Genomic DNA, 44,606 nt, shown 5'->3' on the forward strand with positions numbered 1-44,606 from the left:
CACCGGTGAGTTCTGGAGCCACGGGCTCCTACGTCACGCCGATCGTGCGCAAGCTCGCCAAGGACAAGGGCGTGGACCTGTCCACCGTCACCGGCACGGGCGTGGGCGGCCGCATCCGCAAGCAGGACGTGGAGGCAGCCGCCAAGGCCGCTGAGGAGGCTCGCGCTGCCGCATCCGCCGCTGCTCCAGCCGCTGAGGCGCCGGCACCTGCCGCTAAGCCGGCCTCGGCCAAGCCCGAGGTGGACACGACCCTGCGTGGCCGCACGGAGAAGATGAGCCGCCTGCGTCAGGTCATCGCCGATCGCATGATCGACTCCCTGCAGACCTCCGCCCAGCTGACCACTGTTGTCGAGGTGGACGTGACTCGCGTGGCCGCGCTGCGGGCCCGCGCGAAGAACGACTTCCTGGCCAAGAACGGCACCAAGCTGACCTTCCTGCCCTTCTTCGTCCAGGCGGCCACGGAGGCTCTCAAGGCCCACCCGAAGATCAACGCCTCCATCGAGGGCAAGAACGTCACCTACCACGACGTCGAGCACGTTGGCATCGCGGTGGACACGCCGCGCGGCCTGCTCGTGCCCGTGGTCAAGAATGCCGGGGATCTCAACATCCCCGGGCTGGCCAAGCGCATCAATGACCTGGCCGCCCGCACCCGGGACAACAAGGTCAACCCCGATGAGCTCAGCGGCTCGACCTTCACGATCACCAACACCGGCAGCGGCGGTGCTCTGTTCGACACCCCGATCATCAACCAGCCGGAGGTGGCGATCCTTGGCCTGGGCGCCATCCAGCGCCAGCCCCGCGTCATCAAGGACGCCGATGGCGGCGAGGTCATCGCCATCCGCTCGGTGTGCTACCTGGCCCTGTCCTACGACCACCGACTGGTGGACGGCGCGGACGCGGCCCGCTACCTCATGACGGTCAAGAAGCGCCTCGAGGAAGGCGACTTCGGCGGCGAGCTGGGTCTGTGAGCCTGCCCTCGGCAAGCTAGGCCGTCAACGGGGCCCCGCACCATCACGGTGCGGGGCCCCGTTCGTTGTACCCGGTCTATCGGTTCCCGATGATCGGGCGCATGACAACCACCTCGGTCCGTTCCCGGGTTCGCGGCTCGGCTCAGGAGTCCTCTGCCCCAGCCCGTGCGATACCGGCGAGCGTGTTGTCCAGCCCCAGACGAGTTCCTCGCCAGAAGAACGGGTACAGCAGCGCTCCCAGCCGCCCCCATGTGCGATGCGCCAGAACCAAACGGACACGAGTGCCGCCCGGCGCCTTGATCAGGTGAAGGTCACGAACGAATGCCACCTCACCATCGCGAGGCCCTGAGACGACGGTGCACGACCAGGTAACCCTTGCGGCCACGGATGTTTCCAGCCGCCACCTCAGGAAGCCGGTTCGGCGGCGCCCCTCCACCCTCTGCACGGCCCCGTCGGAGAGAACCTCAACGAGCTGCTGTCGGGGCAGAACCCACCACGTGAGCCGGTTCGGGTCACAGAGCAGGGTGGCCAGACGGGCTACCGGAGCTGAGATGAAGCGTTCCTGACTCAGCTCCCGATCCAGGCCGTACCCACGGTACTCATCAGTCATCCGGTAGCGTCCCAGAGCTGGTTCCTGATCGGCCACCATCTCAGTGAGCTCAGTACGCAGGCGGTCGACATCGACACCGCAGCGAGTAAGGAGCCTGACAGCAGGGGGCTGGAGCGGAGCGGCGGACGAGGAGATGAGGGCTTGCAGAGCCTGTGTGCTGGTGCTTAACGAAGTCCCCTTACTGTCAATGAGCTCGGCAGCAGCGTCCGAGAGAGGGATCTCCTCTCCTGCCCTCACGGCCAGCTCTTCAGTGGCGATCGGCACAGGTCTGAGAGTGTCGAAAAGGTTGATGCCCACGCGCGCAAGGTCCGTATCAGTCATTTCGTCGACGGCGGCGCGCGCTCGCGCGAGAGTCACGCCCTGAGCCGCCAGGACGGCTGCAGCCGTCCCGCCTTGTGCGAGAAGACCGAGGAGCATGTGCTCCGGCTCGACCTCCCGGTGACGAAGGCGCGCGGCCTCCGTGCGCATGGCTTCGAGCCAGGTCAGGTAGTGGGCAACAGCAGGCATCGTCATCTCCTCCGGGTCGGGGCCAAACCGGGCTGAACTCGCTTGGCGTACTTCTTGTGGACCGCCTGACGAGACACTCCAAGACAGGAGGCCATCTCGCTCCACCCCATGCCCGCGCGCAGAGCGGCCTCGACCTGCGCAAGCTCAAGGCTGTCCGTCAGTCGTCGCAGAGCCGCCACGGCTCGTAGCCCATCCTCGGGGCGAGTGGTGTCAGCAGCTTCGGTGGCTGCAGTGAGCGCATCCATACAAGCAACATAGGTTGACAGAACTATATTGTCAACTTTTGTTGCTATTCACCTCCGACAACGACATTCAGTCAGGAGACCGAACACCCTTCCGCTTCCGCCACACACCCACCACTATGCCGATTCCCGCACCCGCAGCCCCCGTCAACCACGGGCACCTCGACCAGGCCGACGACACCTCGAGCGAAGTCGATGCGCTCCTCCATCGAGCCGAACTCGCCCACCAACGGCCCGTCGAGCAGTAACGAGGCCAGGCCGTGCACGCCGGACCAGATCAGGACCTCAACCTCGAGCTGAGCACCATCGCCCATCATGGCCCTCGCCAGACGGGCCAGCTCATGACGCGCACGCTCACCGGCCTGCACCACCTCCGGAAAGCGCTCGGGATCGCAGACATCGGGCCGGAACATCACCCGGAACACCCCGGGGTGACGTAGCGCGAACTCGACGTAAGCGTTTCCCGAGGCCACCAGGATCGCATGCAGATCCGCGTTCCCAAGCCCCTCGTGCGCCGCAGCGAGCATGTCGGCGAGCTCATCGAAGCCCTCACACACCAAAGCCGCCAGGATGGCCTCACGGTTGGCGAAGTAGTGGTAAGGAGCCTGGTGCGTACAGCCGGCACGACGTGCGACCTCCCGCATGCTCAGTGCACTGGGGCCAGATTCATCGAGGAGCTGCCTGCTGGTTTGCAGCAACTCGGAGCGCAGGTCCCGGCCGCCGCGGCGCCCTGAGGCGCCTGTCGGTTCAGAGGTCATGGCAGAAGTCTAGAACCGCACTACTAGACAGTGTCCAGTTCACTGCTATGCTGACTTGACACTGTCTAGTATGTGAGGGGTAAGGATGTCCTACGACGTCATCGTGATCGGTTCGGGTATCGGAGGCCTGACGACTGCCGGACTGCTGGCGCGCGCCGCCGGTAAACGAGTCCTCGTCCTTGAGCGACATACAGAACCGGGCGGCCTGACTCACACCTTCCGGCGCGATGGCGCTTCCTGGGACGTGGGGGTGTACTACATCGGGCAGGTCGGCCCCGGAAGCCAGGGCCGTGCCTACTTCGACTATCTCTCCGGCGGAGAGCTGGAGTGGAACCGCATGCCCGACGCCTATGACAGGTTCGTCTACCCGGGAGTGGACCTGCGCGTTAGCAGTGATCCGGTTCGGTACGAGCATGACTTGGTTGCCGCCTTCCCTCAGGAGGCCAGAGCAATCCGCCGTTACTTCCAGGATGTTCGCCGGGTGACACGGTGGCTGACACTGGGCTTCGTCCAGGGGATGATCCCCCGAGCCGCGGCCTCGCTGCTCAGAGCGGCTCAGCGTCTGGGAGGACGACGAGCCACCGGGACGACGAAGGCGTATCTGGATGCCCACTTCCGCTCCCCCGAGCTCAAGGCCGTCCTGGCCAGCCAGTGGGGGGACTACGGGCTGCCGCCGTCCCGATCAGCCTTTGCCGTGCATGCGCTGATCGTCTCCCACTACCTCCAGGGCGCTTGGTTTCCCCGCGGTGGCAGCGCTCGGATCGCCCGCACTATCGAGAAGGGTATCGAGCAGGCCGGAGGCGCCGTCCGCGTCGCTCAGGAGGCGACGGAGATCCTTACCGAGAACGGGGCGGCCGTCGGGGTCCGAGTCATGGACCACCGCGGCGCGCAGGTACGGGAACGCATCTACCGTGCCCCTGTCATTGTCTCCGCCATCGGCGCCTCCAACACCTTCAACCGCCTGCTGCCCACATTCGGTGAGATCGGGCGGCGCACCGAGTCAGCACGCCGCACCCTGGAGCATCTGGGCACTGGCACATCAGCGGTCAGTGTGTTCCTGCGACTGCGTGATGACCCACGCAGTATTGGCATCGATGGCGGCAACATCTGGGTCAACCGGGATCTCGATCACGAGGGCTCACAGAGGAGCAACGATTCGCTGCTCGAGGGTCATCCTCACGACGTCTTCGTCTCCTTCCCCTCCTTGAAGTCCGGCGAGTCCCCGCACACCGCCGAACTCATCTCCTTCTGTGACGTGAAAGCCTTCCAGCAGTGGGCCGAGCACCCCAGAGGACACCGTGGCCCCGAGTACTCAGCCCTGAAGGAGCGTATCGCCCGCGGCATGCTGGAGCTGGCTGAGAGCGCGGCTCCGGGGTTGACCGGACTCGTGGACTACGCGGAGACCTCCACGCCTCTGACCTACGAGCACTACACCGCCCACCCTGCTGGCGCCTTCTACGGACCTCCTGCCACTCCGCTGAGGTACCGGTCCCGGCCTCTGGGACCTCGCACAGCAGTTCCCGGCCTGTTCCTCTCCGGCCAGGATGCCGGCAGCACCGGCATCATGGGCGCCATGATGGGCGGGGTGGCGGCCGCGTGCCAGGTCCTCGGGCCGCGTGGGTATTCCACCATCGTCTCCGCCCTGCGCACGGCTCCCGCACCGTCCGTCTCTCGCGGAGGACACGCGCTGCCCGAGGGCAAGCACCGTGCCACCCTGGTCTCCAAGCGTCGTCTGACTCCCAGCGTGTGGGAGGCGGTGCTGCAGCTGGACGGCAGGATCGGCCCGTGGACGCCAGGACAGTTCGCCCGCCTGCACGTGGGTGATGACGCATGGCGCGACTACTCGATCGCGGGACTGGAGGAGGATCGTCTTCGTCTGCTCATCTCCACCCGGACAGGCGGCCGAGGCTCCCAGTTCATCGAGAACGTGGACACGGGTGCACGTACGGTGGTGGAGCTGCCCCTGGGCGGATTCGGGCTCGCCGACTCGGGTAGGCGCCGCCTGTTCATCGCCACCGGCACGGGAATCGCCCCCATGCTGGCCATGTTCGCTCAGGCTCCTGGTCTGGAGCACGACACGCTGCTCTTCGGGTGCCGTCACCGGGAGGAGGACCTGACCACCAGGATCAGTTCTCCGATGCCGGGGACTGTGGTGCGCTGTCTGAGTCGCGAGGAGGTGCCGGACGCATTCCACGGACGAGTCACCCAGGCCGTCACCGCACTCGCTCACGATCTCCAACTCGACCCCGACGGCACGGACGTCTACCTGTGCGGCTCGGCGGCAATGGTGGCGGACACACGGCACGTGCTCGAGCACGAGGGCTACACGTCAATCCTGACCGAGCCCTACTGAGCGCCACGCGGGCCGTCCCCACCCCGAGTCCGCACCGATCATCGACCACGCCTGGCGGGCGGCGCACCTGGGGGTCACTCCACGGTTCGAATGTCGGCGACGCGCCACGGCGCCGGGACGACAATAAGCACGACCTGCCGGGGCTGGAGGGCCGGAACCGTCCGCGTTCCCTCAGGTCCCGAACGCGTTGAGGCACTTTGAGACAGCATCACCTGCAGCGCTCTGGCACTGGGCCACTGTGCTGCCGCGTCGTCAGGCAGCGTCACCTCAGCGACCTGGCTGATGGAGGTGTGCAGCTCCCCGACGCCTTCACCGGAGTCCAGCAGCTCGGTGAGAACCCGGGTGTCGGCTTCGGCCGCGGGCGACCCCGGTACCGTCGTGGCCGCCAGCGCTGTCGCATCGCCGGCCATGAGGGCCCGGTCTCGAGCCGCGGACAGTCCGACGACGACACTCGCCATGTCCGAGCCACCGTTCCCGCCAGGACCCGGTGTCGACGCCGTTGCGGCCGGACTTCCGGCGGCGACGGGAGATGGGCTTCCCGCGGGGAGGGCGGAGGCCACCGGTCGCGCCGGGCTCGATGGGCTCGTGGCCGCACCGAGCGCCCATGCGGGCCTGTACGACACCAGTGCCTTGGCAGGCCCCCAGGCAGCCAGGCAGACGGCCGCCAGCAGTGCCGCCGCAAGCCCCCAGGCGCGGGAACGTCTGCGCCCCGCTCCTCCTCTTCTCCCCCACCGTATGGCCGCAGGGCCTCGCCCGGTGCGGCCGGTGCCGCCACGGTCCTTTCGGGGCTCGCGCTTCGTCATCGGCCGGGTGCCCGCCCTGGCCTGAGGTCTGAGCCTGGAGCCGACCGTGCGAGTCGGAGTGCGGGCCGCTGCTCGCAGAGAGCCTGCAGCGAGGCGGGCGCCGTCGGGCAGCTCGATGGGTGAGGCGTTCCCCAGCTGAGGCGCTCGGGCGGTCAGGTCCCGGGCCGTGGGACGGTCGACGGGGTCCTCGGCCAGAGCGTCGGTCAGGAGCCCCGCCAGACGCCGGTGGGCGGCACCTCCCTGCCCCGAGCACTCGGTCAGCAGACGAGCAAGGGCGTAGACGTCGCAGGCCGCGGACGCCGGAGCACCGGCAAGACGCTCCGGCGCGGCATACTCCTGCGTGCCCGTCTCCATGACGGAGCCCAGCAGGTCGACGAGAACCGGTTGCCCCTCCGTGGTCACCAGGACGTTGCCGGTCGATACGTCACCGTGGGCCGCACCGTGCTCATGCAGGTAGGCCAGCGCCGAGCCCAGAACGTCCAGGAGCGTGGCCAGGTAGGAGGCGCTCAACCTTCCCCGTGCCCCCAGAACCACGTCGAGTCCCGCCCCTTCGACGAGGTCCATGATGACGCCCGCACGGTGCTCGGGCAGCGAGACCACCTCCCGGATGGTCACCAGACCGGGGTGGCGCAGGACGCGCAGATCGGCCAGGCGCCGCAGGACGGCCGCACCTGCGCGTCCATGGGGCAGGTCGACGACCCGGATGACCACATGATGGCCCTGCGCATCCAGACCGCGACGAGGCGCGCTGGGGGCCGTGGAGCGTCCCATGACCTCGCCGATGGTGTAGCCCTGCTGCGACAGGGCACTGAGCGCCGAGTCGGGAATGCTCGGCTCGGCGTCGGATGTCGGGAGCGAGGGAGGGCGAGCAGCGCCGGCACGACGGGGCCGACGTCGAGGCACGGGACGGCGCCGGGGCCGCGCACGGTTGGAGGCGCCGTCTCGAGGGCGGTCGGCAGGGCGGGGGCACGTCGTCGGGCTCATGCATTCCATGGTCATCACGGCGCTGCGGGATGACCAGCCCATTCGACCGGCCTGTGGATAACTCGAACTCCGGTTCCGGTTGTGGTCACGTAGACTGCGCCCGTGCTGCGCGAGGACATGGAGCTCGGTTCCCGGCTCATCCCCTTCCATGAGGGCTGGCAGCGGCAGCGGGATCTCCATGCCGAGGTCGTGGAGGGACGGCGTCCCTCCACGCTCCTGCTCGTGGAGCACGAGCCGGTCTACACCGTCGGCAGGCGGACCCACTCCTGGGAGCGGCCCAGTGCCGACGTCGTCGAGCCGGGGCGCGTACCAGTGGTCGACGTGGACCGGGGCGGCAAGACCACCTGGCACGGGCCGGGCCAGCTGACCGTCTACCCGATCCTGCGCCTAGCCCAGCCGATTGACGTCATCCGTTACGTGCGGGCGTTGGAAGCCGCCGTGATCGAGCTGTGCGGCCTCTACGGCCTGGAGACGATCCGCGTCGAGGAGCGCTCCGGGGTCTGGCTGCCGGCCGATCCTGAGACCGCGGGCGGAGCCGACCGGCCCCCGCGTCCCGAGCGCAAGATCTGCGCTCTGGGGGTGAGAGTCGCCCGCGGTGTGACGATGCACGGAATCGGCCTGAATGTCGATCCAGATCTAGAGGCCTTCTCCCTGGATCGCATCATTCCCTGCGGAATCGACGACGCCGGCGTGACCTCGTTGAGCGCGGAGACCGGCCATCACCTGTCGACCAGCGCTCCCGCGAACGCACTGGCCTCTGCCCTGGAGAATCATCTGATCCCCTTGGTGGCGGACACCACGTGACAACAGGAGTCACTCCTAGGTCGGAGGTCCTATAAGCCTCGGGAGAGTACTAGACTCCCTGTGGAAACGTCGTCGGCGAGGAGAGGTAGACGTGAGCACCACCGTGGCCCCTGAGGGACGCAAGCTCCTGCGGGTCGAGGCGCGCAACGCCCAGACACCCATCGAGTCCAAGCCCGACTGGCTGCGCACCCGCGCCGTCGTCTCCGACACCTACCAGGCGGTCCGCGGCCTGGTGAGGGAGAAGAGTCTGCACACGGTGTGCGCCGAGGCGAACTGCCCCAACATCTACGAGTGCTGGAACGACCGTGAGGCCACCTTCCTGGTGGGCGGAGAGATGTGCACCCGGCGCTGCGACTTCTGCGACATCGCCACCGGCCGCCCCACCGAGTACGACGTCGATGAGCCCAGGCGCGTGGCGGTCTCGATCAAGGAGATGGAGCTGCGCTACGCCACCGTCACCGGGGTGGCCCGTGACGACCGTCCCGACGGCGGCGCCTGGCTCTATGCCGAGACCGCCCGCCAGGTGCACGAGCTCTCGCCGGGCACCGGGGTCGAGCTGCTCATCCCCGATTTCCGGAGCAACCCGGAGGCCCTGGAGGACGTCTTCTCCTCGCGCCCCGAGGTTCTCGGCCACAACCTGGAGACGGTCCCACGCATCTTCAAGCGGATCCGACCGGCCTTCTCCTACCAGGGCAGTCTCGACGTCATCACGGCCGCCGCGGAAGCGGGTCTGGTCACCAAGTCCAACCTCATCCTGGGCATGGGCGAGACCCGCGACGAGATCGAGGCGGCCATGGCCGCCCTGGTGGAGGCGCGCTGCGACATCCTCACCATCACGCAGTACTTGCGCCCCTCCAAGCTTCACCACCCTGTTGACCGCTGGGTCAAGCCCCAGGAGTTCGTCGACCTGAGCCGTCTGGCCGAGGAGATCGGATTCGCCGCCGTGATGAGCGGGCCCATGGTGCGGTCCTCCTACCGTGCCGGGATGCTGTGGGGACGGGCCATGGTCAAGCGCGGCCGCCCCATCCCTGAGCACCTGTCGCAGCTCGCCGAGCCCGCCACCGCCCGCCAGGAGGCGTCGGCCCTGCTGGGAGCCCATCCCCACCTCGTCGCCGCCTGCTGAAGACGGATCGCCACTCCCACGTAGCCGGATTATCGATGCGTTCCACCCAGGCACGCTGACGGCGAGACCGTGTGTGCCGGCCAGCGACGTCGTCTATTGTGTGCCCGTGAGTAGTGCCCAGTCCCCCCAGCCGAAGAAGAAGCGCCGGCTGGCTCAGTACCTTCAGAACATCAAGGACTCCTACACGATCTCGCGGCGCAGCTATCCGTGGATCGGGTGGGCGATGCTGGCGGCGACCGTCGTCTGCGTCGCCGTGGGCCTGGCAATATCGTTCGCCAGCGGAATGTCCCTGTGGTACTGGCTGTTCCTGGGCATCCTCATGGCGCTCATGGTTGACATGATCATCCTGTCTGTCACCGTGCGTCGCGCCTCCTACTCCCAGATCGAGGGAATGCCGGGAGCGGCGAAGGCCGTTCTGGACCAGATCGGCCGGGGCTGGTACGTCGAGTCCGAGCCCGTGGCCTTCACCAAGGATCAGGACCTCGTGTGGCGGCTGGTGGGACGCCCCGGGGTCGTTCTCATCGCCGAGGGACCGAGCACCCGCACCCGGCGCATGCTGGCCGAGGAGGAGCGCAAGGTCCATCGGCTGCTGTCAACCGTTCCCATCCACACCCTTCAGGTGGGCACTGACGCCGGACAGGTGCGTCTGACCGACTTGTCCAAGACGCTGCGCCGGCTTCCGACCAAGCCCACGTCGCTGACCGACAGCGAGATCACGCAGGTCTCCAAGCGCCTGACGTCGATGGCGGGCAAGAACCTGCCGATTCCCAAGCACATTGACCCGAATCGGATCCGTCCCGACCGCCGTGCGATGCGCGGCCGCTGAAACGCCTCCCGGGTCACCTCCACCTTCCATCACTCAGCGCCTGCCGCCTCAAGGGGCCGGAGAATAACGGGCGAAACACTCAGGCAACACTGGCGCCATTCCTTTGTCACGGCAGCGTCAATATAGTTGCCGATGTCAGCCGCAGTGCATACGTGTGGAGTATGTGCGCCGTTCCCACTTGGAGGAGATATGTTCAAGGACGCATCCGAGGCACTGACGTTCATCGAGAAGGAGAATGTCGCGCTGGTCGATGTGCGGTTCTGCGACCTACCCGGCGTCATGCAGCACTTCACTATTCCTGTGGCCGCTTTCAAGGACGAGGCACTGACCGACGGCCTCATGTTTGACGGCTCATCAATCCGAGGTTTCACCGCGATCCACGAGTCGGACATGAAGCTGGTTCCCGATGTGACCACAGCCTTCCTGGACCCGTTCCGTGAGGAGAAGACCCTGGTCGTCAACTTCTCGATCGTCGATCCCTTCACGGATGAGGTCTACTCGCGCGACCCTCGCTCGATCGCCGCCAAGGCGGAGGACTACCTGCGCTCCACCGGAATCGCCGACACCTGCTATATCGGAGCGGAGGCCGAGTTCTACCTCTTCGACTCGGTGCGCTACGAGTCCTCACCGGCCGAGTCCTTCTACGCCATCGACTCCTCCGAGGCGGCCTGGAACACCGGTCGTGAGGAGGAGGGCGGCAACAAGGGTTATAAGACCGCTTTCAAGGGCGGCTACTTCCCCGTCTCACCCAACGATCAGATGGCTGATATCCGCGATCGCATGGTCCGCACATGCCTCACCTCCGGCCTGGAGATCGAACGGGCGCATCACGAGGTCGGCACTGCCGGACAGCAGGAGATCAACTACCGCTTCAGCTCTCTGCTCGCGGCGGGTGATGACATGATGAAGTTCAAGTACATCATCAAGAACGAGGCCTGGCGCAACGGCAAGACGGCCACATTCATGCCCAAGCCGATCTTCGGTGACAACGGCTCCGGCATGCACACCCACCACTCACTGTGGAAGGACGGCAAACCGCTGTTCTTCGACGAGCGGGGCTACGGCCAGCTCTCGGACCTCGCTCGTTGGTACATCGGCGGGATCCTGGCTCACGCCCCGGCGCTGCTGGCCTTCACCAACCCGTCGGTGAACTCCTTCCACCGCCTGGTCCCCGGCTTCGAGGCCCCGGTCAACCTGGTCTACTCGGCCCGTAACCGCTCGGCCTGCATCCGCATCCCGGTCACAGGCTCCTCCCCCAAGGCCAAGCGGGTGGAGTACCGCGTACCGGATCCGTCCTCCAATCCCTACCTGTGCTTCGCCGCCGTACTCATGGCGGGTATCGACGGCATCCGCAACCGCATCGAGCCCCGTGAGCCCATCGACAAGGACCTCTACGAGCTCGCTCCCGAGGAGTACTTCGACATCGACAAGCTCCCCGACAGTCTGGACCAGGCCCTGGAGGCCCTGGAGGATGACCACGACTTCCTCACCGAGGGGGACGTCTTCACCCCTGATCTCATCGAGACCTGGATCGAGTACAAGCGCACCAACGAGATCGAGCCGCTGCGGCTGCGCCCCCACCCCTACGAGTTCCAGCTCTACTACGACCTGTGAGTTGTTGACTCAGCTCAGACGGCGGCCCTGAGCCTCCTACGCACGAGGCTCAGGGCCGCCGTCGTGCTGTACGCCACCCTCCCTACTTGCATATCTATACTGCATTGCGGATATTCTTTCTTTGTCTTGATCCACTCCGAAGAGGAGATCCCACAATGAGGATCCGCCAACACGCCGCCCTCGGGCTGGCAGCCACAGCCTGCCTGGTCCTCAGCGGATGCACCAACGCCGCTGACTGGAACGCGGACCGGAGCTCGCAGATCCACTCCTACGACACCTCCTCGATCCAGGCGCAGCCCGACATCATCGCCAAGCTCCCCCAAGGCGCTCTCGAGGACGGCGTCCTCAACGTGGCGGCGTCCACGGACTACGCACCGGCGGAGTTCCTCGATCCCTCGGGCAAGGCCGTCGGCTACGACGTCGACCTGACCAACGCGATCGCCGCCGTCCTGGGCGTCAAGGGCACGGTGCACACCGCCGAGTTCGACTCCATCATCGCCTCGATCGGCTCGAAGTACGACGCGGGCATCTCCTCCTTCACCGTCACTCCCGAGCGGATCGCGGAGGTCAATATGACCGCCTACATCAATGTGGGTTCCCGATTCAACGTCCAAGCAGGCAACCCCAAGGGCGTTGAGACCTCCGACCACCTCAAGCTGTGCGGACGGACCGTCGGCGTCCAGGTGGGAACCGCCCAGGAGACCACCATGCGCAGCGCCGCCGAGAAATGCGCCAAGGAGGGCAAGGCGGTGCTGTCCGTACGTTCCTACTCCAAGCAGTCCGAGGCCACCACCGGCCTGGTGGGCGGCACCATCGACGCCACCTACTCCGACTCCACCGTGGCCGGATACGCCGTCGAGCTGACCGACGGCCAGGTCGTCACCCTGGGCGAGGTGGAGGACGCCGCCCCCCAGGGTGTGGTGACCTCCAAGGCCGATCCGCAGTTCACCGCCGCGATCCAGGCCGCCATCCAGTACCTCATGGACCAGGGCATCTGGCAGAAGATCCTGGACAACTGGGGCGTGAAGGACGCCGCCTTGACCACCGCAGAACTCAATCCCGCAGTGAAGGAGTGAGCCGTGACCGCCTCACCCGCCTCTGAGGACGACAAGGTCGTCCTCAACAACCCCAAGCCCGTCCCCCGCCCGGGGACGTGGATCAGTGCCGCGATCGTCTCGATCCTGGGGGCAATGCTCATCCACGGGCTGGTCACCAATGAGAAGTTCCACTGGTCCACGGTCTGGTTCTTCCTGCGTGAGGTCCACGTGGTCAAGGCCGTCGGCTGGACACTGCTGCTGACCTTCATGGCCATGGCCATCGGCATCGTGCTTGCGGTCACCACGGCGATCCTGCGCCAGTCCTCCAACCCGGTCCTGCGCTGGGTGGCGCTGGCCTACCTGTGGTTCTTCCGCGGCACCCCGATCTACACCCAGCTCGTGTTCTGGGGGGCGCTGTCCGCGCTCTACCAGAAGCTGAGTCTGGGAATCCCCTTCGGCCCCGAGCTGCTGACCTTCAAGACGACGACCGTCTTCACCCCCTTCGTCGCGGCGGTCCTGGGACTGGGCATCAACGAGGGCGCCTATCTCTCCGAAATCGTCCGTTCGGGCCTGAACTCGGTGGACAAGGGCCAGAGCGAGGCCGCCGGGGCCCTGGGCATGAGTAAGAGCCAGATCCTGCGCAGGATCGTCCTGCCGCAGGCGATGAGGGTCATCGTCCCGCCCACCGGCAACGAGACGATCTCCATGCTCAAGACGACCTCCTTGGTGCTGGCAGTCCCCTTCACCCTGGATCTGACCTTCGTCACCAACTCCTACGCGTCGCTGACCTACCAGATCATTCCGCTGCTCCTCGTCGCGGCCATCTGGTACATCATCATCACCTCGATCCTCATGGTGGGGCAGCACTACATCGAGCGCTACTACGGCAAGGGCTTCGATCCTGACAAGTCCTCCGCCTCCCCCGGCCGGGGCCTGTCCGCCCGCCAGCAGGCCATCCTCGATGCGCACACCACCAAGGACAATCCCTTCCTGGAGGTCACCCCATGAGCACATCCACCCACGCCGCGGCGGGGACGCCCAAGGTCGAGATCAGCGACCTGCACAAGTTCTTCGGCGAGCTGCACGTGCTGCGGGGTATCGACCTCATCGTCCCGCCCGGCTCGGTCACGGTCCTCATCGGCCCATCCGGCTCGGGGAAATCGACGCTGCTGCGCTGCATCAACGAGCTGGAGTCCATCGACGCCGGCCGGGTCAAGGTCGACGGCGAGCTCATCGGTATGCGTGAGGTCGAGCGCGGTGGTCGCACCGAGCTGCACGCCCTGTCGGACAGGGCCCGTGCCGCTCAGCGCGCCAAGATCGGCATGGTCTTCCAGCGTTTCAACCTCTTCCCCCACATGACGGCTCTGGAGAACGTCATGGAGGCACCGATCCTGGTCAAGAAGACTCCGAAGGCCAAGGCCCGCGAACGCGGCATCGAGCTGCTGGAGCGGGTGGGACTGGGTGACCGGCTCGACCACTACCCCTCCCAGCTCTCCGGCGGTCAGCAGCAGCGGGTGGCGATCGCCCGCGCCCTGGCGATGGACCCCGAGCTCATGCTCTTCGACGAGCCGACTTCGGCCCTGGACCCCGAGCTGGTCGGTGAGGTGCTTCAGGTGATGAAGGATCTCGCCGCCTCCGGGATGACAATGGTCGTGGTCACCCACGAGATGGGCTTCGCCAGGGAGGTCGGCGACCAGCTGATCTTCATGGACGGCGGTGTCATCTGCGAGTCCGGTGACCCCGTCAAGGTCCTGGACGATCCCCAGGCCGAACGTACCCGGGCCTTCCTCTCCTCGGTGCTCTAAGGCGGGCCGGTCAGGAGGCGGCCCGGTCCCAAGCGCCGTCATCCCAGGAGATCAGGCTCCACCCGGCACCGGGATCGCCGTCGACGATGGTGATCCCGGTGTTGTGCATGGGGCGGTCGGCAACCCACAGCGGGTCCACACCGCCTCCGGCCGCGGCCTTCAGAGAGGTCCACAGGCGCAGCGCGGTGCCGTGGGAGACGAGCAGGGCCGCCGAGTCCCCCGCCTGGGCGGTCTGCTCGTAGATGCGGCCGACGGCGTCGTCGAAGCGCTGAAGCGTGTCGTGTCCATCCTCCGGGGATCCGGGGATGCGGCAGGCGGAGCGCCCCGCCATCCATGCCCGGGTGGTGTCCACGTAGCAGGCCACCGAGCGCGCATCGGTGTTCATCTCCAGGTCGGCGGCGAGGACCTCACGCAGTCCTGAGTCGACGGTGGCGCTCAGGCCGGTGGCGGTCTCGATGGGGGCGATGGTCTGCCTGGCGCGCAGGATCGGGGAGACCCACAGTGAGCCCAGTCCCCGAAGCAGGCCGGCCTTCTCCAGGCGGGCCGGCAGCCCGTCGGCCTGTCCCAGCCCCACGTCATCCAGGGGATTTCCGGGGAAGGCGGTGTCGAGTGCCTGCATGACATTGGCCGCGGTGCGACCGTGGCGTACGAGAATGAGCCTCACGGCGCCAAGTCTGCCAGGTTCGCGGGGCGGCGGTCCTCGACGACGGTGCGATCCTCATCGCCCGGCAGCGTCCGCCTGGTATCCGGCTGGTGTCCAGCTGGTACTGACTCTGCCTGGTCAGCTCCAGGGGTAGGGTCCCTCCGGTCGCCTTCTGGTGGCGCGGCTGCGGTTTGCCCGCCTGGAGCTCTTGGAGCCTGCCGCTCCTGCACCCCGACGGGGCTGCGCGCGAGCGTTCCGGGCCCGGCCTGTTGAGTGGGGCGGCGGTGAGTCCCCGCTGTGCTGCTGAGCCTGCGACATAGTGGTCGGCGGCGTTGATGCGGAGGAGCCGTGGGCGGCGGTATCGGTGAAGACGATGCGTTCGGCCACCACGCGCGCGTGGCGGGCGCTGCGACGGTAAAGGTCCTCGAGCTCTCTCTCCCTGCCCGCGCCCAGGCCGATGAGACGCCCCACCAGACGGATCTCCCGGATCTGGGTAGGAAGGACCTGGGAGCGCGGCCCCGAGGCGCGCCCGGTTCCCAGGACGATCGCCGAGCGCAGCCGGCTGGCCAGGATCCAGGCCGCCACCAGCTCTCCCCCGCCGTCCGCGCTCAGTACTCCGGCCTGGACCGCAGCCTGGAGCGCGCCGACGGTCGAGGTGGTCCGCAGCTCGGGTATCCGACCGGCGTGAGCGAGCTGAAGTACCTGGGCACTCCATTCCACGTCACTGAGCCCTCCGGGGCCGAGCTTGAGGTGTCGGGCAGGGTTGATGCCCCGGGGCAGGCGCTCGGCCTCCACCCGTGCCTTGATCCTGCGGATCTCCCGCAGGTCCTGGGGCTGCAGTCCGTCCTGCGCCCAGCGCAGGGGGTTGATGAGCTCCTCGAACCGCCGGCCCAGGTCCCGGTCTCCGGCGCAGGAACGGGCGCGCAGCAGCGCCTGACGCTCCCACAGGGCGGACCATCGGCCGTAGTACTCGCGGTAGGCGTCCAGCGAGCGGCTCATGACGCCGTTGCGGCCCTCGGGCCGCAGATCGCAGTCCACTTCGAGGGGGTGTGGGAGCGCCGAGGCCAGAAGCCCCATGACCTGCTTGGCGACGGCCTCGGCCTCCTGGGCGGCGGCCTCCTCACCCACCCCGTCACAGGCCTCGTGGACGAAGAGGACATCCGCGTCGGAGGCGTACCCGATCTCGCGGCCTCCCAGGCGTCCCATGGCGACGATGGCGTGGCGGGCAAGAGCGGCCTGCCAGCACCCGTCGGCGTCGGGTCCCGAGGAAACGGCCTCCAGCCCGTCGCGCTGCGCGATGACCAGCCCGGTGGCCACGGTCAGAGCCCCGTCCAGGACCGCGTCAGTGGCGTCGGAGAGGATGGAGGCGGTGCGTTCGGGGTCGATGCAGTCCAGGCAGTCCGCCAGTGAGGCGCGTACCTCCTCACGGGCTCGCACTCTCAGGATCGCCTGGGTCGCCTCGAGCGCCTGCTCGGCAAGGGCCGCGTCATCGGGGCCGGTGAGGCTGCGACGGCGCAGGACGGCGGCGACCTCCTCCGCCAGGGCGACGGATCGGCGGGGCTCGAGCTCACCGTCGTCGTCGAGCCAGGCGATGGACTCGGGGAACTCCGCCAGGCGCTCGGTGGCCCAGTGGGCGCTGGAGAGGACCTGGCACAGTCTGCGGGCCGCCACGGGCGAGTCCCGCAGCATGGCCAGGTACCAGTGCGACCCTCCGATGGCCTCGGACAACCGTCGGAAGGACAGCAGGCCGAAATCGGGGTCGGCTCCTTCACCGATCCAGCCGATGATGACCGGCAGCAGCTGGCGCTGGATCGCGGCGCGGCGGCTGACCCCTTCGGTGAGTGCCTGGATGTGGCGCAGTGCCCCGTCGGGGTCCGTGTAGCCGACGGCGGCGAGGCGCTCACGCGCAGCCTGTGGGCTCAGGGCCATCTCATCGGCGCTGAGGGCGGCTGCGAAGCCCAGTAGGGGACGGTAGTAGATCTCCTGATGGAGGGACCGCACTCGCCGGCGCAGGTCCTTGAAGCCCTCCCACAGGCTGTCGCCCCGGCCCAGGCAGTCGCTGATGCCCCGCTCGATGCGGCGCAGGTTCTCCTCCTTCTCAGGAAGGTTGTGGGTACGGCGCAGGCGGAAGAGCTGGCTGCGATGCTCCAGCAGCCGCAGGGCCTTGTAGCAGCCGCTCAAGGCCGCGGCATCGGTTCGGCTGACGTAGCCTCCTGCGCTGAGAGCGTCGAGAGCCTCCAGGGTGCCGCGCACGCGCAGGCTCTCATCGGAGCGGCCGTGGACGAGCTGGAGGAGCTGGACGGTGAACTCGACGTCTCGTAGGCCACCGGGTCCCAGCTTGATACGCCGGTCCTCTCCGCCGCGCGGCACTGACTCCTTCTCCACCCGGCGCCGCATGGCACGGGCGTCCTCAACGAAGTTCTCCCGTCGGCTGGCCTCCCACACGTAGGGCGCCACGCCCTGCTCGTAGAGGGTGCCGAGCTCCGCGTCCCCGGCGCAGGCCCTGGCCTTGAGCAGGGCCTGGAACTCCCAGGAGGCGGCCCATCGGCGGTAGTAGGCCAGGTGGGAGTCGAGAGTGCGCACGAGTGCACCGTCCTTGCCCTCAGGACGCAGCGCCGTGTCCAGCGGCCACAGGGGCGGCTCGGGCGCGGTGGCGGAGACGACGTGGGCGAGCTCTGTGGCCAGGTGGGTACCGACGTCCACGAGGTGCTCCTCGCTGATCGGTTCTTGAGCGTCCTGGGGCTCGTGGGCGGGGCCGACGACGTAGACGACGTCGACGTCCGAGATGTAGTTGAGCTCGCGGGCCCCGGTCTTGCCCATGGCGATCACGGCGAGAGCCACCTCATCCGCCTGCGGCCCGACGGCGGCGCGGGCGACGAGCAGAGCCGCGTCCAGGGCGGCGTCGGCGAGCTCGGCCATGCGACGGCAGACAGTGGGCACGTGCTCGATCGGGTCGGCGCTGGTGAGGTCATCGGCGACGATCGCCGTGAGCCGGTCCCGGTAGACGCGCCGCAGCACCGCGGTCGCCCGGCTGACTGCCGGGCCCGCTCCTGCGGGGTGAGGGGTTGTCTCATCACTGTCTGACGGGTCTGCCTCCGCAAGGTCGGCCTGCCCCAGCACGTCCAGGACGGCTCGTTGCAGCGTCTCACCGACGCCGGGCTCCTCCGGGGAGCCCCACGCCCTGAGCGGCGCGAGCGCCGTGAGACGCTCGGGATGGGTCACGAGGAAGTCGCCCAGGGCCTGCGAGGCGCCCAGGACCGCGAGCAGACGGTGCCTGTGCTCACGCGGCTCTGCGGCCGGATCACTCAGGATGCTGCGCAGGAGTGCCGCCGGTGTCGTCGTGCACCCGGGCTCGATACCGCCTTCCGATACCAGGTGGCCCGACTCGGATGCGGTGGCGGCCTCGGCGAGTCGGACGAGGCTGAGCAGGGCCATGTCAGGATCCGCGGTGAGCGCCAGGGAGTCGATGAGGTCCTCGCGAGCCGGCCCGAGCCGCACGTCGGCGGGTCGGCCGCCTGGACGCCTGGAGCGATCCGCTGAGACACGTCCGCCGGGATCTCCCGCCTCGCCGACGTCGTCGGCCTGGGCATCCGCCGGGAGGAAGGGCAGCAGCGCCGGGTCGCCCAGGAGCGTTCCGGCGCGGGCGGGGTCCTGGAATCCGGCCCGCAGCAGCAGGGTCCTGGGCGAGGAGCTGTGCCGGGAGGGGGACCCGATCGGCGGTCGCTTCTCGCTGCGGTCTCTCACAGCTGTCTCCTGCTCCGCTCAGGCGCGCGGGAAGAACTGGCTGATCTCGAAATCGGTGACCTGGGCGTCGTAGGCCCGGTACTCGCGGCGCTTGTTGCGCAGGAAGAACTCGAAGGTGTCCTCACCGAAGGTGTCTGCCACCAGGTCGGAGCCCTCCATGGCGGCAACCGCGCTCTTGAGTGAGGTGGGCAGGGCGTGGATGCCCAGGGCCCTGCGCTCCATCTCTGACAGGGCCCAGACGTCGTCCTCGGCCTCCGGAGGAAGCTCGTAGCCCTCCTCGATGCCCTTGAGGCCCGCAGCCAGGATGACCGCGTAGGCCAGGTAGGGGTTGGCCGAGGAGTCGATGCCGCGGAACTCCACCCGCGCCGACTGGGCCTTGCCGGGCTTGTGCATGGGGACGCGCACGAGGGCGGAGCGGTTGTTGTGGCCCCAGCACACGTAGCTGGGGGCCTCGTCCCCTCCCCACAGGCGCTTGTAGGAGTTGACGTGCTGGTTGGTGACCGCCGTGATCTCCGAGGCGTGGTGCAGCAGCCCGGCGATGAAGGAGCGACCGGTGGCGGAGAGCTGGTACTGGCCGGAGGGGTCGAAGAAGGCGTTGCGGTCGCCCTCGAACAGGGAGAAGTGCGTGTGCATGCCCGAGCCGAACTGGTCGGGGAAGGGCTTGGGCATGAAGGTCGCCAGGCAGCCCTCCTCCAGTGCGACCTCCTCAACGACGGCGCGGAAGGTCATGATGTTGTCCGCCATGGACAGGGCGTCGGCGAAGCGCAGGTCGATCTCGTTCTGACCGGGGCCGCCCTCGTGGTGGGAGAACTGCACCGAGATCCCCATCTGCTCGAGCATGAGGATGGCGTGGCGGCGGAAGTCGTGGGCGGTCCCCCCGGGTACGTGGTCGAAGTAACCGGCGTCATCAGTGGGGCGGATACGCCCGTCGGCGTCGCGCTTGACCAGGTAGAACTCGATCTCCGGGTGGATGTAGCAGGTGAAGCCGGCCTCGGCGACCCGGGCGAGCTGGCGCTCGAGCACGGAGCGCGGGTCGGTGCGGGCGGGCTCGCCGTCGGGCGTGAGGACATCGCAGAACATGCGGGCCACACCGTTGTCCCCGTCCCGCCACGGCAGCATCTGGAAGGTGGAGGGGTCAGGAGCCAGGAGCATGTCGGACTCAAAGACGCGGGTCAGGCCCTCGATCGCCGATCCGTCGAAGCCGATGCCCTCCTCGAAGGCACTCTCGACCTCGGCAGGTGCGATGGCCACGGACTTGAGCTGTCCGGAGACGTCAGTGAACCACAGGCGGATGAAGCTGATGTCACGTTCCTCGATGGCTCGGAGCACGTACTCCTGCTGCTTGTCCAATGGGGCCTCCTCAGCATGGTGGTGCGGTAGCCGGCCGACGACGTGGCCGGCGGTCTTGTGCCTGAGACGTTCTACTGGGACCAGCCTAGTGCGCGGGTGCGTCAGGCAGGTTTCGGAGAACCTCCTCGCGAGGGACGTCGGCGGGCAGTCCGGCGAGCCGACGCATTGGGGCACCTCGGGTAGCCTCGTCCCATGGCTACACCCGAGTCCCCTTACGGAACGTCCGCCACCGTCGTCGGAGGCGGCAAGCCCGTGCGCGTTCATCACCTGGCAGCCGCCAAGAAGGAGGGCGCCAAGCTGGTCATGCTCACCGCCTACGACGCCGTGACCGCCCAGCTCCTGGACGCTGCAGGAACCGACCTGCTGCTGGTGGGCGACTCGATCGGCAATGTCATGCTGGGGCACGACTCCACGCTTCCAGTCGAGCTCGACGAGATGGTAGTGGCCACGCGCTCGGTGGCGCGGGCGACCAAGCGTGCGCTGGTGGTGGCGGACCTTCCCTTCGGCACCTACGAGGCGGGCCCCGAGCAGGCACTGGCCAGCGCGGTGCGCCTCATGAAGGCGGGGGCCAACGCCGTCAAGCTCGAGGGCGGCAGACCGCGGGCCGCCAGCGTGAAGGCGCTGACCCAGGCGGGCATCCCGGTGGTAGGTCACTTGGGTTTCACCCCGCAGAGCGTCAACATGCTCGGCGGCTTCCGGGTTCAGGGCCGCGGCGAGGCCGCGGAGGAGCTGCTGGCCGACGCGCAGGCGCTGGCCGAGGCGGGGGCGATCGCTCTCGTCCTGGAGATGGTGCCCGAGCCCTTGGCCGCGCGCGTCACCGAGTCGCTTGCGATCCCCACGATCGGTATCGGCGCGGGTGCACGCTGCGACGGCCAGGTCCTGGTCTGGACGGACATGGCCGGAATGACGGACTGGTCCCCGCGCTTCGCCCACCAGTTCGGGCAGGTCGGCGAGGCCCTGCGGCAGGCGGCCGCCGACTACGGGGCGGCGGTGCGCGAGAAGTCCTTCCCCGCTGAGAAGCACTGGTTCAGCTCCTGACGGTTCCTGACAGTGATAAGGCCCATAGCGTGATGGCGGAGGCCCTGGACCAGTAGCTGGAGGGAAGGTCCCGCGAACCGGATGCCTCCTTCTATGCTGAGGCCATGAGTTCTTCGGCTTCCTCCGTGCCCTCGGTGCCCTCCTCCTCGCTGGCCGATCGCGCACCGCGCGGCACGCTCACTCCCGGGACGATCAGTCCTGGGCGGCATGTCCCGGCGTCGATCGCACGCCCCGAGTACATGTTCCACGACGGCCCCGAGCGCGTGACGGCCTCGGAGATCAAGGACGCGGAGACGATCGAGCGGATCAGGGTGGCGGGTCGGTTGGCCGCGCGCGCTCTAGTCGAGGCCGCCAAGGCGATCACGCCGGGGGTGACCACCGATGAGCTGGACAGGATCGCCCATGAGTACCTGTGCGATCACGGCGCCTACCCCTCCTGTCTGGGCTACATGGGCTTCCCCAAGTCGATCTGCACCTCGATCAATGAGGTCATCTGCCACGGCATCCCGGACTCGACCCGCTTGAATGAGGGAGATCTCATCAATCTTGACGTGACCGCCTACATCGGCGGGGTCCACGGCGACACGAACGCCACCTACGCCGTCGGTGAGGTCGACCGTGAGACGGAGCTGCTCATCGAACGTACCCGCACCGCGATGGAGCGGGGCATCAAGGCCGTCAAACCGGGACGCGAGGTCAACGTCATCGGCCGCGTCATCGAGGCCTACGCCAAGCGCTTCGACTACGGGGTGGTGCGCGACTACACGGGCCACGGCGTCGGCGAGGCCTTTCACTCAGGACTCATCATCCCCCACTACGACGCCGCTCCCCTGCACGACGACGTCATCGAGACGGGCATGGTCTTCACGATCGAGCCGATGCTCACTCTCGGCGGCGTCGAGTGGGAGCAGTGGGCTGACGGCTGGACGGTGGTCACCAAGGACCGTTCCCGTACCGCGCAGTTCGAGCACACGCTCGTGGTGACCGAGGAAGGCGCCGAGGTGCTTACCCTGCCTTGAGGTTCTGGGTATCGCTACCCATCCACGTCCAGGCTGATCGGGCCCCGTCACGTTGCCTCACGATAAGGTGACGACGTAAGGTCCTTGGACAGCGGACATCTGCATTCTGCCCAGGAAGCCCGTGCGGGTTTCTCCCTGTTTATTTCCTCCCGGAGGTTCTCATGGCTTTGCGCTTCAATCCACCGCCGAACTGGCCCGCACCACCCGAGGGCTTCGAACCACCTGCAGGCTGGCAGCCCGACCCCGCCTGGGGGCCGGCTCCTGAGGGCTGGCAGATCTGGGTCGATGACTCCGCCGCCTCCGGTGCGTCAGCCGCTTCTGCCGCAGGTGCCGCTACAGAGGCCGACCCGGCGTGGGCTCCCACCCAGGCGGTGTCGACTGCCCCGACGGCCTCGTTGAACACCAACGCACCGGTTGCCGACCCGACGGGCATGTCCGCCTCCGCACCCTCCGGTGACTACGCCGGGCAGCCCGCGGCTGCCGGTGCCAGCCCTTACGCGGCCAGCATGGACTATGCCCAGTCGCCCACGCCCTACCAGCCCCAGGGGGCTGCGGGCGGCATGCAGCCCCCTGGCGGTGGATGGCAGCCCGCTGACGCCGCCGCCCCGGCAGGCCCTGGCAATGGCTCCAAGCCGCTGACCCAGCAGTGGTGGTTCTGGACCGGTATTGCTGCGGTCGTCGTGGTCGCCCTGGTCATCGGCAGCGTGTTCATGTTCAAGGGCGATTCCGGCAATAGCGACAACAAGGCGGACAGCACGTCGAGCTCGGAGTCGAAGAAGGACGAGAAGAAGGCTGACGACTCGGAGCCCACCGAGGATGCCGGCGACTCGGACGCGTCTGACAGCTCGGATTCGAAGTCTTCGTCTTCTCAGAGCAGCAAGTCGAGCAGCAACGACCCCGGTAGCAGCAAGTCCAAGCCGCTTGACCCGACGTCAGGCCCCGTTGAGATCAAGGCTGGAAAGTACGACGAGGACCCCAACGCTTCGATCTCGGTCAAGTTCAACCCTGTTGAGTGGGATGTCAATGCCGCAGATCTCCAGGCGATTGACCGGCGCACCTACACCGACCCGCCTGAGGGAAAGAAGTACATTCGTGTTCCGGTCGAGGTGACTTACCACGGCGAGGGCCAGTTCCAGGGACGCTCCCTGAAGATCGACTACGACTACCAGGGGAACACGTCCAGCGCCATCGAGTCCTACAGTGACAGTGGCCTGTTCATCCGGCAGGACTTCCCCCGTGATGGTGGAACCGCGAAGGGCTACTACGTCTTCCTGGTCGATGCAGCCACCGCGAACGACGGCAAAGCCGTCTTCGCCGTCAAGGCCTTCTACGACAGCTACAACTCCAAGGAGAAGTACGTGACGGCCAAGTAGCTCACCACGTACGCTCAGCATGTGGCGCCTCACCGGATTAACCGGCGAGGCGCCACATGTTTTCTCACTAGTTCAGTACGTCGTCTGCACGTCAGCGGATAAGAGAGCGCACGCAAGGATGGGCGGACGAGCCGACCTGTACGCCGGGTTCTGTTGCCGCCCGCCGTTGCCGGCCTGGGCGGTGGCGACCATTCATCTTGGACCGCTGTTGCCAGCGGCCTCATGCGACCTACCCGCTGACTTGGGCGAGCAGCCTTCAATCGCCAGCTGTGCGGTCTTGCTCCGGGCGGGGTTTACCGAGCCGCGACGGTCACCCGTCGCGCTGGTGGGCTCTTACCCCACCCTTTCACCCTTACCCACCGGTATTCGATGGGCGGTCTACTCTCTGTGGCACTGTCCCGCGGGTCACCCCGGGTGGCTGTTAGCCACCGCCCTGCTCTGTGGAGCCCGGACGTTCCTCAGCCCTGCACCGTCATGAAGGCGGTGCCGGTACCGCGGCCGCCCGGTCGGCTCGTCCGCACGGGTCAGTGTAGCGGCATGGGGCGTCGAGGGTTCGCGCCCACCGTGCAGCCCTGGTCTGCCGGCGGCCGTGTCACGACCTATCATGTGCGGGTGCTGATCCTGCTTCCTCCCTCTGAGGGAAAGACTGCTCCTGCCAGTGGACCATCACTGGATCTCGACTCGCTTCTGGAGGCGGACAGGCTCACCGCTGCGCGCCGTGAGGTGATGTCCGCGCTGGCTGAGGTGAGCCGGAGCGCCGAGGCGGCCTCCGTCCTGGGGTTGGGGCCTCGTAGCGCCGAGCAGGTGGGGACGAATCTGGTGCTGGAGACCTCGCCCTGCGTCCCCGCCCATCAGCTGTTCACCGGGGTCCTGTACGAGGCCGCGGGGCTCGACTCGATCGCCGAGGATCCGGCGGGCCGCTCCGCTCTGGAGCGCCACTGCATTGTCTTCTCGGGGCTGTGGGGCATCCTCTCCCCCACTGACCTGGTGCCCGATCACCGTCTGTCGATGGGCACGTCCCTGCCCGGACCGGGACGTCTGTCGGCGTTCTGGAAGCCGTACCTTGCGCCGTCGCTCACCGGTTTGGCTGCACAGGGGTTGGTGGTCGATTGTCGGTCGGCGGACTATGCGGCCGCTTGGAAGCCGTCTGCGCGCGACGGCATTGAGGTCGTCACCGTGCGTGTGGTGCGCACCGCCGACGACGGTTCCCGCAAGGTGGTATCCCACATGGCCAAGCACGCTCGCGGGCTGCTCACCGGGGAGCTCCTCCGGGCCGTTGCCGGCGAGTCCCTGCCTGCACCGGTACGCGTGGACGACATCGCGAGTATCGCCGAGCGCCTGGACAGCGTCGACGCCGTCGAGGTCTCCGAGCCGGACCGGCAGTGGCGACGGGTTCTCACCCTGGTGACTCACTGACGCCGCTGGCGAGCACCATCGGCACCCGGGCCAGGGGCCGGCGATATAGCGGTTGGCTGAGACGTGGCCGCTGTCAGATGTCCATCCGTACGACGATGACGTCGTTCTCCTCGGCGTGGATGACCTCCTCCTTCGGGGCGGCCACGATGCGGGCCAGCTCCTGGGGGCTGATCTCGACGGCACCGCCCTCGATGGTGCGCCCCCTGAGGGCCACTGCGCCGAGTCCACCGGTGGAGGTGCGGACGGCCTCGTAGTCCGCCAGGAGGGGTGTCTCGATGGTTCCGGCCAGATCTGCCCGCTGGTTCTCCAGGGACTCGATCTCCTCGTCGAGTCGGGCGAACTCGGCGTCGCGCTTGGCGGTGAGCTCTCGCCCGGCCGCGCGGATCTCGGACTCCTCCTGGCTGAGGCGCTCCGCCTCCTGCCGGGCGGAGTCGAGCGCCTCCATGGCCAGGATCTGCGCCTCCTCCAAGGCTGACTGCCGTTGACCGAGCTGGTCGATCTCCCCCTGGATGGCTGAGAGGTCGCGGGCCGCGCTGGTGCCGGAGTGGAGGCGCTCGCGCAGTACCTCGGCCCGGCGCACCACCTGAGAGACCTCGTCCTCGCTGCGGGTGGCCCGCTTCTTGGCCTCGTCGAGGGCGGCCTCAGCCTGGATGGCGGCTCGCTTATTCGTCTTGAGGCGTTCGATGACCGACTCGATGCGGGTGAGGACCGGAAGGTGCTTGCGCTCGTGACGCAGCCGTGCCAGGCGGGAGTCGAGGTCCTGGAGGTCGATGAGAAGGCGCTGCTGGGCGATGGGGGCGCTTGTCACGGCGTGTGCTCCTTCAGGTGCGTGCAGGTTGATGCTGCGAATCCTCTCATGCCCGGTCTGTTCCGGTGGACAGGCGCAGCGCCCAGGGGTCCGTGACAATCCGGGAGACCTGGACGGCCAGTGAGGCCCCATGGCAGTGGGCGCCGTCCTTGAGCCTGCGGGCCAGGGGCTCCAGGCCGACCCACTCGGTGGCCCAGTGGGTTCCGCACAGGAGGTAGGGGCGTCCGTCCTCCAGGTGCTCGGAGGCGGGGTGGTGGCGCAGGTCGGCGGTGAGGAACACGTCGGCTCCGGCCTCGCGGGCCCGTTGCAGGAGAGAATCGCCCGCCCCACCTGAGACGGCGATGCGCTCAACGACGACGTCGAGGTCCCCGCCCACGAGGAGGCCGGGGGCCGAGTCGGGGAGGGCTGCGGCGACATCCGCGGCGAACCGGCGCAGAGTGACGGGCTGTGGGAGGGTGCCGATCCGTCCGATGCCCTGATCCGGGGAGGCGGGGTCCGGCTCGAGCGGCACGGTTGAGATGAGCCCGACGCGGTCGGCGAGGGCGTCCGCCACTCCCCCGTGGGCGGCGTCGAGGCTGGTGTGGGCGTTGAGGAGCGCGATGCCGGCACGGATGAGGCGGTGGATGGAGCGTCCCTTGGGGTCGGTGGCCGCGACGTGGTCGGTTCCGCGCAGGTAGAGGGGGTGGTGGGTGATGACCATGTCGACGCCGGTGTTGATGGCCTCGTCGACGACGGCCGTCACCGGGTCGACGGCCAGCAGGATACTGCGCACCGGATCGGCGGGGTCACCGCAGATGAGCCCGTTGGAGTCCCACGAGGCGGCCAGTCCGGGAGGCGCGGCGGCCTCCACGAGGGCGACGACGTCACCGACCGTCAGATGGCCTTCCAGGGTGTTCCGTGAGGGCTCGAGTCCGGCCTCAGAGGATGCGTGGGCAGGAGTGTGACTCATGCGACCAGGCTAGCGGTAAAGCAGGCAGTTCCTCAGAGGTGAGGAGGTCGATGCCCCGTGGCACCCGCATGAGGGCGTGCCTGATGGAACACAGTGAGAAAACGACCGACGCGGCCGCCATCTGGGGTAACCTACTTCCGCGCTGCTGGGCCCCTCCGGTGCTGGTAGCGTCGGCCTCCTCGACGCCGTCGATGTCGCGGCCGCGCCCCCATAGCTCAGCGGTTAGAGCAGCGAGCTTATACCTCGTGTCGTGCCTGATAAGCACAAGGTCCTGGGTTCGAATCCCAGTGGGGGTACTGACGCCCCAGTTATTCAAACATTGGGCCGCGTCTCGCCTCCGTGGTGGAATCGGTAGACACCGCGACCTTAAAAGTCGCTGCCTACGGGCGTGCGGGTTCGAGTCCCGCCGGAGGCACAGCCCCAATAGACGTGGAAGACCACTAATTTTACCTGGCAATCAGCGACATCAAAAACACTGGCGTGACTACACACCATAACTGCGAGCCGGTAGGCAAAAATTGATGCAACACACAAGACCAGCAGAGTTCGCTCGCCACTCAACAACAATAGCATCCTAGGATCACACGAGAGCCAACCCAAAAAATGACATGAACTGGTGACTCAATTTTCCGACCGGTAATCCAATTGACGTTGACTCCCCGTCGACGTCACACCCTGAGGGCCACCGTGAGAAAAACTATTACCCAATTTCTACATGCATCCTATCCGCCTCTCTCGCAGCTTGTGACGGCGCAGACAAGAAGGTCAACGACCCAGTTTATTCTTCCGAAGTGGGCAACAGCAACTACCAGGACATGGTGCCCAACTTGAAGGTGGCGGGGTTCACCAATGTCTCAACAAAAGAGATTTACGATCTGATCCTCGGCTGAATCACTAAGGACGGTCACGTCAAAGAAGCATCCATCGGCGGAAGAACTTCCTTCTCTACGAGCGACACCTTTGCCGCGGACGCTCCGGTAGTTGTCGGCTACCACATCTTTCTCAAGGAGGAGAAGGATGCCACCGAATCGACGCCTGCCCGTTACCTTGTTGGTGGTCCTGGGTGGTCCGGGGCTGGGCTAGCTGCTGTGGGCATGGTGTCTTGCCCCTGTCCTTAGATGATCCGGGGGCGAAAGTCACCCGCAGCAGCCGGGCGCTGGTGACCGCTGATAGGGGGAACGACCCACCGCAAAACGGTAGAGGTCTTTCGCAGGCGTGGGTGCGGGGACCGGCCTGTCCACTGGCTGACCCCGTATCGACTTGACCGAGAGGCGGCAGGAGAGATGGATATCGGGGACATCGAGGTCTTCATCGGCACCGGGCGTCGGTAAGAGCGAGCACTGGGCCACGGCCCTGAGAGCCTGTTCAATGGTTTGTGTAGGCCCTTGTGGAAGGACTGACACTGATGACTGCTACTGATGATGACAACAGGGCTCCTTCTGGTGGTCGGGATGTGGTCGACCAGCTGCGCTCGGCTGGGGCTCTGGATGGCTTGTTTGAACAGATTGATTCCGGGCAGGTGAGCATGACCGGGGCTGATGGTCTGCTACCGGCACTGGTCAAGGAGGCCCTGGAGAGGGGCCTGGCCGCTGAGCTGACCGAGCACCTGGGTTACGACAGGGGCGAGCCAACCTCCCAGGCTCGTGGTAACGCCAGGAACGGAACCACGTCCAAGACGGTGGACTCTGAGGTGGGGCCCTTTGAGATCGAGGTGCCCCGGGACCGGGCCGGGACCTTCACCCCGCGCCTGGTGCGCAAGGGTCAGCGCCGTCTGGACGGCCTGGATGCGATGATCATCAGCCTGTACGCCGGTGGAATGACGGTGCGGGATATCCAGCACCACCTGGCCTCCACGCTCAGCGTGGAGCTCAGCGCGGGGACCATTTCGAGGATCACCGACGCGGTAGCCGATGCTGTCCTGGAGTGGCAGCGCCGCCCGCTGGAGGAGTTCTATCCGGTGGTCTACCTCGACGCGATTCGGGTCAAGGTCCGCGTCGATCACCGGGTCGCCTCCCGCTCGGCTCACATCGCGGTTGGGGTGGACATGGACGGTATCAAGCACGTCCTGGGTATCTGGGTCCAGGCTGAGGAGGGAGCCTCCTTCTGGGCGCACGTGTGCGCTGAGCTGGCCAACAGGGGCGTCAAGGACGTCCTGATCGTGTGCTGTGACGGGCTCACCGGCCTTCCCGAGGCGATCGAGGCGACCTGGCCCCAGGCCACGGTCCAGACCTGTGTGGTCCACCTGATCCGTGCCTCGATGCGGTTCGTCTCCTACGGGGACCGCCGGAAGGTCGCGGCCGCTCTCAAGGCCGTCTACACCGCCCCGAACCAGGAGGCCGCCTGGCAGGCTCTGACCGACTTCTCCGAGTCCGACATGGGGGTCAAGTACCCCCAGACGGTGACGACCTGGGAGCGGGCCTGGGAGCGATTCACTCCCTTCCTGAACTTCCCTCCGATGCTCAGGCGTGTCATCTACACCACCAACAGTATCGAGTCGCTGAACTACCAGCTGCGCAAGGTTTCCAAGAACCGCGGCCACTTCCCCTCCGATGAGGCGGTGATCAAGCTGCTGTGGCTGGCGATCTGCGACATCGAGGACAAACGCGCCCGAGAACGCGACAAGGAGAAAGGACTGCCAGCATCCAAGCGCAAGGCCAAGGGCAAGCTCGTCGAAGGACAGATCACCACCGACTGGAACAAGGCCCTGGCCCAGCTCACCACCGCCTACCCCGACCGAATCAACCCCTACCTGTAAAACACTTACACAGAAAACTAGACAGGCCCGGCCCTTGAGCCAGGAAGGGCGGAAGGTCCTCGAGCGGGCCCTGCCCAACGACGAGGAGCGCCTGCGTGCTCTCTACAAGAAGCTGGCCGATCACGGGAACCTGCTGGTGGTAGTAGACCAGCCCGCCAACCGGATCCGGGGCCTGTACACCCAGATCCACCCCACCCTCGAGCAGGTGCTGGGGCCCTGGCTGGAGCACGACGCCATCCTGGAGGTCATCGCCGCCTGGCCCACCCCAGCCGACCTGAAGCGAGCGGGCAAGGCAAGGACTGACGCCGGGCTCAAAGCCCGCAGGTGCAAGCGGCACGCCACCTGGGCCGGCCAGATCATCTCGGCCCTGGAATGCCAGAGTGTCACGATCGCCGGCACCAACGCAGCCGCAACGGTGCTGCCCCACCTGGCCAGGCAGCTCATCGCCCCACGCGCTCAGCGGGCCGATGTCGCCACCCAGGCCAGTGACCCTGGCGGGCGGCCCACCCTCATGTACCAGGTCCTGACCACACGTGCCCGGGATCATAGGTCCCGGCCGCCGCCGACCTTCCTGGCCCAGACCCTGGCCAGGGACCTCCAGGCACCGGCGCCCACCTGGCCTCCTACGCCGGCCTGGCACCAGTGACCAGGAGATCAGGCTCCTCCATAAGGGGCGAGCACGTCTCCCACGGCGGCAACAAGGAGGCTCAAGCACGCCATGTCCCCCTCCGCCTTCGCCTCCCTGCGCTCCGACCCCGTCTCCCAGGCCTACTACCAGCACAAACGCAAACGAGACCAGGGCAAGCGTCATAACCAGGCCGTCCTCGCCCTGGCCCACCGCCGCATCCCGACCCTGCACGCCATGATCCGAGATGGAGCCCTCTACGACCCACAACCAGCCACGAAACTACCCACCGCCGCTTGACACACCACATAGGGGCACCCCCCTCCACCTTCGCCTCACTGCGCTCAAACCCCGTCTCCCAGGCCTATTACCAGCGCAAACGCAACCAAGACAAACCACCTTGGGCCAGGCCGTCCTCGCCCTGGCCCACCGCCGCATCCCGACCCTGCACGCCATGATCCGCAACCACACCCCCTACAACCCACAACCATCAACACAACTACCCGCAACCAATTGACACACCACAAAGGGGCCCCCGCAGACCGGCGGCTTCCATCAACCGGGCGACCCGATCACGGTGGGTATCGATGAACGCGATCATCTCGTCGTGGGGCAGCCGAGCCGCACTGCGAAAAAGCCGAGGCTTTGCACAGGAACTCGTTCGCGCAACGCAACTCAAGAATCTCTCTGCGCAGTCTGTTGATCTCCTCAGTTTCAGCGGTGCCGCCCCTTGGGGCTTCGCCAAGGTTGATACGACCCTACTTCCACCAGGTCCGCAGGGTGTGAAGTGAGATTCCAACCTAGGGCCTCCCCAATAGCAGTGCAGGAGACCCAGCGGAGCACTGCTCAGCACGGATACGCTCCTCGATGAGATGGAAGGCTCGCATCCTGAACTCAGGACTGTACTTCTGAAGCATGGTCCGATCCTCCTTGAGGAAGTAAGTCGGAACGAAATTTAGGCCGCTTCACTCCTCATCTCGAAGACTTAGACCACACCCCTTCAACCAGCCCTCCCGATCAGTACGCCTAATCGACAACTCTATCACCCCTAACTAAAGGGGAAAGCAATTCACTAACGTTCAACTCAAACACATTGATTGCATCACACCCCATTGACATCCCTCCACTTCCAACACCATGGGAGTACCTAGTAGTATATTGATACCCCGCGACATGAAGAACATCCGAAAAACCTGAATATCCACCTAATTTCATAAGATGCAAGTATCGTTTGCGGGCTAGATACGCCGCAAGCTCTATTGGTTTAGGCCCAAATCCACCGACAAGAAATCCAGGAAGGTCTTCGCCACCATTCTTCTTATATTGTAAATGATTTAAAATGGCGATATCACACCGATCGAAAACATGCCTAATCATGTCCGCAAAATCAAAAGCATACACCACGTCGGTGCGATACCGCATAACTTCATTTAGAGCCCATGTTATACGGGCCGATTGCTTATATGAATAAAGCAAATTATTTCGATTAAGCAAAACTAGTGAACCAATATTTGCCCCCTCTGGGCGTTCGTAAGACAATAAGGAGTCAACTGCCTGGGAAACGCTATGAGAACTACCAGAAAGCGAAATGATCGCATCAAGCATTGCTGCCGACTCAACCATTTCGTCAACGCTCTTTCTACTGAAATAGCCCAGTATTCCTCCAATTATATCATTCTCCAACCCCTCTGGATAGGAATGTGCATTTGTATACAAAAAGCAATATTTAGATATTAGCCCATTCATGTCGGGATTTTTTCCAGTACTTGAAATGTTGTCGTCATTGAGTAGTTCCTGAAGTAAATTTCGCATAATACTCCTTGGCATACTTGAGAAGTCAAATAATAACGTTGCATTTCCCCCAAGGCGGCTTGCGAGCGAACGAACTGAATCTACAACTCGTAGAATATTTCCGTTAGGATAGTCGACTCGTACATTTTGTACAAGCCTTGGATCTACAATTGATTCATCGGAATCGATATCAAATAGCCGAATTACTCTATCTCGGTTACTTGCCTTAATTCGGTCCAAAATATTATCCACACCGGGGGCTTGAAACCATACCACTTGAACACCAAGGGACTTATTCCTCATGGAGTAAAACTGATCCCTGAACCACTCCGCAACAGTCACTGAACGATCCTCGTAGTTAGGGGCAGTCAACAATATTATTGGTGCCTCGTCGCTCGATAATTTATGTAGTAGTTCATGAATAGAATATGAATGAAGAATGCGTTCGATAGCCATGATTTGCGTGCACCTTCCAACTAAAACAAATTAGAACGACCGTCCTCAAACTGACTAATTATATTCTGCCAAAGGATATTCTCGTTTACTCTTTGACTACTGCCGCCCCGTCGAGAATGTATACGCGGGAATGGGCCGGTGTACGGAATAACTTTCTCCCCTTTTTTGTAGGTCGCGGAGTGGTCTAATGCGTTAAACCACAGAAGAGGTAACGAATTGGTAGGAGTATTCAAACAGTCGACCAACGTCAATCCAGTATTGTGATATCCGAACGTCAGTTCTCCTCCGCTATTTCTTCTAAAAGTAAGTGACATATCTTTAGCGACCACATTTTTGTCAAACCACATGCATAGCTTTTTTACTCTTTCGTGTGTTTTATTGTCAAATAGAGCACATTCCTCGTGGCCTACACGAGTTCGATTATCAAACTTTATTGCAGATAGTATCTGAATACTCTCTATTTCATTCTTCGTTATCCACGTATTAATTTTATCCTCAGCAAGACTCGTCATAATTTGAGCGCATACAAATATAGTAGGAGAGTGTTCTCCATGCGTAAGAAGTCTTCGAGAAAACTCGATTCTCTTCAAATCAGCAATAAGACTTTGCCCGGAAAGTGCTTTGTCAGTAAGAACTATCCAGGCATCTTTACTTGCCACTAATCTTAATTGTTCAGTAGTGTACTCTTGTTCTACACTACTATCTGGATTATTTATGAGAGAATTGGATATCATTGCGCGGAGCTGCTGTACGTCAGAAATTCGAGGGTGTACGTCGGCGTTTAATCGTGCAGATAATTTATTGATATGGGAAAACTGCGAGATCAATCCACTTTGATCTACTTCCATAATATGGATGTTATCGGCTTGTTCAGAAACTTCGATACCATAGTTATGAAATGCTGATGTAGACGCCGACCACCATAAGTAGTTAAGCGCTGCACTTAAAAAACTATCTGGAACATATATCACCGATGAGAACACTGATAAAGCAGCACCTCTATACTTAGAAGGTAAGCATTCTAGTGCGTTAGTTACCCGCTCCATTATCCCTCCTTCAGAATGAGGGTATGGCGACATTTGTTCAAATAGATGCAGATTATGGAAGCCTAGATTTATATGATCAATATTTGTTTGATGCTTATTAAGTAGTTCCCAATAGTCAACATTTTTCATGTCATCACCTTTCTATAGAACTTTGATAAGTAAGCTACCCATTTTGAAGTTAGCACTTCCGTTAAATGATCATGTAAAGTTGTTGCTTGCATTCTGTTCTACGCAAACGCATTTCTATCATTTCGCCCATTTTACTTTGTACTCAAAAGTCGACTTACTTTGCTAAAGTCGATTGCATCATAGTGAACCCAACTTTGCACATCTATCGCATATGGATTATGCTGTTCCTTAATTTTTAGTGCCTTAACATCATTTATTCCTCCAGCAAGGAATGCTCTTGACATGGGGAAACCTACCAGATTATGTTCAGGAATTTGTCTACCAGTTCCACCTTCGTAGTTGTCATATAGGACATAATCTACCAAATTCAGTGTACAGTTTACATATGCTTTACTCTTACTTTCAGGATCGATCACCTGGATGTACTTGATTCCGTTGTGGTGCAGAGCGTCTGCTAAGTACTCAATTTGCGACAGGTTCAGATTTCTGTGCATCTGTAAATATTGGAAATGACCGTATTTCGCCAACTTTACTACATCTGCAGGATTTTTTATTTTTGTTAGTAAAGTTCCGCCGCTATACCCGTTTTTTCTCAACTGTGCATTGATTGACGCAATTTTTTCGACTCTACACATGTCCATTTTATCTATAATATGAAACCCTAAATAGTCGACTCCCATGCGAACTAACTTGCTCGCTGTTTCAATGTCGCTGATCTGGCAGATTTTTAGTTTCATTTTTACATTTATTATTCGGACTAATACTGCCTAGGATCCTATTTAGGTCATTCATTAGGGTAATTTTACGGCTTTTGAAGTCGTATTAACTCAATCTCGCCTTTGTTGGTCGGCGACGCAATATTACTCTAATCATGTAAATTTGATTAATGATAGATTGACAATTTGCAACTACCGACGCCGCTCGTTGTGTGATAAAACTGCTATTGGCGATAGCATCATACTCTTGGTCTAACAGTCACCTTATTCCCACCTTCCTTGGTCGACACTAATCGGTAGAATTGTTTGGGAACGTGATTGGTTATTGATGACTAGGGATTCAAGCTCGCTAAAGGCAGCCTGTCACGCTTAGTGTCCTGCATAGGGGAGGTGGGGACCTATAGGGATTCCGAAACCGATCACAACGTCGCTATACAACAATCATCGTCAACTTGTGAACACGTCACAGAGTTCCTCTCACATCGGTTCAGTCTCTGGACTGGTTGCGGGCCTGGAGCCCGGGCGAACCAGGTGAGGCTACTGAGCTCAACGGCACACTCACCCTGCTCATAACGGGTAGGCGGCGCTGAAGGCACGCACACGCGGTCCCAGACCATTCATGAAGGCCTCCAGGTGCAACGGCAGCTCGGGGTTGATCACCCCCACCACATCCCAGTCGGGGAAGAGCGTGCCAAGCTTCTTACCATTGGCGTAGAAGACGATGTCCTGCCCCGGCATCACTGACACCGTGAACCTCACCTGCTCCCAGGGGATCGGGGTGAAGACTCGGCGCAGTGCCTTTCTGGAGACCAGGAAGCAGGCGTCCTCCGTCATCACGGCGGTAAGCCGAGCCCCCTCACTCGTACGCAGGAACGGCACGCCGCTCCAGTGCTCCTGATCAAGACTCGAGTCGGTCCAGAACGTGGTCGCCGCTGCGCCGTCGCCGCGAGCAGGCAGATCCCACAGAGGTATACGGGCAGTTCTCAGATCTTCGAAGACGCCCCCGATGCCACCTGCATCGGCGGGACGCCAGAAGACCTCCTGCGCCAGAGCACGTGCACGCAGAAACGTCCCCGCATCCGTGTCCGCATTCTCAAGCACCTTGGCGGTAGCCGAGTCCAGAGGATGCTCGGCCGTCGCCAGCCATCCCCTGGCAGCAAGACGGACAGCACGCACACGCTCGGCAGGAATGAGGGCCTCGATCGCGCTGATCAAGGCACTGAGATCCTCCGCAGGCCAGATTTCTGTGCGGAACAGGGTGACAGGAGCAGTCAGTGCCATGATGTGGGCGCCTTCAAGAATGATCGTCGCATCAACATGGCGAGTCTCAGGTGTTGCGTACATGACCTGGAACGCCACCTTGCCCACGATGACTGAGGCCAGGTACTGCCCCCATCCGGAGCAGCGGTCAACGAAACCCTGCACGTAGCGCTCAAGGAGGGCCGCCAACGTGCGCTCGTCTATATAGCCCGCTGCGCGAGCCGAGGTGAGGATATTGATGACGCGGCAGCAGTCGAAGCCCGCAGCCACTGCGGAGCCAGCGAGCATCGACACGGCGGGTACGTGCTCAGCCACAAGGCTCGAATCCGGCCATAAGCCGGCCTCGGCCTCCAGCGAGTCACACCACTCGATCGCAGAGGCGGCGTCCGCAACCTCGAAGGACTCCTCCAGGAGAGTGGCCGCGACCTCCTGGCTCAACCCCGCCAGTCCAGCGCCCTCCGTGTCCCAGAGCTCAGGAGCTGCCTCGTGATACGGCCTGGCCAGGAACTCGTAGTCAGCGTGAAAGGGAGAGACAAGCATCATGGCGTCAGTGAGCACGATCGGACTCCGTCCTAGACACGAGTGTTGCTCTCAGAGCCTTTCAGACACGGTACAGGAGGACAAGATATCAACCGGGAGAATGAGGGATCAGGAGGTCTTCTCCTCCCCTCGTCTCCCAGGTCCTCGGGACCTTTGCCCTCCCGCCATGAGAAGGGGGACACTGGTCCTGTCCCGCCCCGAGTCAAGGAGCCGTCATGAAGATCACCGCCCGGGCCAAGGCCGCTCAGCCCTTCCATGCGATGAGCATTGGCGAACGCGCTGGAATCCTCCAGGCGGAGGGCCACTCGATCGCCAAGCTCAGCCTGGGTGAGCCCGACTTCGGTGCCCCTCCTGCTGTCCGCGAGGAGATGTGCCGCATCATGGATGGCCGGCCACTGCCCTATTCCCCCGCCCTAGGCCTGCTCGCACTGCGTGAGGCCATTGCAGGCTTCTACCGGGACAGGCACGGTGTCGAGATCGATCCTGCCCGGATCGTCGTGACTACCGGCGCGTCCTCAGCGCTCCTGCTGGTGGCCGCTGCCACCACACAGCCCGGTGACGACGTCGTCATCGCAGATCCGTCCTACCCCTGTAACCGACAGTTGGTAGAGACCTACGACGGCCGGATCATTCTGGCACCTACCAGTCCTGCCAGCCGCTACCAGATGGACCGGGCCGCAGCTGAGGCAGCGTGGACTCCTCAGACGAGCGCGGTGATGCTGGCGACACCGTCCAACCCCACGGGCACGTCAATCCCCTTCGAGGAGCTGGCATCGATCTGCGCGCTGGCCCGTGAACGCAGCGCCTGGCGGATCGTTGACGAGATCTACCTGGGCCTGGCCGACCCAGACGACGACGGAACGCCGGCGCGTACCGTCCTGGAGGCCGACCCCGACGCGATCGTCATCAACTCCTTCTCCAAGTACTTCGGGATGACGGGCTGGCGCCTGGGCTGGGCGATCCTTCCCGAGGAGCTGGTGCAGCCCACGGAGAACCTGGCGGTCAACTACTTCCTGTGCGCTTCGACGCCTGTTCAGCAGGCCGCACTGGCGGCCTTCTCCCCCGAATCCATCTCCGTATGCGAGGAACGCCGGCAAGAGCTTCTCGCCCGCAGGAGCATCGTGCTCGACGGGCTGCAACGCATCGGCCTGCCTGTACCGGTCCTTCCCGACGGCGCCTTCTACGTCTACTTCGATGTCTCCTCCACAGGGCTCGACGCCCAGACCTTCTGTCACCGTGCCCTGGAGGAGGCGCATGTGGCTCTCACTCCAGGACAGGACTTCTCCACGACCACGGCTCACTCCCACGTACGGTTGTCCTACGCGGCCTCTCGTGACGAGCTGCATGAAGGAATGAAACGCCTCGAAAGCCTGATCGACAGCCTGTAAATAAACAGGCATTCAACTGAATAATTACTGCATCGACCTCTGTGCAACAATTTGGTACTCACCTGTTCGCATGTTGCACACTTCTCTTTATGTCCTTGCAGCCCCTGCTCCTTTCCGTCGCGCTGGTAGTTTTTGGGGTGATCGCCACCGTCGAGATCTCCAAATCAATCCATCAGAAAGTGCGCTTGCGCCGCGACAAGGCCTCCTCCGCCCCGCACCGGGGCGAGGAGTCCACATGGAATGAGCTCACTGAGCACCATCGGCCCATCAGAGACTCCGAGCCCGATGAGTTCACCGCTGGCCCGCACGAGCGGCTCCTGGCGATCTGCGCGCCGTACTCCTTGTGCCGCCGGGACCCGTGGGACCGTCTCGCCTGCTCCGATCTTGACGGCACGCGCACAATGCTCTCGCTCGACTGGGGCGTACGCTCCCGTACCGACCTCCTCTCCCGGATCTACTGGCTCATCACCTCCGGCCACCGCAGCGGATTCAATGCGGAGCGCGCTCGCTGGGTCGATACTTCCCTGGCGGAGGCCGAGCGCCACGAGCTGCGAGAGAGTTCCGACTCGTCCTCAGATGCGTCCGAGACGCTGTGGCGCCTCGGACGCATGCTCAATAACGATCGGGACATCCGAAACGTGGACTTCTCCGCCTGGGACCTGGTCCGTGCCGCCATGCTGACACGCTGCGGATTCGCGCTGGGGTGGCTGACCGAGGACGAGACCTGGGACACGCTCACGATCCTGGATCGTGGGCTGCGAGAGCGCTATCGGAGCTGGACACAGATGTCGGAGTCATTCCGGCTGGCACACTGGTACTGGAACTCCAAGAGCGGCAAGGATGAGCACTTCAACGACCTGCACGACCTCAACCGGTCACTGGTTCTCCTCAGCACCGACGGGCCATGGGGGATCATCGACTGGGGCATCGACACCCCCGAGCCCTCGTTCCTGATCCTCGATGATCTCCTCGACACCGGCGTGGCCATGCCGCTGGGTGCGGGCGAGCGGAAGCGCGCCACACAGTGGGAGCGCTGGGTCGACGATCAGGTCATTCTCCGCAGGCAGCATCGCCCCCAGCACTTCGGCACCCGCGTCGAGCAGCACCACCGGTTCACCAAGCGCGCCTGAGGAATCGCGTCAACGGCGGCTCAGCAACGGTGCGCCGGTCCGCGCCGCCCCTCGCCATGACAACGGCTCGGCTAGGACAAGTCAGGGTCGGACACACCTACCCGTGCTTATCAACCATCATCTCTGCTGCTCTGGTGGCCCGACGACGGCGGGTCTCGGCGCGCTTCGCCTCACTGATCCAGCGCAAGTACTCTTTCCGGTGCGATGGGGGCAGAGCCGCGAATATCCGCTCCGCCGCCTCATTCTCCGACAGCGCCTCGGACAGCTCCACCGGGATGCTCGCCTGCTCGTCGCTCATTGCCTCTCCTCTAACCGGTTGACAGAAGTACCACACGGACAAAAAGGGCGGATAGGGACCTGATGGCAGCCCTCTTTGCCTCCATCGCCACGACCACCATAGCCGCTCCCCCACCTCGACACCTGCGCTGCTGAAGCACACGCGTCCACGGCTCACGCGGCTAGCATCGACGCGTGCCGACCAATCCGTACGTCCCCTTCCTGCCGCCGCACCACCAGCGCGCGGCCTCACTGGTACCCGAGTCGACGTGGTGGCAGTGGCACGGCCACCGCGTGCACATCGCGCGAGCCTCCGACCCGGGGGCACCGGCCCGGGTGCTGCTCGTGCACGGCGCGGGCGGGCACAGCGGAGCGCTGTGGCCCATCGCCGCGCTGGTGGCCTCACGCGGCATCGACGTCAGCGCCGTCGACCTGCCTCTATACGGACGCACGACATCACCGGATCCGGCGGCCGTGCGCTACGGGACCTGGGTCGACCTCCTCGTCGACCTCGTTGAGGCCGAGCACGACCACCGTCCCCTGATGCTTCTGGGCGCCAGCATCGGCGGCCTTCTCGCCTACGAGGTGGCGGCCCGTTCGCCGCACGTGGAGGCGGTGGCCGCCACATGCCTGCTCGACCCACGTGACTGGCGCGCCCGGGCACATATGACGCGTGCTGGGGCACTGGGTGTCCTGGGCGGGCCGTTGTCGACGCTCGCCCGCGGAGGGCTGGCGCGCACCATGGTGCCGATGAGCGCAGTGGCGAACCTGCGGCGGATGAGCCGCGACCGCGCACTGTCCGGCCTGTGCGCCATCGACCCGCGCGGGGGCGCCGCCAGGGTTCCCCTGGGGTTCCTCGCTTCCTACCTGCGGTTCATGCACACCCCGCCCGAGCGCAACCGCACGCCGGTGACGCTGCTGCACCCCGGCCGGGACGCGTGGACACCGGTCGAGCTCAGCGCCCGGGTGCTGTCGCGCGCCGCAGGTCCGGCCGAACTGGTGGTGCTGCGCGAGTGCGGCCACTTCCCCGTCGAGGACCCGGGAGTCACGGATCTCGTCGACGCCGTCGCCGGCCTGGCTCGGCGCCTCGGCTCACGGGACCGGGCCTAGGGATGCTGTGGGCGCGCGAATGACGAGGTCACGCCCGTGGTGGACCCGGCCGGACTCGAACCGACGACCGACGCGGTGTAAACGCGTTGCTCTACCAACTGAGCTACAGGTCCAGGTGCAGACGTTCCCAGAAGCACATTCCCGAGCTCCCGGTGCCCGCACATGCGGCTGACGGCGCGAGCCGCCTCAGCCGGAGACTTTACCGCCTCCGCCGGGCAGGCCACTAATCATCTCCGCCTCTGACGGCGCAGCATGCCGCGCGGCCATTGGGGCGCCTCAGCGCCCTCGGCTGGAGACCCTGATACCGCTCCAGTGCTGCCCCATGGAGGCGGCGGAGGTTGCGTGCATGCCGGCTGTCGCGGCAGCCTCCTCCACCTCAGCGGCCTGAACGGCGCCAGTGGTACGTGCCTTGGGCGTCAGCACCCAGATGAGCCCCGCACCGTCGAGGTTGGCCTGGGCGTCCATGAGGAGGTCGGTGAGGTCGTCGACGTCGCCGTCGTCGTCACGCCACCACACGATGGCCGAATCGGCCACGTCCTCATAGTCCTCGTCCACCAGAGTGGTTCCGGTCTCCGCCTCAACGGCCTGCCGCAAGGTCTCGTCGACGTCGTCGTCGTAGCCGAACTCCTGAATGATGAGACCGGAGGCGAAGCCGAAAGCTCCACCCGCTGTACTCGCCACGTCTTTACACCGTCCTTCTGGGCTGCGCCCGTCTACCGCTCGCCCGCTGCTGGGCGATAGGTACTAGCCCACCGCACCCGGCACCAACCGCGCAAGTGAACACGCATGTCAGATTACCTTGAACTTTCCTTTGAAGTTCGATTCCGGCGCGGCCACCGTCTTCAAGCCCCACACCCCTCAGCCCTCAACATCGAAATCAACCCGTCACCATGTGAGTCACACCATACGTGAGGTGGGACTTTCCTCCCGTTGGGTGCAGCGTTCGCCCCGTCGCAGGTCGTAGATTAGGGCCGTCATCCACAGCGGCCTGACTTCAGGCGTACGCCAACGCCACCATCGGCGCCATCGCACGCAATGAGGCTCGGGCCGACCGCACAGACGCGAGGAAAGAGGAATCCGTGAGCCCCACCAGTGACTCCACGCCGCTCATTGACGGCCTCCTGACGAAGGTGACCGACAACGACCCAGAGGAGACCAAGGAGTGGCACGAGTCCCTCGATGCCCTCATCGCGGACAAGGGCGCCAAGCGCGCGCGCTACATCCTGCTGAGCATGCTGGCTCAGGCCCGGCAGAAGAACGTCACGGTTCCCACCGAGATGACGACGCCGTACATCAACACCATCGACGTCACCAACGAGCCCTACTTCCCCGGCGATGAGAGCGCCGAGCGCACCTACCGGCGCTGGCTGCGTTGGAACGCCGCCGTCATGGTCACCCGCGCCCAGCGCCCCGGGGTCGGGGTCGGCGGACACATCTCCTCCTACGCCTCGACCGCAACGCTCTACGAGGTCGGCTTCAACCACTTCTTCCGGGGCAAGGACCACCCCGGCGGTGGCGACCACGTCTTCTTCCAGGGTCACGCCTCTCCGGGCAACTACGCCCGCGCCTTCATCGAGGGCCGCCTCAATGAGGCGGACCTGGACGGCTTCCGCCAGGAGGAGTCCCGCCCGGCCGGCGGCCGCGGCCTGCCCTCCTACCCGCACCCGCGCCGCATGGAGGACTTCTGGGAGTACCCCACCGTCTCCATGGGGCTTGGCCCGTCGGAGGCGATCTACCAGGCCTGGTTCGACAAGTACCTTCAGGGCGCCGGCATCAAGGACACCTCCCAGCAGCACACCTGGGCCTTCCTGGGTGACGGCGAGATGGACGAGCCCGAGTCACGCGGCATGCTGCAGCTGGCGGCCAGCCAGCAGCTGGACAACCTCACCTTCGTCGTCAACTGCAACCTGCAGCGCCTCGACGGCCCGGTACGCGGAAACGGCAAGATCATCCAGGAGCTCGAGGCCTTCTTCAAGGGTGCGGGCTGGAACGTCATCAAGGTGATCTGGGGCCGTGGCTGGGACCAGCTTCTCGCCGCGGACAAGGACCACGCGCTCGAGCACCTCATGATGGAGACGCTCGACGGCGACTACCAGACCTTCAAGGCCAACGACGGCGCCTACATCCGCGAGCACTTCTTCGGCCGCGACCCGCGCACCGCCGAGCTCGTCAAGGACTGGACCGACGACGAGATCTGGGCCCTGCAGCGCGGCGGCAACGACTACCGCAAGATGTACGCCGCCTACAAGGCGGCCACGGAGCACAAGGGCCAGCCCACCGTCATCCTGGCGCACACGGTCAAGGGCTACCTCCTGGGCGGCCACTTCGCCGGCCGCAACGCCACCCACCAGATGAAGAAGCTGACGCTGGACGACCTCAAGGCTCTGCGCGACCGGCTCCACATCCCGATCACCGACGAGCAGCTCGAGGCCAACCCGAAGATGCCGCCGTACTACCGGCCGGCAGAGGACGACCCCTCGCTGCTCTACATGCTGGACCGGCGCCGCCAGCTCGGAGGCTTCGTCCCCGAGCGTCGCGATGCCGGCGTCGAGCTCGAGCTGCCGGGCGACAAGACCTACGACATCCTCAAGGGCGGCTCGGGCAAGCAGGAGGTCGCCTCCACGATGGCCTTCGTCCGCCTGCTCAAGGAGCTCATCAAGGACAAGGGCATCGGTCGTCGCATCGTCCCGATCATTCCGGACGAGTCGCGCACGTTCGGGCTGGAGTCGCTCTTCCCGACCAAGAAGATCTTCAACACTCAGGGCCAGAACTACACGCCGGTCGACGCCGACATGATGCTGTCCTACCGGGAGTCCACCTCCGGACAGCTCATGCACACGGGGATCAACGAGGCCGGTTCGGTCTCCCTGTTCCAGGTGGCCGGCACGAGCTACGCCACCCACGGCGAGCCCATGATCCCGGTCTACATCTTCTACTCGATGTTCGGCTTCCAGCGCACCGGCGACCAGTTCTGGGCCGCCGGTGACCAGCTGACCCGTGGCTTCATCATCGGGGCCACCGCCGGGCGCACCACCCTGACCGGTGAGGGCACCCAGCACATGGATGGCCACTCCCCCATCATCTCGGCCACCAACGAGGCCGTCATCAGCTACGATCCGGCCTACGCCTACGAGATCCGGCACATCGTGCGCGACGCCCTGGAGCGCTGGTACGGGCCGGACTCGGGCCGCAACCGGGACGTCATGTACTACCTGACCGTCTACAACGAGCCGATCCACCAGCCCGCCGAGCCCGACGGCGTCGACGTCGAGGGAATTCTGCGCGGTATTCACCGCATCAGCACGGCTCCCGACGGCGAGGGGCCCGAGGTCCAGCTCCTGGCCTCCGGTGTCGGAGTGCCCTGGATCGAGGAGGCCCGCCGCATCCTGGCCGAGGACTGGGGTGTCCGTGCCGCTACGTGGTCCGTCACCAGCTGGAACGAGCTGCGGCGCCAGGCCCTTGAGGTGGAGAAGGCCAACTTCCTGGCTCCCGACGCCCAGAAGCAGGTCCCCTACGTGACGCAGAAGCTCTCCGAGAGCACTGGCCCCTTCATCGCCACCAGCGACTACGACCACCTGATCCCCGACCAGATCCGCGCCTGGGTACCCGGCGACTACTACACCCTGGGTGCTGACGGCTTCGGATTCTCCGACACTCGTGCCGCCGCCAGGCGCCACTACCTCATCGACGCCCAGTCGGTGGTGGTCCGCGCCCTCCAGGCGCTGGTGGAGCAGGGGCGCCTCGACCACTCCGTCCTCGCCCAGGCCGTTGCCCGCTACGACTTGACCAACGTCAACGCAGGTACCTCCGGGTCCCAGGGCGGGGAGTCCTGATCCCTCTCGTGCGGCTATAGTTGGACGCACTGACCAATTGTGGTGCCGGTGGAACGCGGTCTTCCGTGTCCCACCGGCACCACCATGTCTGCCGAATGAGGTCCTCCGTTGTCCCGCTCCCCGATGCTGCATTCCGCCTTCTTCATGGCCGCGTGCCTACTGACCCTGTCCGGCTGCTCAGTCGGCTGGACCGGCGCCACGAGAGCGTCCTCGGCTCCGCCTGACCAAGCGCACGACGCTGCCGCTCAGGAGGCCGTGGAGGAGCCCACTGGGAAACTGGAGGACACCAGCCCGGTTGATCCGTTGGAGTTCGGGAACTGCACGTCCTCCGAGATCAGCGAGTACGACGACGAACTGACCGACAACGACGCGGAGGACACCCGAGCCCAGGCGGAGGCCGAGGTCACCAAGGTGGTGCCCGCCTCCGACCAGGTGAATGTCACCTCCAACGAGCTCTCTACCGACCAGGTGGTCAAGGTCTCGGCGGGTGCACGGGACGTAACAATCACCGCACAAAGTCTCGTGGTCATCATTGAAGGGGAGATCGAGTCACTCACCGTCCACGGGTTCGACAACACGATCTGGATCGATGCATCCAATAAAGTCACGTTCGGCTCGGACGACGGAGACAACCTCAATTACGTCTTCTGGCGCTCCAGGCCTCCACAGTCGAAGGTGGATCCACAAGGCGTCAACATGATCGGCAAGGATGTCAACGCCCCTGTCATCCGCTCCTGCCGCTCCTTCTCATGACACCGTTCGCGACAGAGCCGAACC

General features: G+C 64.6%; 37 protein-coding genes, 3 tRNA genes and 1 other RNA gene. 24 read left to right on the top strand and 17 right to left on the bottom strand.

Annotation, left to right across the window (positions count from 1 at the left end):
- Positions 1 to 968: 2-oxoglutarate dehydrogenase, E2 component, dihydrolipoamide succinyltransferase (gene sucB / locus RIV12_RS10840; protein WP_309323805.1), on the top strand; the 968-nt coding region annotated here is incomplete at its 5' end.
- A gap of 142 nt (positions 969 to 1,110) precedes the next feature.
- Here sucB and RIV12_RS10845 read toward each other — a convergent pair.
- The 3 genes from RIV12_RS10845 to RIV12_RS10855 all read right to left on the bottom strand — a co-directional run bounded on the left by RIV12_RS10845 (position 1,111) and on the right by RIV12_RS10855 (position 3,085).
- On the bottom strand, positions 1,111 to 2,085 hold the full coding sequence (locus tag RIV12_RS10845; RefSeq protein ID WP_075417863.1) for a Clp protease N-terminal domain-containing protein: 975 nt from the start codon (positions 2,083 to 2,085) through the stop codon (positions 1,111 to 1,113).
- A gap of 2 nt (positions 2,086 to 2,087) precedes the next feature.
- Entirely contained in the window at positions 2,088 to 2,330 is a 243-nt protein-coding gene (locus RIV12_RS10850) for a hypothetical protein (protein ID WP_075417862.1), read from the bottom strand.
- A gap of 71 nt (positions 2,331 to 2,401) precedes the next feature.
- Positions 2,402 to 3,085, bottom strand: coding sequence for a TetR/AcrR family transcriptional regulator (locus tag RIV12_RS10855; RefSeq protein ID WP_309323808.1), 684 nt, complete (start codon positions 3,083 to 3,085; stop codon positions 2,402 to 2,404).
- An 85-nt stretch (positions 3,086 to 3,170) separates the two neighbouring features.
- On the opposite strand from RIV12_RS10855, the gene RIV12_RS10860 reads away from it, so the two are divergent.
- A complete protein-coding gene (locus RIV12_RS10860) occupies positions 3,171 to 5,438 on the top strand; it encodes an FAD-dependent oxidoreductase (protein WP_309323810.1) in 2,268 nt (755 codons plus the stop codon).
- Between the two features lie 74 nt (positions 5,439 to 5,512).
- On the opposite strand, the gene RIV12_RS10865 is transcribed toward RIV12_RS10860, so the two are convergent.
- Positions 5,513 to 7,225: a protein kinase domain-containing protein gene (locus tag RIV12_RS10865; protein ID WP_309323812.1), complete on the bottom strand. Its 1,713-nt coding sequence runs from the start codon at positions 7,223 to 7,225 to the stop codon at positions 5,513 to 5,515.
- A 102-nt stretch (positions 7,226 to 7,327) separates the two neighbouring features.
- On the opposite strand from RIV12_RS10865, the gene lipB reads away from it, so the two are divergent.
- The 7 genes from lipB to RIV12_RS10900 all read left to right on the top strand — a co-directional run bounded on the left by lipB (position 7,328) and on the right by RIV12_RS10900 (position 14,434).
- Positions 7,328 to 8,029: a lipoyl(octanoyl) transferase LipB gene (gene lipB / locus RIV12_RS10870; protein ID WP_309323814.1), complete on the top strand. Its 702-nt coding sequence runs from the start codon at positions 7,328 to 7,330 to the stop codon at positions 8,027 to 8,029.
- A 91-nt stretch (positions 8,030 to 8,120) separates the two neighbouring features.
- Positions 8,121 to 9,152, top strand: coding sequence for a lipoyl synthase (locus RIV12_RS10875; protein ID WP_309323816.1), 1,032 nt, complete (start codon positions 8,121 to 8,123; stop codon positions 9,150 to 9,152).
- Between the two features lie 106 nt (positions 9,153 to 9,258).
- The gene (locus RIV12_RS10880) at positions 9,259 to 9,978 is read left to right on the top strand and encodes a DUF4191 domain-containing protein (RefSeq protein WP_309323818.1); all 720 of its coding nucleotides are present in this window, start codon (positions 9,259 to 9,261) and stop codon (positions 9,976 to 9,978) included.
- 189 nt (positions 9,979 to 10,167) lie between these two features.
- Positions 10,168 to 11,592: a type I glutamate--ammonia ligase gene (glnA, locus tag RIV12_RS10885; RefSeq protein WP_075417856.1), complete on the top strand. Its 1,425-nt coding sequence runs from the start codon at positions 10,168 to 10,170 to the stop codon at positions 11,590 to 11,592.
- Between the two features lie 155 nt (positions 11,593 to 11,747).
- Positions 11,748 to 12,668, top strand: a complete 921-nt coding sequence (locus RIV12_RS10890) for an ABC transporter substrate-binding protein (protein ID WP_075417855.1) — start codon at positions 11,748 to 11,750, stop codon at positions 12,666 to 12,668.
- 3 nt (positions 12,669 to 12,671) lie between these two features.
- Positions 12,672 to 13,637 (top strand): amino acid ABC transporter permease, encoded by a 966-nt coding sequence (locus RIV12_RS10895; protein ID WP_309323820.1) that lies wholly within the window; start codon positions 12,672 to 12,674, stop codon positions 13,635 to 13,637.
- Positions 13,634 to 14,434 carry an amino acid ABC transporter ATP-binding protein gene (locus tag RIV12_RS10900; protein WP_309323822.1) on the top strand — a complete coding sequence of 267 codons (801 nt, stop codon included), beginning with the start codon at positions 13,634 to 13,636 and terminating at the stop codon, positions 14,432 to 14,434. Before RIV12_RS10895 ends, RIV12_RS10900 begins: the two co-directional genes overlap by 4 nt.
- A gap of 10 nt (positions 14,435 to 14,444) precedes the next feature.
- Here RIV12_RS10900 and RIV12_RS10905 read toward each other — a convergent pair whose 3' ends face one another.
- The 3 genes from RIV12_RS10905 to glnA (RIV12_RS10915) all read right to left on the bottom strand — a co-directional run bounded on the left by RIV12_RS10905 (position 14,445) and on the right by glnA (RIV12_RS10915) (position 20,171).
- Positions 14,445 to 15,098 carry a histidine phosphatase family protein gene (locus RIV12_RS10905; RefSeq protein WP_309323824.1) on the bottom strand — a complete coding sequence of 218 codons (654 nt, stop codon included), beginning with the start codon at positions 15,096 to 15,098 and terminating at the stop codon, positions 14,445 to 14,447.
- 117 nt (positions 15,099 to 15,215) lie between these two features.
- Entirely contained in the window at positions 15,216 to 18,821 is a 3,606-nt protein-coding gene (locus RIV12_RS10910; RefSeq protein WP_309323826.1) for a bifunctional [glutamine synthetase] adenylyltransferase/[glutamine synthetase]-adenylyl-L-tyrosine phosphorylase, read from the bottom strand.
- A gap of 18 nt (positions 18,822 to 18,839) precedes the next feature.
- Entirely contained in the window at positions 18,840 to 20,171 is a 1,332-nt protein-coding gene (gene glnA, locus RIV12_RS10915; protein ID WP_075417850.1) for a type I glutamate--ammonia ligase, read from the bottom strand.
- A 192-nt stretch (positions 20,172 to 20,363) separates the two neighbouring features.
- On the opposite strand from glnA (RIV12_RS10915), the gene panB reads away from it, so the two are divergent.
- The 3 genes from panB (at position 20,364) to RIV12_RS10930 (ending at position 23,601) form a co-directional block, all read left to right on the top strand.
- Entirely contained in the window at positions 20,364 to 21,209 is an 846-nt protein-coding gene (panB, locus tag RIV12_RS10920) for a 3-methyl-2-oxobutanoate hydroxymethyltransferase (RefSeq protein WP_075417849.1), read from the top strand.
- A 104-nt stretch (positions 21,210 to 21,313) separates the two neighbouring features.
- Positions 21,314 to 22,228, top strand: a complete 915-nt coding sequence (map, locus tag RIV12_RS10925) for a type I methionyl aminopeptidase (RefSeq protein WP_309323828.1) — start codon at positions 21,314 to 21,316, stop codon at positions 22,226 to 22,228.
- Between the two features lie 161 nt (positions 22,229 to 22,389).
- Complete coding sequence (locus RIV12_RS10930; protein ID WP_075417847.1) at positions 22,390 to 23,601, top strand: hypothetical protein; 1,212 nt, start codon at positions 22,390 to 22,392, stop codon at positions 23,599 to 23,601.
- A gap of 123 nt (positions 23,602 to 23,724) precedes the next feature.
- Here RIV12_RS10930 and rnpB read toward each other — a convergent pair.
- An RNA gene (gene rnpB, locus RIV12_RS10935) (RNase P RNA component class A) lies at positions 23,725 to 24,115 on the bottom strand.
- A 98-nt stretch (positions 24,116 to 24,213) separates the two neighbouring features.
- Between rnpB and RIV12_RS10940 the strand changes: the two genes are divergently transcribed.
- A complete protein-coding gene (locus tag RIV12_RS10940; RefSeq protein ID WP_309323830.1) occupies positions 24,214 to 25,017 on the top strand; it encodes a YaaA family protein in 804 nt (267 codons plus the stop codon).
- Positions 25,018 to 25,090: 73 nt separating this feature from the next.
- On the opposite strand, the gene RIV12_RS10945 is transcribed toward RIV12_RS10940, so the two are convergent.
- A complete protein-coding gene (locus tag RIV12_RS10945; protein WP_309323832.1) occupies positions 25,091 to 25,825 on the bottom strand; it encodes a zinc ribbon domain-containing protein in 735 nt (244 codons plus the stop codon).
- 46 nt (positions 25,826 to 25,871) lie between these two features.
- The gene (locus RIV12_RS10950) at positions 25,872 to 26,774 is read right to left on the bottom strand and encodes a Nif3-like dinuclear metal center hexameric protein (RefSeq protein ID WP_309323834.1); all 903 of its coding nucleotides are present in this window, start codon (positions 26,772 to 26,774) and stop codon (positions 25,872 to 25,874) included.
- Between the two features lie 204 nt (positions 26,775 to 26,978).
- Here RIV12_RS10950 and RIV12_RS10955 point away from each other — a divergent pair.
- From RIV12_RS10955 to RIV12_RS10980, 6 genes are all read left to right on the top strand, one after another.
- A tRNA-Ile gene (locus tag RIV12_RS10955) sits at positions 26,979 to 27,070 on the top strand.
- Positions 27,071 to 27,107: 37 nt separating this feature from the next.
- A tRNA-Leu gene (locus tag RIV12_RS10960) sits at positions 27,108 to 27,189 on the top strand.
- A 990-nt stretch (positions 27,190 to 28,179) separates the two neighbouring features.
- Entirely contained in the window at positions 28,180 to 29,529 is a 1,350-nt protein-coding gene (locus tag RIV12_RS10965; protein WP_309323836.1) for an IS256 family transposase, read from the top strand.
- 34 nt (positions 29,530 to 29,563) lie between these two features.
- On the top strand, positions 29,564 to 30,175 hold the full coding sequence (locus RIV12_RS10970; protein WP_309323838.1) for a hypothetical protein: 612 nt from the start codon (positions 29,564 to 29,566) through the stop codon (positions 30,173 to 30,175).
- Between the two features lie 72 nt (positions 30,176 to 30,247).
- On the top strand, positions 30,248 to 30,454 hold the full coding sequence (locus RIV12_RS10975) for a hypothetical protein (RefSeq protein WP_309323840.1): 207 nt from the start codon (positions 30,248 to 30,250) through the stop codon (positions 30,452 to 30,454).
- Between the two features lie 287 nt (positions 30,455 to 30,741).
- Positions 30,742 to 30,945: a hypothetical protein gene (locus tag RIV12_RS10980; RefSeq protein ID WP_309323842.1), complete on the top strand. Its 204-nt coding sequence runs from the start codon at positions 30,742 to 30,744 to the stop codon at positions 30,943 to 30,945.
- A gap of 235 nt (positions 30,946 to 31,180) precedes the next feature.
- Here RIV12_RS10980 and RIV12_RS10985 read toward each other — a convergent pair whose 3' ends face one another.
- The 4 genes from RIV12_RS10985 to RIV12_RS11000 form a co-directional block, all read right to left on the bottom strand.
- Positions 31,181 to 32,401, bottom strand: a complete 1,221-nt coding sequence (locus RIV12_RS10985) for a hypothetical protein (protein WP_309323844.1) — start codon at positions 32,399 to 32,401, stop codon at positions 31,181 to 31,183.
- Positions 32,402 to 32,421: 20 nt separating this feature from the next.
- Positions 32,422 to 33,576 (bottom strand): phosphoribosyltransferase-like protein, encoded by a 1,155-nt coding sequence (locus RIV12_RS10990; RefSeq protein WP_309323846.1) that lies wholly within the window; start codon positions 33,574 to 33,576, stop codon positions 32,422 to 32,424.
- A gap of 131 nt (positions 33,577 to 33,707) precedes the next feature.
- Complete coding sequence (gene trpF, locus RIV12_RS10995; protein ID WP_309323848.1) at positions 33,708 to 34,313, bottom strand: phosphoribosylanthranilate isomerase; 606 nt, start codon at positions 34,311 to 34,313, stop codon at positions 33,708 to 33,710.
- 546 nt (positions 34,314 to 34,859) lie between these two features.
- Positions 34,860 to 36,110: a DUF1266 domain-containing protein gene (locus RIV12_RS11000; RefSeq protein ID WP_309323850.1), complete on the bottom strand. Its 1,251-nt coding sequence runs from the start codon at positions 36,108 to 36,110 to the stop codon at positions 34,860 to 34,862.
- Positions 36,111 to 36,307: 197 nt separating this feature from the next.
- Here RIV12_RS11000 and RIV12_RS11005 point away from each other — a divergent pair, with 197 nt between their 5' ends.
- The gene (locus RIV12_RS11005; protein ID WP_309323851.1) at positions 36,308 to 37,480 is read left to right on the top strand and encodes an aminotransferase class I/II-fold pyridoxal phosphate-dependent enzyme; all 1,173 of its coding nucleotides are present in this window, start codon (positions 36,308 to 36,310) and stop codon (positions 37,478 to 37,480) included.
- A gap of 89 nt (positions 37,481 to 37,569) precedes the next feature.
- Complete coding sequence (locus tag RIV12_RS11010) at positions 37,570 to 38,610, top strand: DUF1266 domain-containing protein (RefSeq protein WP_309323853.1); 1,041 nt, start codon at positions 37,570 to 37,572, stop codon at positions 38,608 to 38,610.
- Positions 38,611 to 38,707: 97 nt separating this feature from the next.
- Here the strand turns inward: RIV12_RS11010 and RIV12_RS11015 are convergent, their stop codons facing one another.
- Positions 38,708 to 38,908: a YdeI/OmpD-associated family protein gene (locus RIV12_RS11015; RefSeq protein ID WP_309323855.1), complete on the bottom strand. Its 201-nt coding sequence runs from the start codon at positions 38,906 to 38,908 to the stop codon at positions 38,708 to 38,710.
- A gap of 173 nt (positions 38,909 to 39,081) precedes the next feature.
- Here RIV12_RS11015 and RIV12_RS11020 point away from each other — a divergent pair, with 173 nt between their 5' ends.
- A complete protein-coding gene (locus tag RIV12_RS11020; protein WP_309323857.1) occupies positions 39,082 to 39,996 on the top strand; it encodes an alpha/beta hydrolase in 915 nt (304 codons plus the stop codon).
- Between the two features lie 37 nt (positions 39,997 to 40,033).
- On the opposite strand, the gene RIV12_RS11025 is transcribed toward RIV12_RS11020, so the two are convergent.
- Together RIV12_RS11025 and RIV12_RS11030 are read right to left on the bottom strand one after the other, a co-directional pair.
- Positions 40,034 to 40,109 (bottom strand) — tRNA-Val (locus RIV12_RS11025).
- A 163-nt stretch (positions 40,110 to 40,272) separates the two neighbouring features.
- On the bottom strand, positions 40,273 to 40,677 hold the full coding sequence (locus RIV12_RS11030) for a DUF3052 family protein (RefSeq protein ID WP_009397367.1): 405 nt from the start codon (positions 40,675 to 40,677) through the stop codon (positions 40,273 to 40,275).
- 398 nt (positions 40,678 to 41,075) lie between these two features.
- On the opposite strand from RIV12_RS11030, the gene aceE reads away from it, so the two are divergent.
- Positions 41,076 to 43,829: a pyruvate dehydrogenase (acetyl-transferring), homodimeric type gene (gene aceE / locus RIV12_RS11035; RefSeq protein ID WP_309323859.1), complete on the top strand. Its 2,754-nt coding sequence runs from the start codon at positions 41,076 to 41,078 to the stop codon at positions 43,827 to 43,829.
- A gap of 108 nt (positions 43,830 to 43,937) precedes the next feature.
- The gene (locus RIV12_RS11040; protein WP_309323861.1) at positions 43,938 to 44,582 is read left to right on the top strand and encodes a DUF3060 domain-containing protein; all 645 of its coding nucleotides are present in this window, start codon (positions 43,938 to 43,940) and stop codon (positions 44,580 to 44,582) included.
- Positions 44,583 to 44,606: the final 24 nt, after the last annotated feature.

Origin of the sequence: Actinomyces stomatis (assembly GCF_031292835.1) — a bacterium.
Taxonomy (GTDB): Bacteria; Actinomycetota; Actinomycetes; order Actinomycetales; family Actinomycetaceae; genus Actinomyces; species Actinomyces stomatis.

Bases quoted from the DNA above. Each gene is read 5' to 3' on its own strand.
- RIV12_RS11010 (WP_309323853.1), top strand. From the start codon at position 37,570: ATGTCCTTGCAGCCCCTGCTCCTTTCCGTCGCGCTGGTAGTTTTTGGG.
- RIV12_RS11015 (WP_309323855.1), bottom strand. From the start codon at position 38,908: ATGAGCGACGAGCAGGCGAGCATCCCGGTGGAGCTGTCCGAGGCGCTG.
- RIV12_RS10975 (WP_309323840.1), top strand. From the start codon at position 30,248: ATGTCCCCCTCCGCCTTCGCCTCCCTGCGCTCCGACCCCGTCTCCCAG.
- RIV12_RS11005 (WP_309323851.1), top strand. From the start codon at position 36,308: ATGAAGATCACCGCCCGGGCCAAGGCCGCTCAGCCCTTCCATGCGATG.
- panB (WP_075417849.1), top strand. From the start codon at position 20,364: ATGGCTACACCCGAGTCCCCTTACGGAACGTCCGCCACCGTCGTCGGA.
- map (WP_309323828.1), top strand. From the start codon at position 21,314: ATGAGTTCTTCGGCTTCCTCCGTGCCCTCGGTGCCCTCCTCCTCGCTG.
- glnA (WP_075417856.1), top strand. From the start codon at position 10,168: ATGTTCAAGGACGCATCCGAGGCACTGACGTTCATCGAGAAGGAGAAT.
- RIV12_RS10845 (WP_075417863.1), bottom strand. From the start codon at position 2,085: ATGCCTGCTGTTGCCCACTACCTGACCTGGCTCGAAGCCATGCGCACG.
- RIV12_RS10890 (WP_075417855.1), top strand. From the start codon at position 11,748: ATGAGGATCCGCCAACACGCCGCCCTCGGGCTGGCAGCCACAGCCTGC.
- RIV12_RS10985 (WP_309323844.1), bottom strand. From the start codon at position 32,401: ATGGCTATCGAACGCATTCTTCATTCATATTCTATTCATGAACTACTA.
- RIV12_RS10855 (WP_309323808.1), bottom strand. From the start codon at position 3,085: ATGACCTCTGAACCGACAGGCGCCTCAGGGCGCCGCGGCGGCCGGGAC.
- RIV12_RS10860 (WP_309323810.1), top strand. From the start codon at position 3,171: ATGTCCTACGACGTCATCGTGATCGGTTCGGGTATCGGAGGCCTGACG.
- trpF (WP_309323848.1), bottom strand. From the start codon at position 34,313: ATGAAACTAAAAATCTGCCAGATCAGCGACATTGAAACAGCGAGCAAG.
- RIV12_RS10980 (WP_309323842.1), top strand. From the start codon at position 30,742: ATGAACGCGATCATCTCGTCGTGGGGCAGCCGAGCCGCACTGCGAAAA.
- RIV12_RS10865 (WP_309323812.1), bottom strand. From the start codon at position 7,225: ATGAGCCCGACGACGTGCCCCCGCCCTGCCGACCGCCCTCGAGACGGC.
- RIV12_RS10850 (WP_075417862.1), bottom strand. From the start codon at position 2,330: ATGGATGCGCTCACTGCAGCCACCGAAGCTGCTGACACCACTCGCCCC.
- RIV12_RS10950 (WP_309323834.1), bottom strand. From the start codon at position 26,774: ATGAGTCACACTCCTGCCCACGCATCCTCTGAGGCCGGACTCGAGCCC.
- RIV12_RS10990 (WP_309323846.1), bottom strand. From the start codon at position 33,576: ATGAAAAATGTTGACTATTGGGAACTACTTAATAAGCATCAAACAAAT.
- RIV12_RS10900 (WP_309323822.1), top strand. From the start codon at position 13,634: ATGAGCACATCCACCCACGCCGCGGCGGGGACGCCCAAGGTCGAGATC.
- RIV12_RS10965 (WP_309323836.1), top strand. From the start codon at position 28,180: ATGACTGCTACTGATGATGACAACAGGGCTCCTTCTGGTGGTCGGGAT.
- RIV12_RS10930 (WP_075417847.1), top strand. From the start codon at position 22,390: ATGGCTTTGCGCTTCAATCCACCGCCGAACTGGCCCGCACCACCCGAG.